The sequence below is a fragment of the Pseudomonas sp. JH-2 genome, assembly GCF_036231725.1.
Classification (GTDB): Bacteria; Pseudomonadota; Gammaproteobacteria; order Pseudomonadales; family Pseudomonadaceae; genus Pseudomonas; species Pseudomonas delhiensis.
The window spans coordinates 1-55,528 of the sequence record NZ_JAZAQP010000004.1 but is presented as its reverse complement, the minus strand read 5'-3'; the positions used below and the strand labels follow the sequence as shown (position 1 = coordinate 55,528).

The window sequence follows — 55,528 nt, the reverse complement described above, 5'->3', positions numbered from 1 at the left end:
CAACTGGCGTTGAAGATCTTGTGGCGGCAGTGCTCGGAGTTGGCCTGGGCGAACATCATCAGCTCGACGTCGTGCGGGTTGCGGCCCAGCTCGACGAAGCTCTTCACTAGGTAGTCGATCTCGTCCTCGGCCAGGGCCAGGCCCAGCTGGACGTTGGCCTGCTCCAGCGCGGCGCGGCCACCGCCGAGGATGTCGACCACGGTCAGCGGCTTGGGCTGGGCATGGCTGAACAGGCCGGCGGCCTCTTCCAGATCCTTCAGGACAAGCTGGGTCATGCGGTCGTGCAGGCGCGCGGCGACTTGCGCGACGTCGGCCTCGGACAGCTCGCCGGCGACGTAGTAGGCGATGCCGCGCTCGATACGCTCGAGCTTCGCCAGGCCGCAGTTATGGGCGATATCGGTGGCCTTGCTCGACCACGGCGAGATGGTGCCGAAGCGCGGCACCACCAGGAACAGCCGGCCCCGGGGCTCCTGCACCGGCACGCTCGGGCCGTACTTCAGCAGCCGGCCGAGCACCTGTTCCTCATCGGCGGTCAGCACGCCACTGACCTCGGCGAAGTGCGCAAACTCGGCGTACAGCCCGGTGACAGCGGGTACCTGCCGGGTGAGCAGGTCGAGCAGTTTGCCGTGGCGGAAGGCGGAAAGGGCGGGAGCGCCGCGCAGGATCAGCATTGTCGGAACAGCCTCTGGAGACAGGGGAATTCGCAGGGCCGGGAGGGCCGGCCCGCAGAGGCCGTGCATTCTACCGTAAAGCGTGCCCCGGCGGCACCTGCAGCTCGGCCGACGGCGAGGGCTTTCTGCCATTGGGCGGGGGAGCGGCGCCATTCATCTTCGAGCGCTTTCGAGCGAGCTCGCCGCACGCCCGCTCCAGGCGCGCCCCGGGGCCCCTGACCGGCGTCTGGTACGGCGTCTGAAACGAAGCCGCTAGCAGAGATGCCCCGAGCTGTCCAGATATTGGGCTCCGCGACCTTGGCGTATACTGCGCCGATGTTTGCCCTGAACCCGTCACGCGTGCGCTCCGCCGTATGGATCCTGGCGACCTGTATCTTTCTGCTGATCTCCGGCTGTAGCGAGGCGAAAGCCCCGACAGCCCTGGAGCGGGTGCAGAAGGACGGAGTGCTGCGGGTGATAACCCGCAACAGCCCGGCCACCTACTTCCAGGATCGCAACGGCGAGACCGGCTTCGAATACGAACTGGCCAAGCGCTTCGCCGATCACCTGGGGGTGAAGCTGCAGATGGAGACCGCCGACAACCTCGACGACCTCTACAGCAAGCTCGGCCAATCCGGCGGCCCCGACCTGGCCGCCGCCGGCCTCACCCCCGGCGGCGAGCGGGAGACCTCGGTGCGCTTCTCGCACTCCTACCTGGACGTCACCCCCCAGGTGGTCTACCGCAACGGCGACCCGCGCCCCACCCGTCCGGACGACCTGATCGGCAAGCGCATCGTGGTGCTCAAGGGCAGCAGCCACGCCATGCAGTTGGCTGAGCTGAAGAAGCGCTACCCGAAGCTGGAGTACAAGGAATCCGACGCCGACGAGATGGTCGACCTGCTGCGCATGGTGGACGTCGGCGACATCGACCTGACACTGATCGACTCCAACGAGCTGGCGATGAACCAGGTCTACTTCCCCAACGTGCGCGTCGCCTTCGACCTCGGCGACGCCCGCGGCCTGGCCTGGGCCCTGCCCGGCGGGACGGACGACAGCCTGTACGCCGAGGTCAACAAGTTCCTCGACAAGGTCAAGCAGGACGGCACCCTGCAGCACCTGAAGGACCGCTACTACGGCCATGTCGACGTGCTCGGCTACGTCGGCGCCTACACCTTCGCCCAGCACCTGCAGCAGCGCCTGCCGCGCTACGAGCCGCACTTCAAGCAGATCGCCCAGACGCTGAAGATGGACTGGCGCCTGCTCGCCGCCATCGGCTACCAGGAATCCATGTGGCAGCCCGACGCCACCTCCAAGACCGGGGTGCGCGGCCTGATGATGCTGACCAACCGCACCGCTCAGGCCATGGGCGTGTCCAACCGACTGGACGCCAAGCAGAGCATCCAGGGCGGCGGCAAGTACTTCGACCAGATCCGCGACGAGCTGCCGGACAGCATCAAGGAGCCGGACCGCAGCTGGTTCGCCCTGGCCTCCTACAACATCGGCAGCGCCCACCTGGACGACGCCCGCAAGCTGGCCCAGCAGGAAGGCCTGAACCCGGACAAGTGGCTGGACGTGAAGAAGATGCTGCCGCGCCTGTCGCAGAAGCAGTGGTTCCGCAAGACCCGCTACGGCTACGCACGCGGCGGCGAGACCGTGCACTTCGTGCAGAACGTGCGGCGCTACTACGACATCCTCACCTGGGTGACCCAGCCGCAGCTCGAAGGCGGCCAACTGGCCGAAAGCGGCCTGCACCTGCCCGGGGTGAACAAGACCCGACCCAGCGAAGAGCCTGACGAGAAGCTCTGAGACGAACGCAGCGCAAGGCATCGCGACCGGGGTCCCACGACTCCAGGGAAGCACGGCCGTAGGAGCGGACTCTGTCCGCGATCGTCCGTCGTTGAAAACGGCGGATAACGTTTCCCGGTGACGTGGGCGGTGGGCTCAAGAGCGCCCTCTCCCCAACCCTCTCCCGCAAGCGGGAGAGGGGGCTGTCCTCTGCAGGAGGAAAGGCCGGCGTCATCCTCACACCTTCGCCAATAGACAGTGCGTAGGGCGCATAACCGTTCGCGGTTATCCGCCGTTGGCCGTGCCACCGGGGCGCCCGGCGTGGCCTGCGAATCCGATCGCGGACAGAGTCCGCTCCTACGACCGTGCTTCCTGGGACCGTAGGACTCCGTCCGCGATCAGCCCACCGACCGCACCGACCTCTCCGGCGGCAATCCTCTCGCAGGACGCCGCGCCCTACCCCTTGCGCCTTGCCTTGAAGAAGGCCGAGAGCATCGCACCGCACTCCTCCGCCAGCACCCCGCCTTCCACCAGCACCTTGTGGTTGAGGAAGTCCTGGGCGAAGAACTCGCCGCGGCTGACCACCACCCCCGACTTGGGCTCGGTGGCGGCGTAGACCAGGCGCTGGATGCGCGCGTGCACCAGCAGGCCGGCGCACATGCTGCAGGGTTCCAGGGTGACGTAGAGGGTGCTGCCGGGCAGGCGGTAGTTGCCAGCCGCCGCCGCGGCCTCGCGAATGGCGACCATCTCGGCGTGGGCGCTGGGATCATGGGCGGTGATCGGCTGGTTGAAGCCGCGCCCAATAATTTGCCCTTCCAGCACCAGCACCGCGCCCACCGGCACCTCGCCCAGGGCCGCGCCCTGCTCGGCCAGGGCCATGGCCTCGCGCATGAATTCGCGGTCGCGGCTACGGTCGACCACCGGGGCCAGCCCCTTCACCGTCGGGTGGCCCTTGCTGTTGGTCAGCCGCACCAGGCGTCACCCACGGCGATGGTGCCCATCAGGCCGGTCTCCATATGGTCGATGACGTGGCAGTGGAACATCCACAGGCCGGGGTTGTCCGCCACCAGCGCCACCTTCGCGCTCTCGTTCTTGCCCAGCAGGTAGGTATCACTGTAGTACGGGATGATCTTCCGGCGGTTGGACGCCAGCACCTTGAAAGCCATGCCGTGCAGGTGGATGGGGTGCTGGTACTGCGTCAGGTTGCGCAGGGTGAAGATGTAGCTCTTGCCCAGCTCCAGCTTGGCCAGCGGCGGCGCGTTGTGCTTGTGCTCCTCGCCGCCCTGCCAGGCCACGCCGTTGATCTGCCACAGCGAGGGGGTGTCCTGGCCCTTGGAGTAGTCGGTCATGGCGCCCACCCACTCGAACTTGAAGTCGATGGTCTCGGCCTTGTCCAGGTCCGGCTCGCTCACCGGGTTGTGCGGCAGCGCCGGCGGCCACTCGGCGGAACCGCCCTGCACCGGCGCCACGCCGCGCACCGTGCCCAGGCGCACCACGCCGTCGCGCAGGGACAGCTCCTGGCCCTCGGCCGGGCCGCGGATCGCCAGCTCCAGGCGCATGCCCGGGCCGATCCAGTATTGCTCGTCGAGGTCCCGCGGCTCCACCGGGTGGCCGTCGATGGCGTAGATCTTCGCCTCGCTGCCCGGCAGGTTGAGGCGGTAGGTCACGGTGTTGTCGATGTTGAGGATGCGCACGCGGGTCACCTGGCCGGCGGGCAGCTCGATCACCGGCACGTGCTCGCCGTTGATGGTCGACAGGCTGCCGCGGGTGCCCTCGCGGGCGGCCTCGCGCGGCACGCTGAAGGCGGTGAAGGCGCCCTGCTCGTCCACGTGCCAGGTCTTCAGGCAGAGGATCTTCTCCCGGGTGAAGCCGGTGGGCTCGCGCTCGTCGATGATCAGCGGGCCGACCAGGCCGCGGCCCAGCTGCTCGCTGCTCATCAGGTGCGGGTGGTACCAGTAGCTGCCGGCGTCGGGGGTCTTGAACAGATAGACGAAGCTCTGCCCCGGTTGCACCGGCGGCTGCGAGATGTAGGGCACGCCGTCCATCTCGATCGGCAGGCGGATACCGTGCCAGTGGATGGTGGTCGGCTCGTCCAGCTTGTTGGTGAAGCGCACGCGCAGCCAGTCGCCCTGGCGGGCACGGATCTCGAAGCCGGGGAAGCGGTTGCCATAGAGCAGCGCCGGCGTCTTGTGCCCGGGCACCAGCTCCAGGTCCATGGGCGCGGCGATCAGTTCATAGTCGTGCTCCGCGGTCACCTGCGGGCGCGCCAGCCAGAGGCGCGCGCCGCCGGCGCCGAGGCCGACCACGGCGAGGCCGGCGATGCCGCCCAGTACCTGTCTGCGGGTAAAGCTCATGTCTCCCCCAACCCCTGCGGGTATCTCGCAAATGCAAGATTTTCTCATTTTCCCGGTGGCAAGGCGAGCGCGAAGACGGCGCGCGATGTCGCATCCCGGGCAGCCTCAGCAAATGCCTGACAGACATGGACAGCGGCGCCGCGGAAGGCTATCTGGATAACTTCGCTTCCACGGCGGCACACCGCCATTGACGACGAGAGAGACGAGGCATGAGCCAGAAACTGAAGGTGGAACGCAAGGGCCATGTGCTCTGCATCGGGCTGAACCGCCCGGAGAAGTACAACGCCATGGACGTGGAGCTGTACCTGGCGCTGGCCGAGGCCTACGGCGAGCTGCAGCGCAACGACGAACTGCGCTGCGGCCTGCTCTATGGCGAGGGCCAGCACTTCTGCGCCGGCCTGGAGCTGGACAAGTGGGGCCCGCAGTTCGCCAGCGGCCGCTTCCCCGACCTTCCCCCTGGCGCTTGCGACCCCTTCGGCCTGGACCCGGCGCGGCGGGTGGCCAAGCCGATCGTGGTCGCCGCCCGCGGCGTCTGCTTCACCGCCGCCCTGGAACTGATGCTGGCCGCCGACGTGCGCGTAGCCGCGGAAGATGCCCGCTTCGGCCAGATCGAGGTCAAGCGCGGCATCTATGCCGTGGGCGGGGCGACCATCCGCTTCGTGCAGAACATCGGCTGGGGCAACAGCATGCGCTACCTGCTCACCGGCGACGAATTCAGCGCCCGGGAAGCCCACCGCATGGGCCTGGTCCAGGAAGTCACGGCCCCCGGCGAGGAATTCGCCGCGGCCCTGGCCATCGCCGAACGCATCGCCCGCCAAGCGCCCCTGGGCGTACGCGCCACCCTGGCCAGCGCCCGCCTGGCCCTGGCCGAAGGCGAAGCGGAAGCCGCCCGCCGCCTGCTGCCGGACCTGCAGCCGCTGATGGGCAGCGAGGACGTCAAGGAAGGCGTGGCCTCCTTCCTCGAACGCCGCGAGGCGAACTTCGTCGGCCGCTGAAACGACGACGGGGCGGCGTGGATGACCACGACCGCCCCGTCTTCCGGCTGCCGGCGCCGCGTTCAGCGGCGCCGGATCGCGGGGATCACTCCCACTCGATGGTCGCCGGCGGCTTGCTCGACACGTCGTAGGTGACGCGGGAGATGCCTTCGATCTCGTTGATGATGCGGTTGCTGACCTTCTCCAGCAGCTCGTAGGGCAGGTGCGCCCAGCGGGCGGTCATGAAGTCGATGGTCTCCACCGCGCGCAGGGCCACGACCCAGGCGTAGCGGCGGCCGTCGCCGACCACGCCGACGGATTTCACCGGCTGGAACACCACGAAGGCCTGACTGGTCTTGTGGTACCAGTCGAAGTTGCGCAGCTCCTCGATGAAGATGTGGTCGGCGCGGCGCAGCAGGTCGGCGTATTCCTTCTTCACTTCGCCGAGGATGCGCACGCCCAGGCCCGGGCCGGGGAACGGGTGGCGGTAGACCATGTCGTAGGGCAGGCCCAGCTCCAGGCCGATCTTGCGCACTTCGTCCTTGAACAGCTCGCGCAGCGGCTCGACCAGTTCGAACTGCATGTCTTCGGGCAGGCCGCCGACGTTGTGGTGCGACTTGATCACGTGGGCCTTGCCGGTCTTGGCGCCGGCCGACTCGATCACGTCGGGGTAGATGGTGCCCTGGGCGAGGAACTTCACATCCTGCAGCCTGGTGGCTTCCTCATCGAAGACTTCGATGAAGGTGCGGCCGATGATCTTGCGCTTCTCTTCCGGGTCGGCGACGCCGGCCAGGCGGCCGAGGAACTTGTCTTCGGCGTTGGCGCGGATCACCTTGACGCCCATGTTCTCGGCGAACATGGCCATCACCTGGTCGCCCTCGTGCAGGCGCAGCAGGCCGTTGTCGACGAACACGCAGGTCAGCTGGTCGCCGATGGCCTTGTGCAGCAGGGCCGCGACCACCGAGGAGTCGACGCCGCCGGACAGGCCCAGCAGCACCTTGGCGTTGCCCACCTGGGCGCGGACGGTGGCGATGGCGTCGTTGACGATGTTCGACGGCGTCCACAGGGCCGCGCAGCCACAGATGTCCAGCACGAAGCGCGAGAGGATGCGGCCGCCCTGCTTGGTGTGGGTCACTTCCGGGTGGAACTGCACGCCGTAGTAGCCGCGGGCGTCGTCGGCCATGGCGGCGATCGGGCAGCTCGGGGTGCTGGCGAGGATGTGGAAGCCCTCGGGAATGTCGGTGACCTTGTCGCCGTGGCTCATCCACACGTCGAGGCCGAGCACGCCGTCTTCATCGACGTGGTCCTCGATGCCGTCCAGCAGGCGCGCCTTGCCGACCACGTCGACGCGGGCATAGCCGAACTCGCGCAGGTCCGAACCTTGCACCTTGCCGCCCAGCTGTTCGGCCATGGTCTGCATGCCGTAGCAGATGCCGAACAGCGGCACGTTCAGGTCGAACACCGCCTTGGGCGCGCGCGGGCTGTCCAGCTCGTGCACCGACTCCGGGCCGCCGGCCAGGATGATGCCGCGCGGAGCGAAGGCACGAACCTCATCGTCGCTCATGTCGAACGGGTGGATTTCGCAGTACACGCCGATCTCGCGCACGCGGCGGGCGATCAGCTGGGTGTACTGGGAACCGAAGTCGAGGATCAGGATCCGGTGAGCGTGAATGTCTTGGGACATGGATGCCTCTGCGAGGCAGCTGCAGGCTTCAGGCTGCAGGCTGCAGGTTGTGAAGGGGCTGCGCGGCGGCTACGGGCCCTTTGCCTGTAGCCTGCCGCCTGCAGCCTGTCGCCAGTGGGCTTCAGCCCACCCTATAGTTCGGCGCTTCCTTGGTGATCTGCACGTCGTGCACGTGGGACTCGGCCATGCCGGCGCCGGTGATCCGCACGAACTGCGGCCGGGTGCGCATGTCCTGGATGTCGGCGCTGCCGGTGTAGCCCATGGCGGCGCGCAGGCCACCCATCAGCTGGTGGACGATGGCGGTCAGCTGGCCCTTGTAGGGGACGCGGCCTTCGATGCCCTCGGGGACCAGCTTCTCGGCGCCGGCGGAGGCGTCCTGGAAGTAGCGGTCGGAGGAACCGGTGGCGCCGGCCATGGCGCCCAGGGAGCCCATGCCGCGGTAGGACTTGTAGGAGCGGCCCTGGAACAGCTCGATCTCGCCCGGGGCCTCTTCGGTGCCGGCGAACATGGAGCCCATCATCACGCAGTAGGCGCCAGCCACCATGGCCTTGGCCAGGTCGCCGGAGAAGCGGATGCCGCCGTCGGCGATCAGCGGGACGCCGGTGCCCTCGAGGGCGGCGGCGACGTTGGCGATGGCCGAGATCTGCGGTACGCCGACACCGGCGACGATGCGGGTGGTGCAGATGGAGCCCGGGCCGATGCCGACCTTGACCGCGTCGGCGCCGGCGTCAGCCAGGGCCTTGGCGGCTTCGCCGGTGGCGATGTTGCCGCCGATCACCTGGACCTGCGGGAAGGTTTCCTTCACCCAGCGCACGCGGTCGATCACACCCTTGGAGTGGCCGTGGGCGGTGTCCACCACCACCACGTCGACGCCGGCGGCGACCAGCGCGGCGACGCGCTCGCCGGTATCGGCGCCGGTGCCGACGGCGGCGCCGACGCGCAGGCGGCCCTGCTCGTCCTTGGACGCCAGCGGGTAGGTCTTGGCTTTCTCGATGTCACGGAAGGTGACCAGGCCGGTGAGGCGGAACTGCTCGTCGACCACCAGCATCTTCTCGATGCGGTTCTCGTACAGCTTGGCCTTGATCTCCTCCAGGGCGGTGCCTTCGCGGGCGGTGATCAGCTTGTCCTTGGGCGTCATGATCGCCGCCACGCTGTCGCCGACGTTCGGCTTCACGCGCAGGTCGCGGCCGGTGACGATGCCCACCAGCTCGCCCTCTTCCACCACCGGGAAGCCGGAGAAGCCGTACTCGCGGGCGATCTGCAGCAGCTCGATGATCTTGGTCGAGGGGGTCACGGTGACCGGGTCACGAACGATGGCGGTCTCGTGCTTCTTGACCTTGCGCACTTCGGCAGCCTGCTGCTCGATGCCCATGTTCTTGTGGATGATGCCGATACCGCCTTCCTGCGCCATGGCGATGGCCAGGCGGGATTCGGTCACGGTATCCATGGCGGCGGACACCAGCGGGATGTTCAGTTCGATGCCCCGGGTCAGGCGAGTCTTCAGACTCACGTCCTTGGGCAGGACCTCGGAGTAACCGGGGATGAGGAGGACGTCGTCGAACGTCAGGGCTTCTTGGCTGATGCGCAGCATGGCGAGGGCTCCCACACGGGAAAATGGAAGCGCGGCATTATACCCCAGCTTCACGCTCGGGCTCAACGCGCCCGAGCGCTGGATTCGCGGGTTTCGCGCTGGCCCTCGGCAAGGCCCCGGGCTTATCATCCAGCGCCATGTTCAATGACCCTTTCCAACGGCTGGGCCTCGACCGCGAGGTGCTGACCGTCAGCCAGCTCAACCAGCGCGCCCGCCAGCTCCTGGAGGACGTGTTCCCGCAGGTGTGGGTGGAAGGCGAGATCTCCAACCTCGCCCGCCCCGCCTCCGGGCACATCTATTTCACCCTGAAGGACGGCAACGCCCAGGTGCGCTGCGCGCTGTTCCGCCAGCACGCCCTGCGGGTGCGCCAGGCCCTGCGCGACGGCCTGGCGGTCAAGGTGCGAGGCAAGGTCTCGCTGTTCGAGGGTCGCGGCGACTACCAACTGATCGCCGACGCGGTCGAGCCGGCCGGTGACGGCGCCCTGCGCCTGGCCTTCGAAGCGCTGAAGCAGAAGCTCGCCGCCGAGGGCCTGTTCGCCGCCGAACGCAAGCGGCCGCTGCCGGCCCACCCGCAGCGCATCGGCATCGTCAGCTCGCCCACCGGCGCGGTGATCCGCGACATCATCAGCGTGTTCCGCCGCCGCGCGCCCCAGGTCCGGCTGACCCTGGTGCCCACCGCGGTGCAGGGCCGCGAGGCCACCGCGCAGATCGTCCGCGCCCTGCAGCTGGCCGACGCGCGCGGCTTCGACGCCATCATCCTGGCCCGCGGCGGCGGCTCGCTGGAAGACCTCTGGTGCTTCAACGAGGAAGCCGTGGCCCGCGCCATCGCCGCCTGCGCCACCCCGGTGGTGAGCGCCGTGGGCCACGAGACCGACGTATCCATCAGCGATTTCGTCGCCGACGTCCGCGCCCCCACGCCCTCGGCCGCCGCCGAGCTGCTGGCGCCCCACGCCGGCGACCTGCAGCAGCGCCTGGACAGCCTGCGCCGGCGGTTGATCCTGCGCATCCAGGACCGCCTGACCCGCGAGCGCCTGCGCCTGGAAGGCACCGCCCGGCGCCTGCGCCACCCCGGCGAGCGCCTGCGCCAGCAGGCCCAGCGCCTGGATGACCTGGACATGCGCCTGCGCCGCGCCTTCGAGCGCCAGCTGCAGGTGCGCCAGGAGCGTATCGGCCGCCTGCAGACGCGCCTGCAGGCGCAGCACCCGGGCCGCGCCCTGGCGCTGCTGCGGCAGAAGCTCGACAGCCTGGCCGCGCGCCTGCCCCACGCCACCCGGGCGATCCTCCGCGAGCGCCGCCAGCGCCTCGACGGCCTGGCCCAGAGCCTGCACATCGTCAGCCCGCTGGCCACCCTCGGGCGCGGCTACAGCATCCTCCTCGACGAGCGCGGCCAGGCCATCCGCCGCGCCGCCCAGGCCCAGCCCGGCCAGCGCCTGACCGCGAAACTGGGCGAAGGCCAGCTGGAGGTGCGCGTGGAAGACAACCACCAGGCCCCGGTAACCCTCTCGCTGCTGGACTGACCGCCGTGACCGACCTGCTCGCCGCCATCCCCGAAGCGCCGGAACCGGACTGGGCCGCGGCCTTCCGCATGCCCATCGTCGAATGCGGCGAGCCCCTGGAGGCCCTCGGCACCAGCCAGGGCTTCCTGGTCTGGCCGGCCTACCACCGCCTGGGCGTCCCCAACGCCCCGGCCGAATGCCACGCCCGCGCCGGGGTGTTCGAGCGCCTGCTGCGGGCGGCGCGGCTGCTGCCCGACGGCCTGCGCCTGGTGGTGCTGGACGCCTGGCGGCCGTTCGCAGTACAGCAGCATCTTTATGACACCCTCTACGAAATCCTCCGCCAGCATGAACCGGACGCTGCGCCCGAGGAGCTGACGCGGCGCACCCGCGAGTTCGTCGCCCCGCCCAGCACCCGCGCCGAAGCGCCGAGCCCGCACCTGACCGGCGGCGCCGTCGACATCACCCTGTGCGACCGCGACGGCCGCTGGCTGGACATGGGCAGCCTGTTCGACGAGGCCACCCCGCGTTCCTATACCCGCCATTACGAAGACGCGAGCGACGACCACGGCCGCGCCATCCGCGACCGCCGCCGGCTGCTGTTCAACGTGATGCGCGAGGCCGGCTTCAGCAACCTGTCCAGCGAATGGTGGCACTACGACTACGGCGACCAGCTGTGGGCCTGGCACCGCGGCGAGCAAGCGGCGCTCTACGGCCCAGCCCAGGTGCAGCCGCTGGAAGCGCTGTGGCGCCAGCAGTTGCACAGCTTCCCTGGCTCTTCGTAGGCGCGAGCCTGGCTAATCAGGGCGTAGGGCGCATAACGCCCCAGGCGTTATCCGCCGCCTGACCTCACGCCCAGGCGGCTCCACGTGCGAACCACGCACCTATCGCCATGCCCGACCGGGCGCCGGCCCTGCCGGAGGAATCGCGGACGGAGTCCGCTCCTACGTCCGTGCTCGACCGTAGGGCGAATAACCGTTCGCGGTTATCCGCCGTTGGCCGGAATGCCGGTGCCCGACGGCCGCGGCGGATAACGCCTGGGCGTTATGCGCCCTACGAACCACCATCCTCGCCATTCCCGCGAATGCGGGAACCCAATGGACATTGTTCCTACAGGCGCTGGCACACCGGATGAATCACCGCGAACGGTTATACGCCCCAGGTTCGTGCCATGTAGACTGCCGGCTTTACCGGATTTACGGAAAGCCCATGTTCCGCGTCTTCTGCCTGCTGTTCGCCGCCCTGCTCGCCCTGCCCGCCCATGCCGAGGGCTTCATCAGCCGAACCCTGAACAAGCCGGTGCCCGGCGGCGTCGCCGTGGTCCAGCTGGGCAGCGCGGGGCCGGCGCCGAGCGCCAGCTACCAGGGCAAGCCGGTGCTGGTGGTGCGCGAGGAAGGCCGCGACTGGATCGCCGTGGTCGGCATCCCGCTGAGCGTCAAGCCGGGTACGCAGCAGATCCAGGTGAAGCAGGCCGGCGCCAGCCGCAGCCTGGCCTTCCAGGTCGGCGCCAAGCACTACCGCGAACAGCGCATCACCCTGAAGAACACCCGCCAGGTCAACCCGCTGCCCGAGGACCTCAAGCGCATCAACCGCGAACTGGCCGAGCAGACCGCCGCCTACCGCAGCTTCAGCCCCGGCACGCCGAGCAACCTGGTGCTGGACAAGCCGGTGAACGGCCCGCTGTCCAGCCCCTTCGGCCTGCGCCGCTTCTTCAACGGCGAGGAGCGCAACCCGCATTCCGGGCTGGACTTCGCGGTGCCCGCCGGCACGCCGATCAAGGCCCCGGCGGCGGGCAAGGTGATCCTGATCGGCAACTACTTCTTCAACGGCAACACCGTGTTCGTCGACCATGGCCAGGGCTTCATCAGCATGTTCTGCCACATGTCGAAGATCGACGTGAAGCTCGGCGACCAGGTGCCGCGCGGCGGCGTGGTCGGCCGCGTGGGCGCCACCGGCCGGGCCACCGGGCCGCACATGCACTGGAACGTCAGCCTCAACGACGCCCGCGTCGACCCGGCGATATTCATCGGCGCCTTCAAGCCCTGAGGCTCATTCCGCGCGGGTGGAAACACGCTCCAGGCGGTAGAGCTCGCCGATCAGGCAAGGCTCGGGGATGCCGGTCGAGTCGTACGAGAGAATGCGGTCGAGCTTGGTCACCGCCCCCACCGTGCTGCTGATGTTCAGGCGGTTGCTGAACGACAGGTTGTCGCAGGGCGAGGAGAAGGCCACCAGGTAGCGCCGGCCGGGCGCCTGGCCGAGGACGATGTGGCCCTTGTCGAGGTATTCCCAGCCCTGGGTTTCCCACACCGGGATCGACTTCACCGCCTCGCCCTGCCGGTAGCCGAGACGTTCCAGGTGCTGGTCGAGGGGCAACTGGTCGTTGCGCAGCCCGGACTGGCTGCAGGCGGCCAGCAGAACGGCAGCCGCCACCATGGCGGCGCTGCGGACAGTGCCCATGCTCACCTCCCGGCCACACGGATGGCCGCTGCTCGGGCCGGAATCGGTCCCGTTCCATTTTCCCACCCTGGGGAAAGGCCGGCACACGGCCGGCCGGACGGTCAGTTCATCTTCATCCCGGGCATGTCATGGCCCGACATATCGTGGCCGGACATGCCGTGGTCACCGCCCTCGGGTGCCTGCTTCTGCACCTCGACCTCCACCTTGAGGTCGCCGGCCTGCTGGAAGTGCAGGGTCAGCGGGAAGCGCTCGCCGTCGGCCAGCGGCTTCTTCAGGCCAAGCAGCATCAGGTGGTAGTGGCCGGGGGCGAAGGTGACGGTGCCGCCGGCGGGAATGTCCACGCCCTCGACCTTCTGCATCTTCATCATGCCGTCCTTCATCTGGTGCTCGTGGACCTCGGCGCTGGCCGCACGCTCGGTGTCGGCGCCGAGCAGGCGGTCGGCCGCCTTGCCGTGGTTGTGCACGACGAAATAGGCCGCGCCGTTCTCCGAGTTGGCCGGCAGCAGCAGCGACCAGGGGTGCTCGACGTCGAGGTCGCCGGCCTTGTATTCGTGGGCCAGCAGCGGGGTGGAGAAGGACAGCATGGCCGCCAGGGCCAGGAGGGTCTTGCGCATGTTGGAACTCCTAACGATCTCATGGGCCTCCCGGCACAACGCCGGGCGGCAACGTCGAGGGCACGGGCAGCATAGCCGCTTCGCGCCCCCACTCAAGCCGGCGGTGCTCAGAAGCTGAAGTCCACCTTGGTCCAGAACGTACGGCCCGGCTCGCGGATCGCCTGGGGATCGTCCGCCGGGTAGCCGAAGCCGGCGTTGCCGGCGAGGTTGAGGTGCTCGGCGTAGTCCTTGTCGAACAGGTTGTCGACGCCGGTGCTGACCTTGAAGTGCTTGTTCACGCGGTACGCGGCGTTGAGCGAGAAGACGCCGAAGCCGGCGCTCTCGTCGAAGTCCTGGCCGACCACGTTGCCCTGCCCCTCGGCCACCCGCCCCTGCTTCGCCACCAGGCGCCACAGCGCCCCGGCGCTCCAGTCGCCCTGCTCGTAGGTCAGGCCCAGGCGGCTTTCCAGCGGCGGCATCTGCGGCAACGCGCGGTCGTCCGTGGTGTTCTTGCCCCAGGCGTAGGCCAGGGTCGCGTCGGTCTTCCAGTTCGGCGTCAGCTGGTAGGCCGCGCCCACTTCACCGCCCATGATGCGTGCGTCCACGTTGGTCGCCTGGGACGTTGAACCCATCATGCCGCCGCTGCGGTAGGTGAAGAGGATGTAGTCGCGGATCTCGCCGACGTAGCCCGAAGCCCAGGCCTTGAGCTTCTCGCCCTCGTACTGGGCGCCGAAGTCGAGCTGGGTGGTCTTCTCCGGCTTGATGGCGTCGAAGGCGTTGGCCGAGCCGGCCGGCCCCATGTTCGGGGAAAACAGCTCCCAATAGTCGGGGAAGCGCTGCGCGTGGCCGAGGCCGGCATAGAGGGTGGTGGGCGAACCCGCCAGGTCGTGCTCGTAGCGCAGGAAGCCGCTGGGCAGGGTATCGGCGCGGGTGTCGTCGGCGGTCGGGTTGGGCCGCGTCATCATCCCCGAGCCGAGGGTCTGCCGGTAGTCCTTGGCCGAGGCGCGGTCCAGGCGCGCGCCGCCGATCACCCGGTCGCGCTCGGCGGCGTACCAGGTCAGCTCACCGAAGGCGCCGTAGTTGTGGAAGGCCGCATCCTTGTTCCACGGCACCTCGTCGTAGGCGCCGATGCCCATGGCGCTGCGCTGGCGGTGCTCGCTGCTCTGGGCGTCGACGCCGGAGATCAGCTTGAAGTCGTCCCAGCGCCAGGTCGCCGCCAGGCGCCCGCCGAGGGTGCGGCGGTCGACGTTGGAAGCCATGGGCCCGGCCATCATGCCGGTGCCCGAGGGGGTGCGCAGGCTGTAGTTGTCCATCACGTGGTCGGCGTAGTTGTAGTAGACCTGCGCCTCCAGCTTGTCGAGCACCCCGCCGAGGTTGGACTTCTCGAAGCGCAGGCCGAGGCTCTCGCGCTTGAACTGCGAGCCATCCATGCCGCGCCCGGCGTAGCGCGCCTCGCCGTCGCCCTTGCCGGCGGTCAGCTCGACCAGGGTGTCGGCGTCCGGCGTCCAGCCCAGGGCGACGTCGCCGTTCCACTTGTTCCAGCGCGAGGGCACGGTGTTGCCGCCACCGTCCTCGTAGTCGTCGGACTGCGAGCGGTTGCCGGTGAAGCGCAGGTAGCCTTCGGGGCCGCCGGCGGCGGCGTCCAGCACGCGGTCGAAGCGGCCGTTGGAGCCGGCCACCAGGCTGCCGTTTATCCGCGTGCCCAGCTCGCCGAAGCGCTCCGGATCACGGTCGAAGCGGATGGTCCCGGCCGAGGCGCCGGGGCCCCAGATCACGGTTTCCGGGCCCTTGACCACGGTGAGCCGGTCGTAGGTCTCCGGGGAGATATAGGAGGTGGGGGCGTCCATCCGTGCCGGGCAGGCGCCGAGCATGACGCCGCCGTTGGTGAGGATGTTCAGCCGCGAGCCGAACATGCCGCGCAATACCGGGTCGCCATTGGTGCCGCCGTTGCGGATGGCGGAGAAGCCGGGGATGGTCTTCAGGTAGTCGGCGCCGTCGCTGGCCGGGATCGGCTGGCGCGCCTGCTTCGGGTCGGTGACCACGGTCAGCGGCGAGCTCTGCGCCACCGCGGTGATGACGCTGGGCTGCAGTTCGATGGCTTGATGGCCGGCGTGCGGGTCGTCGGCCTCATCGGCGCGTACGGACGGGGTCAGGCCGACGATGCCGCCGAGGGCGGTCAGTGCGCAAAGGGTGCGCAGGCGTGCCGGGCGAACGCGCCCGCGCAGGAAGGTTCTGGACATGCGGTTTTCCATGATCGATGACGATGTTCTTCTGGCCAGGCACGGCGGACGCGCGCGGAGGAAGGTTCCCCTGCGCGATGGCGCTTGCGCTGGCTACGGCGAAAGAAAGGTCAGGCGGTCATGGACGGCGGCGCGCGCGAACGGGCGCCGGGGAAGATCGGCGAAGGCGGGATGGCTTGTTCGATGACGACCTGGGGCGCCGGGGCGGCCCCGGGCAGGTCGGCGGAGAGCGCCAGGCGCGGGGTTTCCAGCGCCGGGCTGTGGAGCAGCAGGCCGCAGTAGCCGCACTTCTCCATGAAGTGGTCGGCGGAGAAGCCCTGCTGCGCGGCATCGGCCCCGTGGTGGCCGCCGCGCATCTGTTCGGAGCAGGCCATGTCTTCCATGCCGGCCATGGCCGGCATGGGGTGGTCCATGGGCATGGACTGCGACAGCAGCGGGCCGAGGTGGATCATCAGCATGGCGAACAGCGCCAGCCAGATGCCCGTGCCTTGTCCTGTGCCTCGCCGTCTGCGACCTGTCACTGGAAGTCCCCGAATCGATTGGCGGCGTTTTACCCTGCCGGGCCGGCGGGCGCAATTCGCCGATGGCTCAATGCTGTGCGGCATGGAGACGCATCGGAGAGTAAAGCAGAAAAACCGCCTCGCAATTCCTTGCGCAATAAAGCTCACATACGAGCATAAAATCTCGTTTAGTTTTATTGATCGACGATTTCTACCAATTTTCTCACAATGCTTGCCATCAACCCCCAAAGCGCACTAGGGTGGGCGCTATGAAAACCGCACACACCCTCATCCTGCTTCGCCAACACGCCTGCCTGCGCCTGGTCAGCCCGCGACTGCGTGGCTGAATCCGTTTCCCGGCTTCACCTCTTCATCTTTCTACCGCGCAGGGCCGCCGCTGGCCCGGAAGAACAAGGATTCCGCCCATGACCATGCTCAAAGACCCGTCGAAGAAATACCGCCCCTTCACCCCGATCACCCTGCCCGACCGCACCTGGCCGGACAAGATCATCGACCAGGCGCCGATCTGGCTGAGCACTGACCTGCGCGACGGCAACCAGTCGCTGATCGAGCCGATGGACGCCGAGAAGAAGATGCGCTTCTTCAAGTGCCTGGTGCAGGTGGGCCTGAAGGAAATCGAAGTGGGCTTCCCGTCCGCCTCGCAGACCGACTTCGACTTCGTCCGCGAGCTGATCGAGGGTGGCCACATTCCCGATGACGTCACCATCCAGGTGCTGACCCAGGCCCGCGACGACCTCATCGAGCGCACCTTCGAGTCGCTGAAGGGCGCCAAGCGCGCCATCGTGCACTACTACAACGCCTGCGCGCCGAGCTTCCGCAAGATCGTCTTCAACCAGGACAAGGAAGGCGTCAAGCAGATCGCCATCGCCGCCGGCAAGACCATCAAGCGCCTGGCCGCCGCCGCACCCGAGACCCAGTGGGGCTTCGAGTACTCGCCGGAAGTCTTCAGCTCCACCGAGACCGACTTCGCCGTCGAGGTGTGCAACGCGGTGATCGACGTGTTCCAGCCGACCCCGGCCAACCGCCTGATCCTCAACCTGCCGGCCACCATCGAGTGCGCCACGCCGAACAACTACGCCGACCAGATCGAGTGGTTCGGCCGCCACATCGACAAGCGCGACAGCGTGATCATCAGCCTGCACACCCACAACGACCGCGGCACCGGCGTGGCCGCCTCGGAACTGGCGCTGATGGCCGGCGCCGACCGTGTCGAAGGCTGCCTGTTCGGCAACGGCGAGCGCACCGGCAACCTCTGCCTGGTGACCATGGCGCTGAACATGTACACCCAGGGCGTCAACCCGGGGTTGGACTTCTCCGACATCGACGCCGTGCGCAAGGTGGTGGAAGAGTGCAACCAGATCCCGGTGCACCCGCGCCACCCATACGTCGGCGACCTGGTCCACACCGCCTTCTCCGGCTCCCACCAGGACGCCATCCGCAAGGGCTTCGCCCAGCAGAAGGACGACGCCGTGTGGGAAGTGCCCTACCTGCCGATCGACCCGGCCGACATCGGCCGCAGCTACGAGGCGGTCATCCGCGTCAACAGCCAGTCGGGCAAGGGCGGCATCACCTTCCTGCTCGAGCAGGAATACGGCATCAGCCTGCCGCGCCGCATGCAGATCGAGTTCAGCCAGGTGGTGCAGAACGAGACCGACCGTCTCGGCCTGGAAATGACCGCCGAGCAGATCTACGGCCTGCTGCAGAGCGAGTACCTGCAAGCGGTGTCGCCGTTCGCCCTGAAGAACTACCGTCTGCAGGAAGAGAACGGCATCTGCGCCATCGACATCGACGTGGTGCACAAGGGCGAGCAGCACCGCTGGCACGGCAAGGGCAAGGGCACCCTGGAAGCCCTGGTCGCCGCGCTTCCGGTGGAGGTCGAGATCATGGATTACAACGAGCACGCCATCGGCGCCGGCACCAACGCCCGCGCGGCGGCCTACATCGAGCTGCGCGTGGAAGGCGGCCGCTCGCTGCACGGCATCGGCATCGACGAGAACATCACCACCGCCAGCTTCCGCGCCCTGTTCAGCGCGCTGAACCGCGCCGTGACCCTGGGCCAGGCGAAAGCCGCCTGAGTGCCGGTGATGTGAAAAAGGGGCCTTTGGGCCCCTTTTTCGTGCCGAAGGCTACCAGCGCTCGGGAGGCAGGCGCCGGGTGTGGAAGATGCGCAGGATTTGCAATCGTCCGCCGCGAACGCGATAGGGGATCAGGTAGGGGTGGCCGGGCATAGGCCATTCGCGGGTACCGGGCACCCGGCCCTCGCGCCCTATCGCAGGATGGAGAGCCAGTTGTTCGATGTCGTCGAACACCGCAGCGACGAAGTCACGTGCGGCGGCCGGATTGTGCTGAGCGAGATGGGCGGCTTCGTCGTCGAGGTTCTGCAGCGCTTTGCGCAGCCACTCAACCTGCATTGCGCGTCCACTTGTTCAGAACCGCTTCGACTTCTGCCTCACTGGCGAAGTCGCCGGCATCGGCTTCTACGATGGCCTGCTGGATTTCGCCGATCTGCCAGGCCTCCCGGGCAAGGTATTCGTCCAGTGCCTGGGCGGCAAGGAAGTTCTTGCTGCGGCCGGTCGCCTGGGCAAGCCTGGCGAGGGTATCGGACTGATCATCCGACAGGCGCAGGGACATTACGGGCATGGAACACCTCGGCTGTAGTGTGTATCACTGCAACATACTACAGCACACTACAGGTCATGCGCGGTACCGATCGCCCGGAAGCGCCCAACGGGCCAGCCAGGGAAATGCTATTCGTCGTCGCCGCTGGCGCTCAGCGCGCCCAGGCAGCGCAGGCGGTGCTCGCTGCCCTCGGACTGCAGCGTCCAGCTATCGTCGCTGGCCTCGTACTGCGCTTCCATCACCTCGTTGTAGGTGAACTGCCAGCGCCGCTTGTCGCGGCCGTCGACCGCTTCCACGCGCAGCACCACGTCTTCGCTGGCGAAGGCCTGGCCGGCTTCGGCGGCGATCTCGGCGCGGTCCAGCAGGTCCTCGTCGAGGCTGAATTCCCAGGCGTGCAGGCCGTCCAGTTCGAGCATGTCGGTCAGCTCGAGCTGGTCCAGCAGGTAGAGGGTTTCGTCGGACATCTTCGTATTCCCGGTGAGACAGGCCGCCATCATAGAGCAAAGCGCCACCGGCGGCCCTCCCCCGCCTAGTCGGCCAATGCCGCCAGCACGCCGCGCAGGCGTTCCACCGTGGCCGCCGAGCAAGGCTGCATGGGCTCGCGCAGTTCGTCGGCGATCAGCCCCTGCAAGGCCAGGGCGGCCTTCACGGGCGCCGGGTTGGGCTCGGCGAAGGCGGCCTGCATCCACGGCAGCAGGCGCTGGAAGGTCGCCCGCGCCCCGGCCAGGTCGCCCGCCTCCGCCTGGCGCTGCATCCGCACGTAGAGGTCGGCGCGCACGTGGGCGGACGCGGAGATGGCCCCGGCACCGCCCAGGCACAGGTTGGCGAAGATCTGCAGGTCCTCGCCGGCCAGCACTTCGACGTTGCCGTCGGCGATCAGCGCCAGGGTGGTCTCGAGGTCGCCGCCACAATCCTTGACCGCCGCGATGCGGGGATGGCGGACGATGCGCCGCAGGGTCTCGCGCTCGATGCGCACGCCGGTGCGGTAGGGAATGTCGTAGAGCACCAGCGGCACGGTGGCAGCGTCGGCGACCGCCTGGAAGAACGCTTCCAGGCCCTGCTGCGAGGGGCGGATGTAATAAGGCGCCGGCACCAGCAGGCCGGCCACGGGGCGACGCTGGACGTCCTGCTGGAAGGCCAGCAGCTCGCGTTGGTTGTTGCCGGCCAGGCCCATGATCACCTGCTGCGGCGGCACCCACTGGAGCACGGCGTCGAGCACCGCCAGCTGCTCCTCATGGCTGAGCGCGGCGGCCTCGCCGGTGGTGCCGCAGACCACGAAGCCGGCGACGCCGTCCTCCAGCAGCCGGCCCACCAGGCCTTGCAGGGCGGCGAAATCGATTTCCCCGGCACGGAAGGGCGTGGCCAGGGCCACCCAGATCCCACGAAACGTAGACATGCGAAAAACTCCTTGTGGCTGACCGTCTGGTCGCCGTCAGGGAGGGTGCGGGATGCAAGCGGGGGAGAGATCGACCTGGCGCCTGGTTGTCCTGTCAGCCCATCTGACGGGACAGCGCGCCCCGGTCAAATGAGCGACTGTTTCTTGGATTTCTTGGCAACGGCGACGCACGCGCAGGCCGGGGCGAAGGAGCCCGGGAGCGGCAGCGAGTGGTCGAAGTTGGCGAACATGGGAAGTCCGTTGCGCGAATCAGGCACCGAATATGCTCAACGTCAGACTTGGCTGTCAACAGTCTCCTAGGGTCTATGCTGGTTCAACCACACCGCAGTATGGAGAAGTGACAGGTGAACTCTCGCGAACTGGGCCACTCCGGGCTGGCCATTGCGCCGCTGGTGTTCGGCGGCAACGTCTTCGGCTGGAGCGCCGACGAGGCGACTTCCTTCCGTCTGCTCGATGCCCTGCTGGACGCCGGGCTGAACTGCATCGACACCGCCGACGTGTACTCGCGCTGGGTGCCCGGGCACAAGGGCGGCGAATCCGAGGCCATCATCGGCAAGTGGATGAAGCAGCGCGGCAACCGCGGCAGGATGATCATCGCCACCAAGGTCGGCATGGACATGGGCAATGGCCACAAGGGCCTTTCCGCGGCCTATATCGAACAGGCCGTGGAGCGCTCGCTGCAGCGCCTGCAGACCGACTACATCGACCTCTACCAGTCCCACTGCGACGACACCCACACCTCCCTGGAGGAAACCCTGGGCGCCTACGCCGAACTGGTGGCGAAGGGCAAGGTGCGCGTCATAGGCGCCTCCAACTACGACGGCCGGCGCCTGCGCGAGGCCCGCGAGGTGGCCGAACGCCTGCACCTGCCCAGCTACCAGAGCCTGCAGCCGAACTACAACCTCTACGACCGCGCCGACTACGAAACGCGCCTGGAACCGACGGTGCGCGAGCTGGGCATCGGCGTCATCCCCTACTACGGCCTGGCCGGCGGCTTCCTCAGCGGCAAGTACCGCAGCGAGGCCGACCTGGACAAGAGCCCGGCGCGGGCGGACAAGGTCAAGGGCTACCTGAACGAACGCGGCGTGACCATCCTCGTGGCCCTGGACGAGGTGGCCGAGGAATACGACGCCACCCCGGCCCAGGTGGCCCTGGCCTGGCTGATCGCCCGCCCCGGCATCACCGCGCCCATCGCCAGCGCCTCCAGCCTCGAACAGCTGCCGGACCTGGTCGCGGCGACGCGGCTGCAGCTGAGCCAGGAGGACATCCACCGGCTGGATGCGGCGAGCGCCTACTGAGGGCGCCCGCCGGGATGGCCGCGGAGGCTTGCCGCGGCCGCCCATGGGCCCTTACTCTCTGCTGCGCGGGTCCCCGACAAGAAGAAAAACGGAGCAGAGAATGCTGTCCACGCCGCAACGCCTCTGGCAGGTGCTCAAGCCCAACCCACAGCGCGAGGAATCACCCACGGCAGAGGCCCCCGGCATCGCGCCGCCGGACGACTGCGGCCTGTTCGTCATCGGCGCGGCACGCAGCGGTACCACCGTATTCCAGAACGCCCTGAACAGCTCGCCGGAAATCTTCCTCCTCGGCGAACCGGCGCTGCAGGACGACCCGGGCACCCCGGACTTCGCCGCGCGCTACAACGCCATGCACAGGTCCTGGGGCAACCAGGAGAACAAGAGCAGCTTCTGCCCGCCGCTGTTCGAGCAGGACGCCCCCTGGCAGCACTACCTGGCCCGCCTCGCCCGGCACTACCGCTACGTCGGCAGCAAGATCGTGGTCAACCCCCACGAGGCCGCGCGCACCTGCCAGCAATTGTTCGAATTCCATTGCCGGCACTTCTACCGCTCGCACTACGTCTTCACCTTCCGCAACCCCATCGACGTGCTCATGTCGACCCGCGGCCTGGCCGAGCTGAACGGCGACGAGGCGGCCGGCCACGACACGGTGCTCAAGAGCTTCCTGCAGGTGATGGCGCTGTACATCCGCTTCCTGCGTAACCTGCCCTCGGTCAGGGCGGTGTTCCACGAGGACCTCGGCGAGGCGGTGCTGCGCGATACCGGCGCCTGGCTGGGCGTCGACCTGGGCGAGGCCGCCGGCTACTACGACAACGCCCGCGTCCGGCGCTACAGCCTGGACCAGGTGCCGGAGCACGCCCGGGCCCTGGCGGAGGAAGTCATCGCCGCCTACGAGGAATTGCGCGGGCAGGTCTCCGGCGGCATGCGCCTGGTGCAGTTGGAGCAGAACTCCAACCATATCGACCCGGCGCACTTCACCCCGCTGGGCAACCTGCACCGGCGTATCGTGGGGTTGCTGGTGGCGTCCTGACAGTCCATCGCGGCCGGAGGTTAAGGCGCGATTCGCGGATAAGATCCGCTCCTACGCCATGCCATCCCCTGGCGTTATCCGCCATTGGCCCCGGCATCGGTGTTCCGGCCGGCGGCGGATAACCGCGAACGGTTATTCGCCCTACGCCTGCACCATTCCACCCGTAGGGCGCATAACGCCTACGGCGTTATCCGCCGTTGTCCTCGGGCACTGGCGTTCCGGCCGGCGGCGGATCACCGCGAACGGTTATTCGCCCTACGCCTGCGCCATTCCACCCGTAGGGCGCATAACGCCTACGGCGTTATCCGCCGTTATCCTCGGGCACTGGCGTTCCGGCCGGCGGCGGATAACCGCGAACGGTTATTCGCCCTGCGCTGCCCGCGCCTACAGGCGTCCCATCCAGGGCTCGATGACGAAGCGGTCGGCGTCGAGGTAGGCCGGGAAGCGTTCGCGGTAGGCGGCCAGCGCCTGGGCCGAGAGGCTGGCGTGGAACACGCCGTCGCCGTTGGCCGCTTCCAGCAGCGGTTCGCCCTGGAAGTCCAGCACCTGGCTGTCGCCGGCATAGGCGTGGCCCTTGCCGTCCTCGCCGACGCGGTTCACCGCCGCCACGTAGCACAGGTTCTCGATGGCCCGGGCCGGCAGCAGGCGGTTCCAGTGCAGGCGCCGGGCGGCCGGCCAGTTGGCGGTGTAGAGCAGCAGGTCGGTGTCCTGGGCATCGCGGCTCCAGGCCGGGAAGCGCAGGTCGTAGCAGACCAGCGGGCGCACCCGCCAGCCCTTCCATTCCAGCAGCACCTGGCGCTCGCCCGGGGTGTAGTGCTTGTGCTCGCCGGCCATGCGGAACAGGTGGCGCTTGTCGTAGTGGAGGATTTCGCCGTCCGGGCGGGCCCAGAGCAGGCGGTTGCGGTGGCTGCCGTCGGCGGTGCGGATGATGACGCTGCCGGTCACCACCGCGTCCAGCCGCGCGGCCTGGTGGCGCAGCCAGGCGTAGGTCTCGCCCTCCTCCGCCTCGGCCAGGGCCTCGGAGTCCATGGAGAAGCCGGTGGTGAACATCTCCGGGAGGATGACGATGTCGGCGCCGCGGGCCTGTTCCAGCAGCGCGTCGAAGTGCGCGCGGTTGGCCGGCGCGTCGTGCCAGGCCAGGGTGGTCTGCACCAGGGCCAGCTTGAGGTCGGGTAGTTGGCTCAGATCGCGCATAGCTTGTCCGCCGCCTGGCGCAGCGTCTCCTCTTTCTTGGCGAAGCAGAAGCGCACCAGGCGCATGTCCGCCGGGGCCTGCTGGTAGAACACCGACACCGGGATGGCCGCCACGCCATGCTCGCGGGTCAGCCACTCGGCCATGGCGACGTCGTCGAGGTCCGGGCGGATCGCCGAGTAGTCGACCACCTGGAAGTAGGTACCGGCGGCGCGCTGGAAGCTGAAGCGCGAGCGCCCCAGCAGGTCGCAGAACAGGTCGCGCTTGCCCTGGTAGAAGCCCGGCAGCTCGCGCAGGTGCTCCGGGTGCGCGGCCATGAAGTCGGCCAGCGCCCACTGCAGCGGGGTGACGCCGCAGAAGTTCACGTACTGGTGGATCTTGCGCATTTCCGCCGACAGCGCCGGCGGCGCCACCACGTAGCCGGTCTTCCAGCCGGTGACGTGGTAGGTCTTGCCGAAGGAGCTGACCACGAAGGCGCGGGCGTAGAGTTCGTCGTGGGCCAGCACGCTGGCGTGCTGCACGCCGTCGTAGATCAGGTGCTCGTAGACCTCGTCGCTGATGACGTAGATCTCGCGCTCGCGGATCAGCGCCGCCAGGCGGTCCAGGTCGGCGCGGTCGATCAGAGCGCCACTGGGGTTGTGTGGGCTGTTGAGGAAAATCAGGCGGGTACGCGGGGTGATGGCGTCGGCCAGGCGCTGCCAGTCGATGCGGAAGTCCGGCAGGCTCAGGGCGACGTGGACGCAGCGGCCGCCGGCCAGCTCCACCGAGGGTTCGTAGCTGTCGTAGCAGGGGTCGAGGACGATGGCCTCGTCGCCCGGGCGGATCAGCGCCTGCACGGCGCAGAAGATCGCCTCGGTGGCGCCGGGGGTGATGGTCACCTCGGCGTCGGCGCTGGCGTTGCGCCCGTAGAAGGCCGCGACCTTGGCCGCCACCTCCTCGCGCAGCGCCGGCAGGCCGGTCATCGGGCAGTACTGGTTGTGCCCGGCCATGACGTGGCGGGCCACGGCCTCACGCAGGGCGACGGGGCCGTCGAAGTCGGGGAAGCCCTGGGACAGGTTGAGCGCGCCGCACTCGGCGGCGAGCTGCGACATGCGGGTGAAGATGGTGGTGCCGACGTTGGGCAGTTTGCTGGTGATCATGGCTACAGGCGACAAGCTTCAGGCTGCGGGGAGGTGCAACCAAGCTTATAGCCTGCAGCCCGTGGCCTGAAGCCTGCCGCTAGCGTTTTTTGTCCTTCTTCTTCTTCTCGGCCTTCTTGTGGTGCGACATCAGCCGGCGCTTCTTGTTGACCTGGCGCTCGGTGAGCTGGGTCTTCTTGCCTTCGAAGGGGTTGTCGCCGCCCTTGTATTCGATGCGGATCGGCGTGCCGACCAGCTTGAGCACGCGCCTGTAGGTCTTCTCCAGGTAGCGGGTATAGGCCTTGGGCACCGCCTCGGTCTGGTTGCCGTGGACCACGATCAGCGGCGGGTTGGCGCCCCCCAGGTGGGCGTAGCGCAGCTTGATGCGGCGGCCGTTGACCATCGGCGGCTGGTGCGTCTGCACCGCGTCCTCGAGGATCTGCGTCAGCTTGCTGGTCGGCCAGCGGGTCACAGCGGAGCGGAAGGATTCCTGCACCGACTTGTACAGGTGGCCGACGCCGGTGCCGTGCAGCGCCGAGATGAAGTGGATGTCGGCGAAGTCGACGAACAGCAGGCGGCGCTCCAGCTCGGTCTTCACGTAGTCGCGCTCGGCGGACTCCATGCCGTCCCACTTGTTCAGCGCGATGACCAGCGCGCGGCCGGTCTCCAGCACGAAGCCGAGCAGGTTGAGGTCGTGCTCGACCACGCCTTCGCGGGCGTCCATCACGAAGATCACCACGTTGGCGTCCTGGATGGCCTGCAGGGTCTTCACGACCGAGAACTTCTCCACCGCCTCGAAGATCTTGCCGCGGCGGCGCACGCCGGCGGTGTCGATCAGGGTGTACTTCTCTTCGTTGCGCTCGAAGGGGATGTAGATGCTGTCGCGGGTGGTGCCGGCCTGGTCGTAGACGATCACCCGCTCCTCGCCGAGCATCCGGTTGACCAGGGTCGACTTGCCGACGTTGGGGCGGCCGATGATGGCGATCTTGATGCCGTCCTTCTCGCTCGGGCCGGGGATGCGCTTGGCTTCCTCGCCCTCGGCGACCTCTTCCAGCTCGTCCGGCAGGTCGTTGTCTTCCGGCGCCTCGGGCTCGGGCTGGAACATCTCGCCCAGGGCCGTCTGCAGCATGTGGGTAATGCCACGGCCGTGGGCGGCGGCAATGGTCAGGGCGTCGCCCAGGCCCAGCGGGCTGAACTCGGCGCGGGCGATGTCCGGGTCGACGGTGTCGATCTTGTTGGCCACCAGGTAGCAGCGCTTGTTCCGCTTGCGCAGGTGTTCGGCGATCATTTCGTCGGCAGCGGTCAGGCCCGCGCGGGCGTCGACCATGAACAGCACCGCATCGGCTTCCTCGATCGCCTGCATCGACTGCTCGGCCATCTTGGCGTCGATGCCTTCCTCGTCACCGGTGATACCGCCGGTATCGATGACGATGAATTTCTTGCCCTGCCACTTGGCCTCGCCGTACTGGCGGTCGCGGGTCAGGCCGGCGTACTCGGCGACGATGGCGTCGCGCGTCTTGGTCAGGCGGTTGAACAGGGTGGACTTGCCGACGTTGGGGCGGCCCACCAGGGCGATTACGGGAACCATGCGGCTCTCCAGGAAATTTCAGGAATTCGTAAAAAACACGCCGGCCGCTGTCGTCATCCAACAGCGGCCGGCAGGTAGAACATAGCTTAGCGAATGGTGTAGGCGACCAGCTTGCCGCTGTTGCCGTACACGTACATCCACCGGTCGACCACCAGCGGGCGCACGCGCACGCCGTCGCCGTCGACCTTCTCGCGGCCGACGAAGCGGCCGTCCACCTGGCTCAGCAGGTGAATGTAGCCTTCCAGGTCGCCCACCACCACGTTGCTGGAGAACACCGCCGGGGCCGACAGCTGGCGGCGCGCCAGGGCGTCGTTGCTCCACAGCGAGGACGAGCTGCGCCCGTCCAGGGCTTCCACGGTGCCGCTGGCATCGCTGACGTAGACGCTGCCGATGCCTTCGGCGACGCCGGCGTAGCTGGAGGCTTCGCGCTGCCAGATCACCCGGCCGCTGGCCAGGTCGAGGGCGGCGGCGCGGCCCTGGTAGCTGGCCACGTAGATCACGTTGTCGACCAGGGTCAGGCCGCCGTCGATGTCCACCACGCGGTCCAGTTCGGAACGGCCCTGGGGCACGGCGACGCGGGTTTCCCAGATCGGCAGGCCACGCTGCACGTCCACCGCCACCACCTTGCCGCTGGCAAGGCCGGCGATGGCCATGCGCCCGGCGATGATGGGCGCGCCGGTGCCGCGCAGGGTCAGCACGGGCACGGTGTTCTCGTACACCCAGCGCTGGTTGCCGGTGCTGGCGTCGAGGGCGATCAGCTTGTCGTCCTGGGTCTGCACGATCACCACGTCGCCGTCGGCGACCGGCGCCGCCAGCACTTCGCTGGGCACCCGGGTACGCCACTTCTGCTCGCCGTTGGCGGCGTTCAGGGCGATGACGTCGCCCTTCAGGGTGCCGACCAGCACCAGGCCGCCACCGACGCCGACACCGCCGGAGACCGGCACGTCGAGGTCCTGCTTCCAGATCACGTCGCCGTTCTCGCGCTGCATGGCCATGACGCGGCCTTCGGCGGAAGCGGCATAGATGCTGGAGCCGTCCACGGCCGGCTGCAGCAGTTCGTAGAGGTCGCCCTGGCCGTCACCGACCGAGCGGCTCCACTGCTTGTCCAGGCGCACCTCTTCCTTGAAGTCGGTGAGTTCCGCCGGCGGCAGTTCCTTCTTGCTGTTGCTGCTGCAACCGACCGCGAGCAGGGTCAGCGCCAGCAGCGCCGCATGTTTCCAGCGCAGCATCTTAGGCACCTCCCTTGGCCAGGTCGTCGAGCTTCACCTGCAGGGCGCCGGCGGCGGCCTCCTCAGGCAGTGCGGCCTTGGCCTTCTCGTAGGCGCTGCGGGCGTCGTCGGTGCGCTTGAGCTGCACCAGCAGGTCGCCCTTGAGCTCCTCGCGGCTGGAGACGTAGGCCTTGTCGGCGTCGCCTTCCAGCAGCTTCAGGCCTTCCTCGGCCTTGCCCTGGGCGGCCAGGACACGGGCCAGGCGCTGGCGGGCCAGCTCGCCGAGGGTGGCGTCCACCGGCTTGTCGACCACCGCCTTCAGTTCACCGGCGGCATCGTCCAGCTTGCCGGCGTCCACCGCCACCTTGGCGACGAACAGGCGGCCGTACTGGGCGTAGTGGGTACCGCCGTATTCGCTGGTGAGCTTGTTGGCCAGCTCGGCGACGCGCGCGGTGTCCGGCTGGCCGGAGGGCGTCAGCGAGGCTTCGACCAGTTGCTGGTAGAGGATGGAGGCGTTCTGCGCCTGGTTGGCCTGGTACTTCTTCCAGGCCTGCCAGCCGAACACCACCACCAGCGCCAGCGCGGCACCGGTGAGCAGGGGCATGCCGTTGCGCTGCCACCAGTCCTTGAGATCCGCCAGTTGTTCTTCTTCGGTACGCGTGGTCACCCCAATACTCCTAATCCGCTCGATTCTCAGGCCCGCTGGATGCAGGCTGCCAGGTGCTCGGGCAGAGCCTCCCAGGCTATGTTCTGTTGCTCACCCTCGCCACGCAGGGGCTTGAAACCTACCACGCGCGCAGCCAGTTCGTCGTCACCCAGGATCAGCGCGAACTGGGCGCCGCTCTTGTCGGCCTTCTTGAACTGGCTCTTGAAGCTGCCGGCGCCGGCGTTGAGCAGCAGGCGGATGCCGGGGACGGCACTGCGCAGCTTCTCCGCCAGGGCCAGGGCGGCCAGCTCGGCCGGCTCGCCGAAGGCGCAGACGTAGACGTCGGCCGGGCGCTTCAGCTCGGCAGGCACCACGCCCAGTGTCTCCAGCAGCAATACCAGGCGCTCCACGCCCATGGCGAAGCCCACGCCCGGCGTCGGCTTGCCGCCGAACTGGCTGACCAGGCCGTCGTAGCGGCCCCCGCCGCAGACGGTGCCCTGGGCGCCGAGCCTGTCGGTGACCCATTCGAAGGCGGTGCGACAGTAGTAGTCCAGGCCGCGCACCAGCTTCTGGTTGATCTCGTAGCGCAGGCCGACCGCGTCCAGGCGGGCCTTCAGGCCCTCGAAGTGGGCGATCGACTCTTCGTCCAGGTAGTCGTGCAGGGTCGGCGCGCCGACCAGCAGCGCCTGGGTGCTTTCCACCTTGCTGTCGAGGATGCGCAGCGGGTTGGTGGTCATGCGCCGCTGGCTGTCCTCGTCGAGCTGCTCGAAGCGCTCCTGCAGGTAGGCCACCAGCGCCTCGCGGTAACGCGCGCGGGCCTCGCTGGAGCCCAGGGTGTTGAGCTGCAGGGTCACGGCGTCGGCCATGCCCAGCTTCTGCCACAGGCGCCAGGTGAGGATGATCAGCTCGGCGTCGATGTCCGGCCCCGGCAGGTTGAAGACTTCCACGCCGATCTGGTGGAACTGGCGGTAGCGGCCCTTCTGCGGCTTCTCGTAGCGGAACATGGGCCCGGCGTACCAGAGCTTCTGCACCTGGCCGCCGCCGGTCAGGCCATGTTCGAGCATGGCCCGCACGGTGCCCGCGGTACCTTCGGGGCGCAGCGTCAGCGACTCCTCGTTGCGGTCGAGGAAGGTGTACATCTCCTTGTCGACCACGTCGGTGCCTTCGCCGATGCCGCGGGCGAAGAGTTCGGTGAACTCCATGATCGGCAGGCGGATCTCGCTGTAGCCGTATTCTTCCAGCAGGCCGGCGAAGGTGTTTTCCAGGTAGCGCCATACCGGGGTCTGTTCCGGCAGGATGTCGTTCATGCCACGAATGGCTTGCAGGGACTTGCTCACATGTTGTCCTTGTTGCGGTCAGCCGCGCACGATCAGGGCGGCGTCGGCTTCGGCCTTGGCGGCCGCTTTTTCGCGGATCAGCCGTTCCAGCTCATCCACCAGGTTTTCGTTCTGCAGCTTCTGCGCCGGCTTGCCGTCGATGTAGACGAGGTTGTTCGGCGTGCCGCCGGTGAGGCCGATGTGGGCCTCCTTGGCTTCGCCCGGGCCGTTGACCACGCAGCCGATCACGGCCACGTCCATGGGCACCAGCAGGTCTTCGAGGCGGCCTTCGAGCTCGTTCATGGTCTTGACCACGTCGAAGTTCTGCCGCGAGCAGCTCGGGCAGGCGATGAAGTTGATGCCGCGCGAACGCAGGTGCAGGGACTTGAGGATGTCGAAACCGACCTTGATCTCCTCCACCGGGTCGGCGGCCAGGGAGATGCGGATGGTGTCGCCGATGCCCTCGGCCAGCAGCATGCCCAGGCCCACCGCGGACTTCACGGTGCCCGAACGCAGGCCGCCGGCCTCGGTGATGCCCAGGTGCAGCGGCTGCTCGATTTCCTTGGCCAGCAGGCGGTAGGCCGCCACGGCCATGAACACGTCGGAGGCCTTCACGCTGACCTTGAAGTTCTGGAAATCCAGGCGCTGGAGATGCTCGACGTGGCGCATGGCCGATTCCAGCAGGGCCTCGGGGGTCGGCTCGCCGTACTTCTTCTGCAGGTCCTTCTCCAGGGAACCGGCGTTGACGCCGATGCGGATCGGGATGTTCTTGTCGCGGGCCGCGTCCACCACCGCCTTGACGCGGTCCTCGCGGCCGATGTTGCCCGGGTTGATGCGCAGGCAGTCGACACCAAGCTCCGCCACGCGCAGGGCGATCTTGTAGTCGAAGTGGATATCGGCCACCAGCGGTACGCGGACCTGCTGCTTGATCTTGCCGAAGGCCTCCGCCGCGTCCATGTCCGGCACCGAGACGCGCACGATGTCCGCGCCGGCGTCTTCCAGGCGGCGGATCTGCGCGACGGTGGCGGCCACGTCCAGCGTATCGGTGTTGGTCATGCTCTGCACGGCGATGGGCGCGTCGCCCCCCACCGGCACCGAACCGACCCAGATCTTGCGGGACTGGCGTCGCTTGATCGGAGAAGCGCAATGCATCTTTAGTTACCACCCAACTTCATGCGTGCCGTCTCGCCACGGGAATAGGGCGAAACGTCGACCGGCTGGCCGTTGTAGCTGACCTGGGCGCCGCGGGCGAAGCCCAGGCGCAGCTCCAGGGGAACCTTGGCGGCAACTTCCATGGAGTCGCCCTTGCGCTTGAGCGCGCTGACCAGGACCTTGCCGTCGGCATCGGTGACCTGGGTCCAGCAGTCGGCGATGAACTGCACCTTGACCACGCCCTGGCCGGCCGCAGCGACCACGGGCGCAGCAGCCGGAGCGGCAGGCTCGGCCGGAGCCGCCGGGGCAGCCGGCGCGGCAGGAGCAGCGGGCACGGCGGCGGCATTGGCGGCCGGTACGGCAGGAACCGCCGGCGCTGCCGGTGCGGCCACCTGGGGCGCGGGCTCGGTCGGGCTGGCCGGATTGGCCGGGGCCTCGGCGGCCTGCTCGGGCTCGGCGGCGGCGGTATCGCCGGCCGGCTCGCTCGGCGCGGCGGCCTTGTCCTCGGCGACGGCCTGGTCTTCGGGCTCGTCGAGGCTGTGAACTTCGGTGGTGCCGTCGGCGCTCTCGACCTCGACGTGCTCCAGGTTCAGGCCACTGTTCTCGGCGAGGTTGCGCCCGGCGCGCTCCTGCCACCAGAAGTAGCCGAAGCCCACCAGGATCGCCAGCAGCAGCAGGCTGAACAGGCGCAGCAGGTTGCGCGACAGGCGCATCGGCTCGGCCACCCGGCCGAGGCTCTGCACGTTGCTGCCGGTGGCGTCGGTGCCGGTGTACTGGTCGAAGGCGCTGACCATCTGCGCCTGGTCCATGCCCAGCAGCTTGGCATAGGCGCGCACGTAGCCGCGGGCGAAGGTGTGGCCCGGCAGCTTGTCGAAGTTGCCCAGCTCCAGCTGGCGCAGGGAATTCTCGGTGAGGTTCAGTTGACCGGCCACCTGCGAGGTCGACCAGCCCCGGCTCTCGCGCGCCTGGCGCAAGGCCTCACCCGGATTGGCGCGGGTTGCGCTGGCGACTTCTGGCTGCGACGTCTTCATCATTTCTCTGCCTGGTATGCCTGGTATTCGGGGGATGCGGGATACAGGCGCTTGAGCTGCAGGCCGTAGCTGGCGGCGGTGTCCTTGTCGTCAAAGACCCGCGCCAGCCGCACGCCCAGCAGCAGGCTCTTGGCGTTCTGCTGTCCCTGCTTCAGGTATTCGTTGTAGTAGTCGCGCGCTGGCACGTACTGGCGATCGTCGTAGGACAGCTGCGACATTTCCAGCAAGGCGCTGGGCTGCCGGCGGTTCAGGCGCAGGGCCTTTTCGAAGTACTGCTTGGCCTGCTCGCGCTGCTTCAGCTTGAGGCTGACCAGGCCGAGGTTCTCGAAGACCCGCGAGCGCTCCGGATAGAGGGTGTCGTCGGCGGCCTTCTGGAAGGCGTCGACGGCCTCGTCGTCGCGATTCTGCTCGTACAGGAAGCTGCCGTAGTTGTTCCAGATGCGCGCATCCGAACGCGAGGACAGCGCCTTGCGGTACTCCTGCTCGGCCAGCTTGGGCTCCATCTCCTGCTGGTAGACCAGGGCCAGCGCGGCGTGGGCATCGGCGCTCGAGGAGTCCAGCTCCAGGGCCTGGCGCAGCGGCACCTTGGCCTGCTCGGTATTGCCGTTCTGCAGGTAGCCGATGGCCAGCTGGATGTAGGCGTCGCGGGCCTCTTCACGGCCCTTGGCGGTGCGGAGGGGGTCCTGCTTCCCAGACGTCACGCAACCCGCCAGCAGGCTGGCCAGGAATACGAACAGCGCGGCGCGCAAGGTCATCGGAATCCTCCCTCGAGATCAGTTTCGATTGGCGGGCGCCTTCTCGGCGTCGGCCGACAGCTGGCGCACGGCGATGTAGCGTTCGCTGCGGCGGGTACGGTCCATCACCTGGCCGACCAGTTGGCCGCAGGCGGCGTCGATGTCGTCGCCGCGGGTGGTGCGTACGGTGACGTTGAAGCCGCCCTTGTGCAGCATGTCCTGGAAACGGCGGATCGAGTTGTTGCTCGGCCGCTCGTAGCCGGAATGGGGGAACGGATTAAACGGAATCAGGTTGATCTTGCAAGGAATTTCCTTGAGCAATGCGATCATCTGCTCAGCGTGCTCGGGCTGGTCGTTGACATCCTTGAGCAGGGTGTACTCGACGGTCAGCACGCGTTCCTTGCCCAGGCGGCCGATGTAGCGCTGGCAGGCATCCAGCAGCACCGCCAGGGGGTACTTCTTGTTGATCGGCACCAGCTGGTTGCGCAGCTCGTCGTTGGGCGCGTGCAGCGACAGCGCCAGGGACACGTCGGTGACTTCGCCGAGCTTGTCGATCATCGGCACCACGCCGGAGGTGGACAGGGTCACCTTGCGCTTGGAGATGCCGTAGCCGAAGTCCTCCATCATGATGCTCATGGCGGTGACGACGTTGTCGAAGTTCAGCAGCGGCTCGCCCATGCCCATCATCACCACGTTGGTGATGGCGCGATCGATCTTGCCGGGCACGGTGCCGAAGGATTTGTTGGCGAGCCACACCTGGCCGATGATCTCGGCGGAGGTCAGGTCGCTGTTGAAGCCCTGCTTGCCGGTGGAGCAGAAGCTGCAGTCCAGGGCGCAGCCGGCCTGGGACGACACGCACAGGGTGCCGCGGCCGTTCTGCGGGATGTACACGGTCTCGACGCAGCTGCCGGACGCCACGCGCACCACCCACTTGCGGGTGCCGTCGCTGGAGATGTCCTGGCTGACCACTTCGGGGCCGCGGATCTCGGCACAGGCCTTGAGCTTTTCGCGCAAGGCCTTGCCGACATTGGTCATGGCGTCGAAATCCTCGGCGCCAAAGTGGTGAATCCATTGCATCACCTGGCCGGCGCGGAAGCGCTTTTCACCGATGGACTCGAAGAATTCCTCGAGCTGGGGCTTGGTCATGCCCAGCAGGTTGGCCTTTGCAGCGGTATCAGTCATGGATTCACCCTCGCCCATTCGCCTGGATCAGCGAATGCGCTCGCACACCTCGGTGCTGGAGAAGAAGTAGGCAATTTCGCGGGCAGCGGAAGCTTCCGAGTCGGAACCGTGAACGGCGTTTTCGTCGATGGAAACGGCGAAATCGGCACGGATGGTGCCGGCGTCGGCTTTCTTCGGATCGGTGGCGCCCATCAGCTCACGGTTCTTGGCGATGGCGTCTTCGCCTTCCAGAACCTGCAGGACGACCGGGCCGGAGGTCATGAAGGCGACCAGGTCCTTGAAGAAGGGACGCTCTTTGTGCTCGGCGTAGAAGCCACCGGCTTCGCGCTCGGACAGTTGGACCATCTTGGAAGCGACGACGCGCAGACCGGCCTTCTCGAAGCGGGTCAGGATTTCGCCGATGACGTTCTTGGCGACGGCGTCGGGCTTGATGATGGAGAAGGTACGTTGCAGGGCCATTTGGGATAACTCCGAAAAGCAAGGTTGGTAATGCTGAGAAGCCCCTGGGCGGACCCAGGAGCTCCTGTGATTCAGGGTGTGCCGCGCGACGGCTGCAGCCACGGGGCTGGCACGCGCGGAGCCGGCACGCACGCGGCGTTCCGGCGGGCATCGGCAGGTACCGCGGGGAACCTGGCCGACCACCTAAAGATAAAACCCGCGAATTATACGCGGGTTCGGGGAAAAGCATAAGGGCGGCTGCAAGCGGCAGGCTACAGGCTGCAGGCAAGAGCGAAAGCCCTGTAGGAGCGAGCTTGCTCTTCGCCTGCCGCCTGCCGCCGCTTTCAGTCCGCCTCTTCGATCCAGGCGCCCTGGATGGCTTCCAGGACCTTCTCGCCGCCGCGCGACGGGTCGTCGGAAAACTCCGGCAGGCTGACCACCCAGTTGTGCAGGTCGACGAAGTTGACGTAGCGCGGGTCCACGTCGGGGTGGCTATCGGCCAGCTGGATGGCGATTTCCAGCACATCGGTCCATTTCAGGCTCATGCGCGCACTCCCCTCAATGGCCTTCGGAAACCTGGTTGATGGTGTATTTCGGAATTTCCACCACCAGGTCCTCGTCCGCCACCACCGCCTGGCAGGACAGGCGCGAATCCGGCTCCAGGCCCCAGGCCTTGTCCAGCATGTCGTCTTCCAGCTCGTCGGACGGCTCCATGGAGCCGAAGCCCTCGCGCACGATCACGTGGCAGGTGGTGCAGGCGCAGGACATCTCGCAGGCGTGCTCGATATCGATGCCGTTACGCAGCGCAGCCTTGAGGATGGTCTCGCCGGGCTGGGCTTCGACCACCGCGCCCTCCGGGCAATGCTCGGGGTGGGGCAGAAATACGATCTGCGGCATCTTCGCTTATTCCTCGATTTCGTTGAGCCGGCGACCGGCCAGGGCGGCCTTGACGGAAGCGTCCATCCGTCGCGCGGCGAAGGCGTCGGTCACCTGGGACAGACGCTTGATCTGTTGCTCGATGGCGGCGGTATCGGTACCGGCGGCCAGTTCGCGCAGGGTATCCATGCCGGCCTCGATGGCCAGCCGCTCGTCGGCGTCCAGCAGGCGTTCGCCGTCGGCATCCAGCGCCGAGCGCACGGCTTCGAGCAGGCGCTCGGCCTCGACCTGCTGCTCGCGCAGGGCGCGGGCGTTCATGTCGTCGCCGGCGTACTGGAAGGAGTCCTGCAGCATGCGGGCGATCTCGCCGTCGGTCAGGCCGTAGGACGGCTTGACCTGGATGCTGGCCTCGACGCCGGAGCTCATCTCGCGGGCGGACACCGCCAGCAGGCCGTCGGCGTCCACCTGGAAGCTGACGCGGATCTTCGCCGCGCCGGCCACCATCGGCGGGATGCCGCGCAGCTCGAAGCGCGCCAGGGAGCGGCAGTCCTTGACCAGTTCGCGCTCACCCTGCAGCACGTGGATCATCATGGCCGTCTGGCCATCCTTGTAGGTGGTGAATTCCTGGGCGCGGGCCACCGGGATGGTGGTGTTGCGCGGGATCACCTTCTCCATCAGCCCGCCCATGGTCTCGAGGCCCAGGGACAGCGGGATGACGTCCAGCAACAGCAACTCTTCGCCGCGCTTGTTGCCGGCCAGGGCGTCGGCCTGGATGGCGGCGCCGATGGCCACCACCTGGTCGGGGTCGATGTCCACCAGCGGTTCGCGGCCGAACAGCTCGCCCACCGCCTGGCGCACGCGCGGCACGCGGGTGGAGCCGCCGACCATGACCACGGCGCCGATGTCTTCCAGCTCGATGCCGGAATCGCGCACGGCGCGGCGGCAGGCCTTGAGGCTGCGGGCGACGAAGGGTTCGATCAGGGCGTCCAACTGGCCGCGGTCCAGCTTGCCGCGCCAGTCGCCATAGGCGACCTCGACGCTTTCATTGAGGGTCAGGGCTTCCTTCGCCGCGCAGGCGGCCTGCAGCAACTGGCGCTGGCTGCCCGGGTCAAGGTCGTCGGAGGCGCCGGCCTGCTGGATGATCCAGCCGGCGATGGCATGGTCGAAGTCGTCGCCGCCCAGGGCGCTGTCGCCGCCGGTGGCCAGGACCTCGAAGACGCCACGGGTCAGGCGCAGGATGGAAATGTCGAAGGTACCGCCACCCAGGTCATAGATGGCCACCACGCCTTCGGCATTCTTGTCCAGGCCGTAGGCGACCGCCGCGGCAGTGGGCTCGTTGAGCAGGCGCAGCACGTGCAGGCCGGCCAGGCGCGCGGCGTCCTTGGTGGCCTGGCGCTGGGCATCGTCGAAATACGCCGGCACCGTGATCACCGCGCCGACCAGCTCGCCGCCCAGGGTGGCTTCGGCGCGCTGGCGCAGGCTGCGGAGGATTTCCGCCGAGACCTCGACCGGGCTCTTCGGGCCCTGCACGGTCTCGATGAAGGGCATGTGCGATTCACCCTGGGTGAAGCGGTAGGGCAACTGGCCACCGAGCTGCTTCACGTCTTCCAGGCCGCGGCCCATCAGGCGCTTGACCGAGATGATGGAGTTCAGCGGATCGGCGGAGGCGCCCCGCTTGACCGACTCGCCGACCTCGACGCGGTCGGCCAGGTAACGCACCGCCGACGGCAGGATCAGGCGCCCCTCGGCATCGGCCAGGGGTGCGGCGACGCCGCTGCGCACGGCGGCGACCAGGGAATTGGTGGTGCCCAGGTCGATGCCCACGGCCAGCCGGCGCTGGTGCGGCTGAGGGGTTTGTCCGGGCTCGGCGATCTGCAATAGGACCATGCGGCTTCTAATCAGGCGTAACGGGCGCGGCGCGGGCCGCGCGGATTAATCGTCGAGTCGCTCTTCGAGCTGGCGCACTTCCTGCGCCAGCTTGTCGAGAAACTGCATGCGGCGCACCAGGCGCTCGGCTTGCTCGCGGCGCACGGCGTCGTCCCAGCAATCGGCGAAGCTGTCCTCCAGCTGCTGCTGGGCGGCCTTCAGGCGGCGCTTGAAGACGGCTACGCCATCCAGGTCGGCGCTGTCCTGCAGGTCTTCCAGCTCCTCGCGCAGCTGCATCTGCTGCAGGAGGAACTCCGGGTCCTGCACCGTGGCTTCCAACGGCAGCGCCTGGCCCCGCAGGGACAACAGGTACAGCGCCCGGCGCGGCGCGCTCTTCAGCGTCTGGTAGGCGTCGTTCAGCTCGGCGGCGCGCTCCAGCGCCACGCGCTGCTCGCGCTCGGAAGCATCGGCGAAGCGATCCGGGTGGACGCTACGGACCAGCTCACGGTAACGCTGGCCGAGGGCATCCAGGTCGAGGCGGAAGGCCGGCTGCAGGTCGAAGAGCGCGAAGTGACAAGGACTACCCACGCCGGCCTCAGACGTTGAAGCTTTCGCCGCAGCCGCACTCGCCACGAACGTTCGGGTTGTTGAACTTGAAGCCCTCGTTGAGGCCTTCCTTGGTGAAGTCCAACTCGGTGCCGTCGAGGTAGACCAGGCTCTTCGGGTCGATGATGACCTTCACGCCGTGGCTCTCGTAGACCAGGTCCTCGGGCGCCAGCTCATCGACGAACTCGAGCACGTAGGCCAGGCCGGAACACCCGGTGGTGCGCACGCCAAGACGAATGCCCTCGCCCTTGCCGCGCCCCTCGAGGGAGCGCTGGACATGCCTGGCGGCGGCTTCGGTCATGCTGATGGCCATGGGAACTCCTTACTCAACTGAGCAGCGGTTAGAGCAGACCCTTCTTCTGCTTGTAGTCGCGCACGGCCGCCTTGATGGCGTCCTCGGCGAGCACCGAGCAGTGGATCTTCACCGGCGGCAGGGCCAGCTCTTCGGCGATGGTGGTGTTCTTGATGGACTCGGCCTCGTCCAGGGTCTTGCCCTTCATCCACTCGGTGGCGAGGGAGCTGGAGGCGATGGCCGAACCGCAGCCGTAGGTCTTGAACTTGGCGTCTTCGATCACGCCCTGCTCGTTGACCTTGATCTGCAGGCGCATCACGTCGCCGCAGGCCGGCGCGCCGACCATGCCGGTGCCGACATCGGGATCCTCGGCGTCGAGCTTGCCGACGTTACGGGGGTTTTCGTAGTGGTCGATGACCTTGTCACTGTATGCCATGGCTAATCCTCACTCTATGGGGCGGGTCAGTGGGCCTGCCATTCGACCTTGGACAGGTCGACACCCTCTTTGAACATGTCCCACAGCGGCGAGAGCTCGCGCAGCTTGGAAACGGCTTGCCCCACGATACCGGCGGCGTAATCGACCTCTTCCTCGGTGGTGAAGCGGCCGAAGGTGAAACGGATGGAACTGTGCGCCAGCTCGTCGTTGCGGCCCAGGGCGCGCAGCACGTAGGACGGTTCCAGGGAGGCGGAGGTGCAGGCCGAACCGGAAGAGACCGCGAGGTCCTTCAGGGCCATGATCAGCGACTCGCCTTCGACGTAGTTGAAGCTCAGGTTCAGGTTGTGCGGCACGCGCTGGGTCAGGCTGCCGTTGACGTAGAGCTCTTCCAGGCCTTCGAGCTTGGCGAAGAAGCGGTCGCGCAGGGCGCGGATGCGCTCGTTCTCGGCGTGCATCTCTTCCTTGGCGATGCGGAAGGCCTCGCCCATGCCGACGATCTGGTGGGTGGCCAGGGTGCCCGAGCGCATGCCGCGCTCGTGGCCGCCGCCGTGCATCTGGGCTTCCAGGCGCACGCGCGGCTTGCGGCGCACGTACAGGGCGCCGATGCCCTTGGGACCGTAGGTCTTGTGGGCGGAGAAGGACATCAGGTCGACCTTGAGCTTGTCCAGGTCGATGTCGACCTTGCCGGTGGACTGCGCGGCGTCGACATGGAACAGGATGCCGCGGGAGCGGGTCAGCTCGCCGATGGCGGCGATGTCGTTGATGGTGCCGATCTCGTTGTTCACGTGCATGATCGAGACCAGGATGGTGTCGTCACGCAGCGCCGCCTCGACCATGGCCGGGGTGATCAGGCCTTCCTCGGTGGGGTCGAGGTAGGTCACTTCGAAGCCTTCGCGCTCCAGCTGGCGGGTGGTGTCCAGCACCGCCTTGTGCTCGATCTTCGAGGTGACGATGTGCTTGCCCTTGCTGCCGTAGAAGTGCGCCACGCCCTTGATGGCGAGGTTGTCGGACTCGGTGGCGCCGGAGGTCCAGACGATCTCGCGGGGGTCGGCATTGACCAGTTCGGCGACCTGGCGGCGGGCATTCTCCACCGCTTCCTCGGCCTTCCAGCCGAACACGTGGGAGCGCGAGGCGGGGTTGCCGAAGTTGCCGTCCACCAGCAGGCAGTCAGCCATCTTCTGAGCGACGCGCGGGTCCACCGGGGTGGTGGCGGAGTAGTCGAGGTAGATCGGCAATTTCATCAGGTAACTCCTACAGGCTGGCGCGCGCTCAATCGATGGCGGACGCTTCAATCTTATCGAGGCTCGGCCGTTTGCCGGTGCCTCCGCAACGACGCTCATCCTGCCGCTGCGCGACTTCCTGGACTTCGCGGCGCTCGACCAGGTCGGCGAGGCTGATGCCGCTGAGGAATTCGTGGATCTGCTGGCTGAGGTCGCACCAAAGGTGGTGGGTCAGGCAGGTGTCGCCAGAGTGGCAATCCCCCTGCCCCTGGCAGCGCGTGGCGTCGACCGATTCGTTGACCGCATCGATCACCTGGGCGACGTGGATACCGGCCATGTCGCGGGACAGCTGGTAGCCGCCGCCGGGACCGCGCACGCTGGTCACCAGGTTGCCACGGCGCAACTTGGCGAACAGCTGTTCAAGGTAGGACAGGGATATGCCCTGGCGCTCGGAAATGTCCGCCAGGGAAACCGGACCACGCTGGGCATGCAACGCCAGGTCGAGCATGGCGGTTACGGCATAGCGGCCTTTGGTGGTCAAGCGCATGGAACATTCCCGAATGAATCACTGGACTGGCGAAAGGATGCCATTTCCGAGTATTTGAGTCAACTATAAGACCTATCAAATTACTCGGGTTTAGCCAGCGAAGGGCGGCATAATGTAGCAGAAAATCGTTAGCGGCGCATCAATGCGCCGCCTTGCCCTCTTCGTCCTTGACGCCGGCGAAGTCCTCTTCACGCAGCTCGGGCAGCTTTTTCGCACAATAGTCGCTACCCAGGGCCGTCAGCGCCTGGCACATGCCCTCCAGCCGGCCGTCGACCGCCTGCAGGTGGTCGAGCAACTGGCCGATGGCGCGCGCCACCGGGTCGGGCATGTCCTGGCTGACGCCGTAGGCGTCGAAGCCGAGCTTCTCGGCCATGGCCTGGCGCTTGGCCAACTGCTCGGCGTCGTCCTTCATGATGATGCGCCCCGGGATGCCGACCACGGTGGCGCCCGGCGGCACTTCCTTGGTGACCACGGCGTTGGAGCCCACTTTCGCCCCGGCGCCGACGGTGAACGGACCAAGCACCTTGGCGCCGGCACCGACCACCACGCCATCGGCCAGGGTCGGGTGGCGCTTGCCCTTGTTCCAGCTGGTGCCGCCGAGGGTCACGCCCTGGTAGAGGGTCACGTCGTCACCGATCTCGGCGGTCTCGCCGATCACGATGCCCATGCCGTGGTCGATGAAGAAGCGCCGGCCGATCCTGGCGCCCGGGTGGATCTCGATGCCGGTCATCCAGCGGCCGAAGTTGGACACCAGGCGCGCCAGCCACTTCCAGCCGGAGGTCCACAGCAGGTGCGCCAGGCGGTGCAGCCACACGGCGTGCAGGCCCGGGTAGCAGGTGAGTACCTCGAAGGCATTGCGCGCTGCCGGGTCGCGATGGAATACGCTCTGGATATCTTCGCGCACACGCTCAAACATCATCGTCACTCCGCTTGCAGGCCGCGCCCTGCGCGGCCTTCTGTGTTTCAGTGAGGATACCCCGGAGGATATTCATCTCCAGCTTGCTGACCCCGGCGCGACCGTACAGGCGGCGCAGGCGCGACATCAGGTGCCGCGGCTTCTGCGGGTCGAGGAAGCCGATATCCACGAGGGTCGATTCCAGGTGCGAATAGAAACGCTCCAGCTCGTCGGCGGTGACCGGCAGGCTGTTGAGCATGGCCGTGGTCTCCAGCTTCTCCTGCTTGGTCGGCTGCCCTTCGGCGGCCAGCCAGGCCATGCGCACCTCGTAGGCGAGCACCTGGACCGCCGTCGCCAGGTTCAGCGAGCTGAACTCGGGGTTGGCGGGAATGTGCACGTGGAACTGACATCGCTGCAATTCTTCGTTGGTCAGACCCGCGTACTCGCGGCCGAACACCAGGGCCACCTCGCCGCCCTGCTGGGCGTGCTGCAGGCTGGTGGTGGCGCACTCGCGGGGGTCGAGCAACGGCCAGGGGATGCGCCGGTCACGGGCGCTGGTGCCGAGCACCAGGCTGCAGCCCACCAGGGCGTCCTCCAGGGTCGGCACCACCTGGGCGGCGTCGAGGATGTCGGTCGCCCCGGAGGCGCGGGCCACCGCCTCGCCGCTGGGGAAGTCCATGGGGTCGACCAGCACCAGGCGCGACAGGCCCATGTTCTTCATGGCCCGGGCGGTACCGCCGATATTGCCGGGATGACTGGTGTTGACCAGCACCACGCGAATTCTGTCGAGCAACCGGAGCTCTCCACACAAGCAGATACGAAAAGGAACGGAATCCTACCGCAGCGCTCGGTCTTGCGCCACGCAAGCGACAGGCCGCCCTATGAGCGCCACGGTTTTCTGGTACAATGTTCGGCTTTCTTTAACATCATCCAGGTGACCTCTCCATGCAGCCCATGCTGAACATCGCCCTGCGCGCGGCCCGCAGCGCCGGTGAACTGATCTTCCGCTCCATCGAACGCCTGGACACCCTCTCGGTCAACGAAAAAGACGCCAAGGACTACGTCACCGAAGTCGATCGCGCCGCCGAGCTCAGCATCGTCACCGCCCTGCGCAAGGCCTACCCGAACCACGGCATCATGGGCGAGGAAGGCGGCTACCTCGAGGGCAGCGGCGAAGGCGCCGACTACCTGTGGATCATCGACCCGCTGGATGGCACCACCAACTTCATCCACGGCGTCCCGCACTTCGCCGTCAGCATCGCCTGCAAGTACAAGGGCCGCCTGGAGCACGCCGTGGTCCTCGACCCGGTGCGCCAGGAAGAATTCACCGCCAGCCGCGGCCGCGGCGCCGCGCTGAACGGCCGCCGCCTGCGGGTGAGCAACCGCAAGAGCCTGGAAGGCGCCCTGCTGGGCACCGGCTTCCCGTTCCGCGACAGCCAGCTGGACAACCTCGACGCCTACCTGGGCATGTTCCGCAGCCTGGTCGGCCAGACCGCCGGCATCCGCCGCGCCGGCGCCGCCAGCCTGGACCTGGCCTACGTCGCGGCCGGCCGCTTCGACGCCTTCTGGGAGTTCGGCCTGTCCGAGTGGGACATGGCCGCGGGCGCCCTGCTGGTGCAGGAAGCCGGCGGCCTGGTGAGCGATTTCACCGGCAGCCACGAGTTCCTCGAGAAAGGCCACATCGTCGCCGGCAACACCAAGTGCTTCAAGGCGCTGCTGACCAGCATCCAGCCGCACCTGCCGCCGTCGCTCAAGCGCTGAGCGCGGATGGAATGAAAAAGCCCGGCCTTGTGTCGGGCTTTTTGTTGGGTGATGGGGACGTCGGAGCCGCTGGCGAGCCCGATCGCGGACGGAGTCCGCTCCTACGCCATTCCCATGCTGGACGCGCCCTGCGCGCGAATCGCGGGCAGGGCCCGCTCCTACAGTTCGCCGTGAGGCACGGTATCCCCCTGTAGGAGCGGACTTTGTCCGCGATAGCCGGCGGTTCCGGCGCGTTTCGCGGATAAGATCCTACGCCACCCCACCGCACCATTCCCCTGTAGGAGCGCGCCCTGCGTGCGAAATCGCGGGCAGGGCCCGCTCCTACAACCCATCGGGAAGCACGGTGTTCCACTGTAGGAGCGGACCTTGTCCGCGATAGCCGGAGGTGTCGGCGCGATTCGCGGATGAGATCCGCCCCTACGCTGCGGGTGAGCACGGCTCGCTCCTACCTGCCGGAAACGAAGAAGGCGCCCCGCGGGGCGCCTTCTCATGCTTCGATGCTTACTGCTGGCTGAGGATCAGCCGACCGCTCTTGTCCACCGGGATCTGGCTGCCCGGATCACGATCCATGCGCACCTGGCCGGCCTTGCCGTCGAGCATGTACTTGACGTCGTAGCCCACCACTTTCTCGCTGGTGTCGTTCACGGTGCTGCAGCGGGTTTCGGTGGTGGTGTAGGTGTCACGCTCCTGCATGCCTTCCTGCACCTTGTTGCCGGCGTAGCCGCCGCCGACCGCACCGGCCACGGTGGCGATCTTCTTGCCATTGCCGCCGCCAATCTGGTTGCCCAGCAGGCCGCCGGCGATGGCGCCGATGGCGGTGCCGACGATCTGGTGCTGGTCCTTGACCGGGCGCTGGTGGGTGACCGCCACGTCCTTGCACACCTGGCGCGGGGTCTTGATGGTTTCCTTGACCGGCTGGACGGCGACGACCTCGGCATATTCCGGGCCGCGGTCCACCAGGCTGTACGTGGCCACCGCTCCACCTGCCGTAACGCCGACTGCGCCCAATACGGTACCGATGAGCAACGACTTGTTCACATAGACCTCCTGGCTTTCCTTTCATACGGGCACTTGCCCTTGTCCTTGCCTTGGAGCAGGGAATCCTTAAGAAAGTTCCGACATTCCTTGGCGATGCGCCACCCGATACCGACGCACGGCCACATCGCGCACAAAGAAAAACTCCCGCCGGGGCGGGAGTTTCGAGGGAGCGCGGGACAGCCTCAGGGGCGGTCGTCGACTTCCTTGGCCTGCGGCGGGATCAGGTCCTCGGCCGACAGCTTCAGCCAGATCAGCACCACGTCGGCGATGTAGATCGACGAGTAGGTACCGGCCAGCACGCCGACGAACAGGGCGATGGAGAAGCCGAACAGGTTGTCGCCGGCGAAGAACAGCAGCGCGGCGATGGCCAGCAGGGTGGAGATCGAGGTCGCCATGGTCCGCAGCAGGGTCTGGCTGGTCGAGATGTTGATGTTCTCGATCAGGCTGGCCTTGCGCAGCACGCGGAAGTTCTCGCGCACCCGGTCGAAGATCACGATGGTGTCGTTCAGCGAGTAGCCCACCACCGCCAGCACCGCGGCGAGCACGGTGAGGTCGAAGGTGATCTGGAAGAACGACAGCACGCCCATCACGATGATGGCGTCGTGGATCAGCGAGAGGATGGCGCCCAGGGCGAACTTCCACTGGAAGCGGAAGCCGACGTAGATGAGGATGCCGCCCAGGGCCAGGAGCATGCCCAGGCCGCCCTGGTCGCGCAGCTCCTCGCCGACCTGCGGGCCGACGTATTCCACGCGCTTGAGGCTGGCCGGGTTGCTGGTGTCGGCCGCCTGCAGCGCCGCGGCGACCTTCTTGCCCAGCTCCGGGTCCTCGCTGGGCATGCGCACCAGCACGTCCTTGGTGTCGCCGAAGCTCTGCACCACGGCCTCGGCGTAGCCGGCCTTGACCAGCTCGTCGCGGACCTTGCCCAGGTCCGCCGGCTGCTGGTAGTTCAGCTCGATGAGCGTACCGCCGGTGAAGTCCAGGCCGAAGTTGATGCCCTTGGTGATCCAGCTGCCGAGGGCGATCAGGGTGAGGACCAGGGTAGCGGCGAACGCAATGTTGCGCACGCCCATGAAGTTGATGGTACCGATCTTGATATTCATCTCATGATCCCCCTTAGATCCACAGCTTCTTGAAGTCACGCCCGCCGAAGATCAGGTTGACCATTGCGCGGGTGACCATGATGGCCGTGAACATCGAGGTGAGAATACCGAGCGACATGGTCACGGCGAAGCCCTTCACCGGGCCGGTGCCCATGGCGTAGAGGATGCCGCCGACCAGCAGCGAGGTCAGGTTGGCGTCGACGATGGCGGTGAAGGCGCGGTTGAAGCCTTCGTGGATGGCGCGCTGCACCGACATGCCGCCGGCCAGTTCCTCGCGTATCCGCGAGAAGATCAGCACGTTGGCGTCCACCGCCATGCCCATGGTCAGCACGATACCGGCGATGCCCGGCAGCGTCAGGGTCGCGCCGAGGATCGACATCAGCGCCACCAGCAGGACCATGTTGAAGCCCAGGGCGACGGTGGCGATCAAGCCGAAGAAGCGGTAGATGACGATGATGAACAGCGACACGAACACCATGCCCCACAGGGAAGCGTCGATGCCCTTGGCGATGTTGTCGGCGCCCAGGCTCGGGCCGATGGTGCGCTCCTCGGCGAAGTACATCGGCGCAGCCAGGCCGCCGGCGCGCAGCAGCAGGGCCAGTTCCGAGGATTCGCCCGGGCCGTCGAGGCCGGTGATGCGGAACTGGTTGCCCAGGGCCGACTGGATGGTCGCCAGGCTGATGATCTTCTTCTCTTCCTTGAAGGCCGGGACGGCGACTTCCTGCTCGACGCCGTCGACCACCTGCTTGGCGTAGCGGGTGATCGGCTTCTGCTCGATGAACACCACCGCCATGCTGCGGCCGACGTTGTTGCGGGTGGCGCGGTTCATCAGCTCGCCGCCGTGGCCGTCGAGGCGGATGTTCACCTGCGGGCGACCGTTCTCGTCGAAGCTGGCGCTGGCGTCGGTGACCTGATCACCGGTGATGATCACGCTGCGCTCCAGGGCCGCCGGCGGGCGGCGCGGCTCGCGGAACTCGAAGGTCTCGGTGGCCGACTTGATGGCGTCGGGCTCGGCGGCCAGGCGGAACTCCAGGTTGGCGGTCTTGCCGAGGATGCGCTTGGCTTCGGCGGTGTCCTGCACGCCCGGCAGCTCGACCACGATGCGGTTGGCGCCCTGGCGCTGCACCAGCGGCTCGGACACGCCCAGCTCGTTGACGCGGTTGCGCACGGTGGTGAGGTTCTGCTTGATCGAGTATTCGCGGATCTCGGCGAGCTTGGCCGCGGTCATGGCCAGGCGCAGCACCTGCATGTCGTTGCGCTGGTCCTGGGTCACCTCGAAGTCGCGGTAGTCCTTGGCGATCAGTGCCTTGGCCTTGTCCAGCGACTCCTCGTCGGTGAAGCCCAGCTGGATGGCGCGGTCCTGCACCGGCAGGCTGCGGTAGCGCAGGCGCTCCTTGCGCAGGGCGCTCTTGATCTCGCTCTCGTAGACGTTCAGGCGGGCGTCCACGGCCTTGTCCATGTCCACTTCGAGGAGGAAATGCACACCACCGGACAGGTCCAGGCCCAGCTTCATCGGATGGGCGGCGATGTTGCGCAGCCAGTTCGGGGTGGTCTGCGCCAGGTTCAGCGCGACCACGTAGTCGTCACCCAGGGCGCGACGCACGATGTCCTTGGCGGGAAGCTGGTCTTCCTGCTTGGCCAGGCGGATCAGGCCGCTGTTCTTGCCGAGGCTGCCCGCCTTGACGGCGATGCCCGCGTCGGTCAGCGCCTTGCTGGCCTTGTCGATGTCGGCCTGGGTGATCTGCAGCGCGCTGCTGGCGCCGCTGACCTGCACGGCCGGATCGTCCGGGTAGAGGTTGGGTGCGGAATAGATGAAGCCGACGGCAAGCACCGCCAGGATCAGCAGGTATTTCCACAGGGGATATTTGTTGAGCATTGATACCGCCCGTTATGACGCGGGGCGCTTCATGCGCCCCGTCTATTGGTTTTCTGTTGCCTGGACTCAGATGGCCTTGAGCGTGCCTTTGGGCAGGGTCGCGGCGATGGCGCCCTTCTGGAACTTCAGCTCGACGTTGTCGGCGACCTCGACGACCACGAAGTCGTCGGCGACTTTCAGCACCTTGCCGGCGATACCCGCGGAAGTGACGACTTCGTCACCTTTCTGCAGGTTGGACAGGAGATTCTTGTGCTCCTTGGTGCGCTTGGCCTGCGGACGCCAGATCATCAGGTAGAAGATGACCAGGAAGCCGACCAGGAAGACCCACTCAAAACCAGTGCCCATCGGGCCTGCGGCGGCCGCGGGAGCAGCGGCGTCGGCGTAGGCGGCGGGAATCAGAAAGCTCATCGGATACTCCTGTCTCTATATTCTTTTGGAAAATCGGGATCAATCGCCCAACGGCGGCGTCGGAAGGCCGCGTTTGGCATAGAAGGCGTCGACAAAGGCGGCCAATGTACCCTGTTGGATTGCCTCGCGCAAACCAGCCATAAGCCGCTGATAATGCCGCAAGTTATGGATGGTATTGAGCATGCTGCCGAGCATTTCCCCACACTTGTCCAGGTGGTAGAGGTAGGCGCGGGAGAAGTGCTTGCAGGTGTAGCAGTCGCAGGTCGGGTCCAGCGGCGATTCGTCGTGCTTGTGCACGGCGTTGCGGATCTTGATCACCCCGGTGTCGACGAACAGATGGCCGTTGCGCGCGTTGCGCGTGGGCATCACGCAGTCGAACATGTCGACGCCGCGGCGCACACCTTCCACGAGGTCCTCGGGTTTGCCCACCCCCATCAGGTAACGGGGTTTGTCGGCCGGCATGCGTGGCGGCAGGAAGTCCAGCACGCGAATCATCTCTTCCTTCGGCTCGCCCACCGACAGGCCGCCGATGGCCAGGCCGTCGAAGCCGATTTCCTGCAGGCCTTCCAGCGAGCGCATGCGCAGCTCTTCGTGCATGCCGCCCTGGACGATGCCGAACAGCGCCGAGGGGCTGTCGCCATGGGCGACCTTCGAGCGCTTCGCCCAGCGCAGCGACAGCTCCATGGAGCGCTTGGCCACGTCGAACTCGGCCGGGTACGGGGTGCACTCGTCGAAGATCATCACGATGTCCGAACCCAGCGCGCGCTGCACCGCCATGGACTCCTCGGGGCCCATGAAGACCTTGGCGCCGTCCACCGGCGAGGCGAAGTACACGCCCTCTTCCTTGATCTTGCGCAGGGCGCCCAGGCTGAACACCTGGAAGCCGCCGGAATCGGTGAGGATCGGCCCCTGCCACTGCATGAAGTCGTGCAGGTCGCCGTGCTTGCGGATCACCTCGGTGCCCGGGCGCAGCCACAGGTGGAAGGTGTTGCCGAGGATGATCTGCGCGCCAATGCCCTCGATGTCCCGCGGCAGCATGCCCTTGACCGTGCCGTAGGTGCCCACCGGCATGAACGCCGGGGTCTCGACCACCCCACGGGGGAAGCTCAGGCGGCCGCGCCGGGCCTTGCCGTCGGTGGCCAGCAGTTCGAACTTCATGAAACTCATGGGATCAGTCCTCGGGCCCGCGCGGCGCGGGGTTGCGGGTGATGAACATGGCATCGCCGTAGCTGAAGAAGCGGTACTCGTGCGCCACCGCCGCGGCATAGGCGGCCATGGTCTGCGGGTAGCCGGCGAAGGCCGAGACCAGCATCAGCAGGGTCGACTCGGGCAGGTGGAAGTTGGTCACCAGGGCATCGACCACATGGAAGGGCCGGCCCGGGTAGAGGAAGATGTCGGTGTCGCCGCTGAAGGGCTTGAGCTGGCCGTCGCGGGCCGCGCTCTCCAGGGAACGCACGCTGGTGGTGCCGACGGCGATCACCCGGCCGCCACGGGCACGGCAGGCGGCCACGGCATCGACCACGTCCTGGCCGACCTCCAGCCACTCGCTGTGCATGTGGTGGTCTTCGATTTTCTCCACGCGCACCGGCTGGAAGGTGCCGGCGCCCACGTGCAGGGTGACGAAGGCCGTATCCACGCCCTTCTCGCGGATAGCCGCCAGCAGCCCTTCATCGAAGTGCAGCCCGGCGGTGGGCGCGGCCACGGCGCCGGCGCGCTCGGCGTAGACGGTCTGGTAGCGCTCGCGGTCGGCGTCCTCGTCGGGGCGGTCGATATAGGGCGGCAGCGGCATGTGCCCCACCCGCTCCAGCAACGGCAGCACGTCCTCGGCGAAGCCCAGCTCGAACAGCGCGTCGTGCCGCTGCAGCATCTGCGCCTCGGCGCCACCGTCGATGAGGATCTTCGAACCCGGCTTGGGCGACTTGCTCGAGCGCACGTGGGCCAGCACGCGGCGGCTGTCCAGCACGCGCTCGACGAGGACCTCCAGCTTGCCGCCAGACGCCTTCTGGCCGAACAGCCGCGCCGGGATCACCCGGGTGTTGTTGAACACCATCAGGTCGCCCGGCCGCAGGTATTCCAGCAGGTCGGTGAAATGACGGTGACTGAGCGCGCCCGTCGGTCCGTCCAGCACCAGCAGGCGGCTGGCGCGACGTTCGGCGAGCGGATGGCGGGCGATCAGGGCCTCGGGCAGATCGAAATGGAAGTCGGCGACGCGCATGGGGGTATATCTCGAAGGGCCGGCTATATTACTGGAATTGCACTGGCATCGCCACGCAAGTGGATTGACCGGTACCGAGGGCCTCCCTATACTGCCGCGCCATTGCCTCGGTGGCGGAATGGTAGACGCGGCGGATTCAAAATCCGTTTCTGGCGACAGAGTGAGAGTTCGAGTCTCTCCCGGGGCACCACTAAGAGCCTGCGAAATCTTGATTTTGCAGGCTTTTGCGTTTCTGGCGGCGTGAAACACGGCGACCAGTAGCGCCGCGCCTTCCCCCTCCTTCCGCAGGAAGCTGATCGCCCAGATCGGCCTCTTCACGTACCGACATCCGAGCCCCGCTCGAAAGCCTGCGCCGCCCACCGCCTCCCCATACAACAGAATCGTTTTATCACCACAAAAATGTGGTAATTTGACTTCGTCCAATCAACAGAGACGAGGTGATGAAGTTCAGTGAATTCAGGCGTTGGTTGAAAGCCCAGGGCGTGACTTTCGAAGCCGGCAAGGGCAGCCACTTCAAGATCACGGCACCCAACGGGAGGACGACGACCTTTGCGGACCACGGCGCCAGGGAAATGCCGGAGCCGACCCGCAAGGCGATCATCAAGCAACTGGGGCTCTAAGGGCGCCACCTGAACTGGACATCGTCACCCATTGAGAGGGGACAGCCATGTACGACTATCCAATCCGTTTCGAGCAGGACGACAGCGCCCCGGGCATCGCCGTGTTCTGCCGTGACCTGCCGGAGCTGAACAGCTTCGGCGACGACCGGGACCACGCGATCCGCGAGGCCCTGGATGCAATCGAAACCACGCTGTCGCTGTACGTGGACGAGCGCCGTGCCATTCCGGCCGCCTCCGCGCCGGAGGCCGGCGAGCACGTGGTGCACTTGCCCGCGGTTACCGTGGCGAAGATCGCGCTGTGGAACGAGATGATGCAGCGCGGCATGCGCAAGGCCGACCTGTGCCGGCTGCTGGGCGTGGCCCAGACCCAGGGCGACCGCCTCGTGGACTTCCTGCACACCTCGAAGATGGATCAGCTGGAGCTCGCCCTGGGCGCGCTCGGCAAGCGTCTCAGCATCACCGTGGAAGCGGCGTGAACAGCTACTTGCGGAGCCATTTGGCGCCGGAGTGCTCGGGCCCCCAGTAGTACTTGCCGTCCTTGTGCATCAACCAGTCGTTGCAGAACTCGCGGAAGTGATGGGGCTCGGAGAAGGGGTCGCTGGCCAGGCGTTGCCGCTCGGCCTTGCGGAAGGAGCGGTGCCAGGTCTGTTTATCGAAACGTTCGCTGGCCGCGGTGGTGATGCCGCAGATGGGCGTCTTGCGTCGGCTTCTGCTCATGGCGGATGTCCTGCAGGTGGAGCCCATCAGCCGATGGCTCGCCCTGCGGAGCAGAGCCGCACAGGTTAATGCTGGAGGCCAGAAACGAAAAGCCTCGGCGCTACGGGCTTGTATCAGGCTGCTTCGGGTAGCTTGCCGCGCAAGCTGGCGATGAATTCCGAAAGCCATGAATAGCTGGTTTCCGGTTACCGGCAGAGCGCGCCGGCATCCTTTCCGACTGGCTCCCGCATCCGTGATTCCGTACCATTCGCCTCCTTTTTCCGCCTTGCCCCGCGACCGCCCACACCGGTCCAACTTCAGGAACGCCATGAAACCCGCCCGTCTGCGTGCCGACATCCTGGCCGGCCTCACCACGTCCTTCGCCCTGGTGCCCGAGTGCATCGCCTTCGCCCTGGTGGCGCACCTCAACCCGCTGATGGGCCTGTACGGCGCTTTCTTCATCTGCACCCTCACCGCGCTGTTCGGCGGCCGGCCGGGCATGGTGTCCGGTGCGGCCGGCTCCATGGCGGTGGTGATAGTGGCGCTGGTGGTGCAGCACGGCGTGCAGTACCTGCTGGCCACGGTGCTGCTCGGCGGGCTGGTGATGATCGCCTTCGGCCTGCTGCGCCTGGGCAAGCTGGTGCGCATGGTGCCGCACCCGGTGATGCTGGGCTTCGTCAACGGCCTGGCGATCATCATCGCCCTGGCCCAGCTGGAGCACTTCAAGAGTGGCGGGGCCTGGCTCGGCGGGGCGCCGCTGTACCTGATGCTGGGCCTGGTGGCGCTGACCATGGCCATCGTCTACCTACTGCCGAAGCTGACCCGCGCGGTGCCGCCGGCGCTGGTGGCGATCCTCGGCGTCGGCCTGCTGGTGTACCTGCTCGGGCTGCCCACGCGCACCCTCGGCGACATGGCGCACATCGCCGGGGGCCTGCCCGCCTTCGCCCTGCCGCAGGTGCCGTGGAACCTGGAGACGCTGCGGATCATCGCGCCCTACGCCATCCTCATGGCGCTGGTCGGCCTGCTGGAAACCCTGCTGACGCTCAACCTCACCGACGAGATCACCCAGAGCCGCGGCTACCCGGACCGCGAGTGCGTGGCCCTGGGCGCGGCCAACATGGTCTCCGGGGCGTTCGGCGGCATGGGCGGCTGCGCCATGATCGGCCAGACCGTGATCAACCTGGGCTCCGGCGGCCGCGGCCGGCTGTCCGGGGTGGTCGCCGGGGTGATGATCCTGCTCTTCGTGCTGTTCCTCTCCCCGCTGATCGAGCGCATCCCGCTGGCGGCGCTGGTGGGGGTGATGTTCGTGGTCGCCCAGCAGACCTTCGCCTGGGCCTCGTTGCGGGTGCTGGGCAAGGTGCCGGCGAGCGACGTGCTGGTGATCGCCGTGGTGACCGTCATCACCGTCTTCACCGACCTGGCCACCGCCGTACTCTGCGGCATAGTCGTGGCCGCCCTGGACTTCGCCTGGAAGCACGCCCGCGAGCTGTACGCCGACAGCCACCTGGAAGCCGACGGCAGCAAGCTCTACCGCATCCACGGCACGCTGTTCTTCGCCTCCACCACGCCCTTCCTGGAGCAGTTCGACACGGCCGGCGACCCGCCGCAGGTCACCCTGGACTGCCGCCACCTGAGCTTCGTCGACTACTCGGCCATCGCTGCGCTGAAGACCCTGCGCGAACGCTACGCCAGGGCCGGCAAGCACCTGCGCGTGGTGCACCTGTCCGAGCGCTGCAGGCAGTTGTTCAAGCGTGCCGGGGTGCAGCACGGCTGATTCGGACGTTCTTCCGAAAACGACCGGCCGCGCTGGTACGCCGGGAACCCTGTGGAATAATGCCGCCCCTTTTCTGACTAGGAGGTCCACATGGTCACTCACTTCCTGATTGGCACCAGCCAGGCCGCTTGCGGGCGCAGCGACCCGAACGTGGCGGGCTCGCAGGTCGTCGCGCAGGTCAGTTGCAAGGCCTGCCGCCGCACCAACGCCTTCACCCAGGCGCAGGACACCGCGGGTGCCGCCCCGGCCGTCGCGAAGCCCGCACCGGCTGCGGCGCCGAAGAGCCGGCAGCCCGCCCGCGCAGCGGCACAGCCCGCCAGCGGCGCCGCCTGGCAAGCCTGGCAGGCCCGCCTGAGCGCCCTCTCCGGCAAGGCCCGCCTACCCCGCGGCAAGCGCCGCGCCCAGGCCTACGTCTGATCGCCCATGTGCTGGCGACGGCGCCCCCTGCGGGCGCCGTCGTTCGACGGAAGCCAGCCGGCGTCCGCTAGGCGCCCGGGCGGGCACGGCGCGCCAGCTCGGCGACGAACTCCGCCAGCGGCATCGGCCGGCCGAACAGGTAGCCCTGCAGGCAGGGCACGCCGCGGGCCGCCAGGTAGTCGCGCTGCGCCGGCGTCTCGATGCCTTCGGCGATGACCTGCAGGTCCAGGCGGCCACAGAGGTCGAGAATGCTGTCGAGGATATGCCGGGAACGGCTGTCGTCGTCGACGGTGGCGACGAAGCTCTTGTCGATCTTCAGCGCGTCCACGTGGAAGCGGCGCAGGTAGGCGAGGCTGGAATGGCCAGTGCCGAAGTCGTCTATCGCCAGGTTCACCCCCAGCTCGCGCAGGTGCCCGAGCAGTTCGTCGGTGTGCGCATCGCTGCCGATCAGTTCACGCTCGGTCAGCTCCAGCATCAGTGTCACCGAGCCCACCGGAAAGGCGCCGAGGAAATCCAGGCAATCGCCGAACAGGCTGCCGCTGCGCAGGTTTACGGCGCTGACGTTGACGCCGAGGTGGAAGCCCTCGCCCAGCAGCTGCGAATGCTTCGGCAGCACGGCCGCCAGCTGCTGCAGCAGGGAACGGGTCATGGGCACGATCAGGCCGCTCTGCTCCGCCAGGGGGATGAAGATGTCCGGGCTGACCAGCCCCGCGCGCGGGTGGCGCCAGCGCATCAGCACCTCGGCGCCGATCCAGCGGCCGCCGGTGGCCTCCACCAGCGGCTGGAGGAAGGGCACGAACTCGCCGGCATACATCGCCCGCTCGATCTCGCGGGTGGGCGTCGCCGCGCGCCCCAGCAACCAGTAGCAGCCAATGCCGAACAGCCCGCCGAGCACCGCCAGCATGGCGAACAGCGGCCAGTAGTCGATCCCCATGGTCCGCCACTGGGCGCCGGCCGGAAAGCCGCCGACCACCCGGTAGGGAAAGCGCGTCGAGGCCTGCCGCGTCTCGGCCAGGGGGAAGGCGTCGGGCGTGCCCTCGTGCACCTCGCCCGCCTCGTCCATCCAGCGCGGGCCGACCTGGATCACCAGGTCGCTGCGCTGGTCCACCAGTTGCAGCACGTTGCTCAGGTAGCGCCCGTCCACTGCCGCCAGCACGCCATCGCGGCCCTCGGCCAGGCGGTACACGATCAGCGCGAAGTCCGGCGTCACCGCATTGCCGGGCAGCAGGTTGAGGCGCCCGTCGACGAAAGCGGCGACGTCCACCGGCTCGTCGAAAGCGCCGAACAGCGAGGTGCAGAACACCCTGTCGTCCCGCACCAGGTTGACCGAGCGCACGAAGGGTACGGTGGCGACCTGTTCGCGCAGTACCAGCTCGGCCGCGGAGCAGGGCCCTGCGGCGTAAGCGAGTGTGGCCCGCGCCGAGCCGGCGGCATTGGCGAGCATCACGTCGATCAGGTGCAGCGCCTCGCTGGCGGCGTGCCCCGCCTCGCGCCGGAGGCCGACCTGGGTCTGCCAATAGATGATCACGCCGCCCAGCAGCAGCGGCAGCAGGGCGACCAGCAGGGAAATGCACAGGCGCCAGAGCAGGCGCCGGACTTTGCTCGATCCAGGCATCCGTGTCATCCCCGGCGCCGCCGCTGTCATCGGGCTCGGCGAGCAGCCTGAGCGGGCACCTGAAACCAGCGTAGATCATTCCGCCTGCGGCACCCTGGCCTCGGTGGCGATCCGCCAAAGGTCGTATAATCCCCGCCTCGTCCCTGCCCCGAGCGCCGAACGACGCCATGCCCAAAGCCCGACTCCAGCCGGAGGGGAATTTCCCCCCCGCGCCCCTGCTGCGCCGCTTCGCGGCCATGTTCTACGACTTCCTGCTGTGCGTTGCCCTGCTGATGGTGGTCACCCTGCTCTACCAGCAGGTGCTGCTGCGCCTGCTGCTGGGCGGCGAGAAGCTCCGGCAGCTCGCCGACCAGGGCGGGCTGGTCGGCGACCCGCTGCTGTCCAGCCTGCTGTTCGTCAGCCTGTTCGCCTTCTTCGCCAAGTTCTGGACGCACAAGGGCCAGACCCTCGGCATGCAGGTCTGGGGCGTGCGCGTGCAGAACGCCGACGGCACCCCGATCAGCCTGATGCAGGCGCTGCTGCGCTTCATGATCGCCATCGGCTCCTGGGCCTGCGGCGGGCTGGGCTTCCTGTGGATGCTCTGGGACAAGGACAGGCGCACCTGGCACGACCGCTACTCGGAGAGCGTGGTGATCCAGATTCCCAAGGCGGTGCGCAAGGCGGCGCAAGGGCGGGGCTGAAGGCCGTAGGGCGCATAACGCCTACGGCGTTATCCGCCGTTTCCGGCGGATCGCGGACGGAGTCCGCTCCTACGCTGGCCGAGCCATGCCATTCCCCTGTAGGAGCGCGCCCAGCGCGCGATTCGCGGGCAGGGCCCGCTCCTACATCCGTGCTTCCCTTGAACCTTAGGAGCGACTGTCTTGCAGGCCATACCGAGATGCTTTCGTAGGATGGGTTGAGCCTGTGTTCTGCCGGGACACATAGGTAACGCTTGTCGGGACACATGGGTAACGGTTTTCCCATGGTCATTCCGGCTGCCTG

Annotated in this window: 56 protein-coding genes and 1 tRNA gene (1 of these 57 cut by a window edge); 15 read left to right on the top strand and 42 right to left on the bottom strand. The window is 67.5% G+C overall.

What is annotated here, in order from left to right:
- Positions 1–671, bottom strand: the 5' portion of a protein-coding gene (gene purL, locus VV867_RS04170; protein ID WP_275628858.1) for a phosphoribosylformylglycinamidine synthase. 3,226 nt of this gene lie to the left of the window's left edge; only the first 671 of its 3,897 coding nucleotides appear in the window; the start codon lies at positions 669–671; the stop codon falls past the left edge of the window.
- Positions 672–986: 315 nt separating this feature from the next.
- On the opposite strand from purL, the gene mltF reads away from it, so the two are divergent.
- Entirely contained in the window at positions 987–2,456 is a 1,470-nt protein-coding gene (gene mltF / locus VV867_RS04165) for a membrane-bound lytic murein transglycosylase MltF (RefSeq protein ID WP_275628857.1), read from the top strand.
- A gap of 435 nt (positions 2,457–2,891) precedes the next feature.
- On the opposite strand, the gene tadA is transcribed toward mltF, so the two are convergent.
- Positions 2,892–3,410 (bottom strand): tRNA adenosine(34) deaminase TadA, encoded by a 519-nt coding sequence (tadA, locus tag VV867_RS04160; protein ID WP_328565752.1) that lies wholly within the window; start codon positions 3,408–3,410, stop codon positions 2,892–2,894.
- Entirely contained in the window at positions 3,398–4,789 is a 1,392-nt protein-coding gene (locus VV867_RS04155) for a multicopper oxidase family protein (protein ID WP_275628856.1), read from the bottom strand. Before VV867_RS04155 ends, tadA begins: the two co-directional genes overlap by 13 nt.
- Before the next feature lie 209 nt (positions 4,790–4,998).
- On the opposite strand from VV867_RS04155, the gene VV867_RS04150 reads away from it, so the two are divergent.
- Positions 4,999–5,784 carry a crotonase/enoyl-CoA hydratase family protein gene (locus VV867_RS04150; RefSeq protein WP_328565692.1) on the top strand — a complete coding sequence of 262 codons (786 nt, stop codon included), beginning with the start codon at positions 4,999–5,001 and terminating at the stop codon, positions 5,782–5,784.
- An 85-nt stretch (positions 5,785–5,869) separates the two neighbouring features.
- Here VV867_RS04150 and guaA read toward each other — a convergent pair whose 3' ends face one another.
- Together guaA and guaB are read right to left on the bottom strand one after the other, a co-directional pair.
- Entirely contained in the window at positions 5,870–7,447 is a 1,578-nt protein-coding gene (gene guaA, locus VV867_RS04145) for a glutamine-hydrolyzing GMP synthase (protein WP_109934200.1), read from the bottom strand.
- Between the two features lie 121 nt (positions 7,448–7,568).
- Positions 7,569–9,038, bottom strand: a complete 1,470-nt coding sequence (gene guaB / locus VV867_RS04140; RefSeq protein ID WP_109934199.1) for an IMP dehydrogenase — start codon at positions 9,036–9,038, stop codon at positions 7,569–7,571.
- Between the two features lie 137 nt (positions 9,039–9,175).
- Between guaB and xseA the strand changes: the two genes are divergently transcribed.
- The 3 genes from xseA to VV867_RS04125 all read left to right on the top strand — a co-directional run bounded on the left by xseA (position 9,176) and on the right by VV867_RS04125 (position 12,577).
- Positions 9,176–10,555: an exodeoxyribonuclease VII large subunit gene (xseA, locus tag VV867_RS04135; RefSeq protein ID WP_328565691.1), complete on the top strand. Its 1,380-nt coding sequence runs from the start codon at positions 9,176–9,178 to the stop codon at positions 10,553–10,555.
- A 5-nt stretch (positions 10,556–10,560) separates the two neighbouring features.
- Positions 10,561–11,316 carry a M15 family metallopeptidase gene (locus VV867_RS04130; RefSeq protein WP_328565690.1) on the top strand — a complete coding sequence of 252 codons (756 nt, stop codon included), beginning with the start codon at positions 10,561–10,563 and terminating at the stop codon, positions 11,314–11,316.
- Positions 11,317–11,740: 424 nt separating this feature from the next.
- Complete coding sequence (locus tag VV867_RS04125; protein ID WP_328565689.1) at positions 11,741–12,577, top strand: peptidoglycan DD-metalloendopeptidase family protein; 837 nt, start codon at positions 11,741–11,743, stop codon at positions 12,575–12,577.
- A gap of 3 nt (positions 12,578–12,580) precedes the next feature.
- Here VV867_RS04125 and VV867_RS04120 read toward each other — a convergent pair whose 3' ends face one another.
- The 4 genes from VV867_RS04120 to VV867_RS04105 all read right to left on the bottom strand — a co-directional run bounded on the left by VV867_RS04120 (position 12,581) and on the right by VV867_RS04105 (position 16,342).
- Positions 12,581–12,988, bottom strand: coding sequence for a DUF6491 family protein (locus tag VV867_RS04120; RefSeq protein WP_109933706.1), 408 nt, complete (start codon positions 12,986–12,988; stop codon positions 12,581–12,583).
- A gap of 101 nt (positions 12,989–13,089) precedes the next feature.
- A complete protein-coding gene (locus VV867_RS04115; RefSeq protein WP_109933705.1) occupies positions 13,090–13,602 on the bottom strand; it encodes a copper chaperone PCu(A)C in 513 nt (170 codons plus the stop codon).
- A gap of 107 nt (positions 13,603–13,709) precedes the next feature.
- On the bottom strand, positions 13,710–15,833 hold the full coding sequence (locus VV867_RS04110) for a TonB-dependent copper receptor (RefSeq protein WP_442965000.1): 2,124 nt from the start codon (positions 15,831–15,833) through the stop codon (positions 13,710–13,712).
- A gap of 98 nt (positions 15,834–15,931) precedes the next feature.
- Positions 15,932–16,342, bottom strand: coding sequence for a DUF2946 domain-containing protein (locus VV867_RS04105; RefSeq protein WP_256595841.1), 411 nt, complete (start codon positions 16,340–16,342; stop codon positions 15,932–15,934).
- Between the two features lie 404 nt (positions 16,343–16,746).
- Here VV867_RS04105 and leuA point away from each other — a divergent pair, with 404 nt between their 5' ends.
- Complete coding sequence (gene leuA, locus VV867_RS04100; protein WP_109933703.1) at positions 16,747–18,417, top strand: 2-isopropylmalate synthase; 1,671 nt, start codon at positions 16,747–16,749, stop codon at positions 18,415–18,417.
- A 51-nt stretch (positions 18,418–18,468) separates the two neighbouring features.
- Here leuA and VV867_RS04095 read toward each other — a convergent pair whose 3' ends face one another.
- The 4 genes from VV867_RS04095 to dapA all read right to left on the bottom strand — a co-directional run bounded on the left by VV867_RS04095 (position 18,469) and on the right by dapA (position 20,357).
- Positions 18,469–18,753: a type II toxin-antitoxin system RelE/ParE family toxin gene (locus VV867_RS04095; RefSeq protein ID WP_089389490.1), complete on the bottom strand. Its 285-nt coding sequence runs from the start codon at positions 18,751–18,753 to the stop codon at positions 18,469–18,471.
- The gene (locus VV867_RS04090) at positions 18,743–18,982 is read right to left on the bottom strand and encodes a CopG family ribbon-helix-helix protein (RefSeq protein ID WP_089389491.1); all 240 of its coding nucleotides are present in this window, start codon (positions 18,980–18,982) and stop codon (positions 18,743–18,745) included. Before VV867_RS04090 ends, VV867_RS04095 begins: the two co-directional genes overlap by 11 nt.
- Before the next feature lie 107 nt (positions 18,983–19,089).
- Positions 19,090–19,425 carry a DUF5629 family protein gene (locus VV867_RS04085; RefSeq protein ID WP_089389492.1) on the bottom strand — a complete coding sequence of 112 codons (336 nt, stop codon included), beginning with the start codon at positions 19,423–19,425 and terminating at the stop codon, positions 19,090–19,092.
- A 65-nt stretch (positions 19,426–19,490) separates the two neighbouring features.
- Complete coding sequence (gene dapA, locus VV867_RS04080) at positions 19,491–20,357, bottom strand: 4-hydroxy-tetrahydrodipicolinate synthase (protein WP_328565687.1); 867 nt, start codon at positions 20,355–20,357, stop codon at positions 19,491–19,493.
- A gap of 344 nt (positions 20,358–20,701) precedes the next feature.
- On the opposite strand from dapA, the gene VV867_RS04075 reads away from it, so the two are divergent.
- Both VV867_RS04075 and VV867_RS04070 read left to right on the top strand, forming a co-directional pair.
- Positions 20,702–21,655, top strand: coding sequence for an aldo/keto reductase (locus VV867_RS04075; protein WP_109933700.1), 954 nt, complete (start codon positions 20,702–20,704; stop codon positions 21,653–21,655).
- A gap of 100 nt (positions 21,656–21,755) precedes the next feature.
- The gene (locus tag VV867_RS04070) at positions 21,756–22,685 is read left to right on the top strand and encodes a sulfotransferase (RefSeq protein ID WP_328565686.1); all 930 of its coding nucleotides are present in this window, start codon (positions 21,756–21,758) and stop codon (positions 22,683–22,685) included.
- Positions 22,686–23,069: 384 nt separating this feature from the next.
- Here VV867_RS04070 and VV867_RS04065 read toward each other — a convergent pair whose 3' ends face one another.
- From VV867_RS04065 to trmJ, 21 genes are all read right to left on the bottom strand, one after another.
- On the bottom strand, positions 23,070–23,879 hold the full coding sequence (locus VV867_RS04065) for an amidohydrolase (RefSeq protein ID WP_328565685.1): 810 nt from the start codon (positions 23,877–23,879) through the stop codon (positions 23,070–23,072).
- Positions 23,867–25,015, bottom strand: a complete 1,149-nt coding sequence (locus VV867_RS04060; RefSeq protein ID WP_328565684.1) for a pyridoxal phosphate-dependent aminotransferase — start codon at positions 25,013–25,015, stop codon at positions 23,867–23,869. Before VV867_RS04060 ends, VV867_RS04065 begins: the two co-directional genes overlap by 13 nt.
- Before the next feature lie 79 nt (positions 25,016–25,094).
- On the bottom strand, positions 25,095–26,582 hold the full coding sequence (der, locus tag VV867_RS04055) for a ribosome biogenesis GTPase Der (RefSeq protein WP_089389499.1): 1,488 nt from the start codon (positions 26,580–26,582) through the stop codon (positions 25,095–25,097).
- An 86-nt stretch (positions 26,583–26,668) separates the two neighbouring features.
- A complete protein-coding gene (gene bamB, locus VV867_RS04050) occupies positions 26,669–27,811 on the bottom strand; it encodes an outer membrane protein assembly factor BamB (protein ID WP_328565683.1) in 1,143 nt (380 codons plus the stop codon).
- Between the two features lies 1 nt (position 27,812).
- Positions 27,813–28,457, bottom strand: a complete 645-nt coding sequence (locus VV867_RS04045; protein WP_089389501.1) for a YfgM family protein — start codon at positions 28,455–28,457, stop codon at positions 27,813–27,815.
- Positions 28,458–28,483: 26 nt separating this feature from the next.
- Positions 28,484–29,773 carry a histidine--tRNA ligase gene (gene hisS / locus VV867_RS04040; protein WP_089389502.1) on the bottom strand — a complete coding sequence of 430 codons (1,290 nt, stop codon included), beginning with the start codon at positions 29,771–29,773 and terminating at the stop codon, positions 28,484–28,486.
- Between the two features lie 18 nt (positions 29,774–29,791).
- Complete coding sequence (gene ispG / locus VV867_RS04035; protein WP_009616174.1) at positions 29,792–30,904, bottom strand: flavodoxin-dependent (E)-4-hydroxy-3-methylbut-2-enyl-diphosphate synthase; 1,113 nt, start codon at positions 30,902–30,904, stop codon at positions 29,792–29,794.
- A gap of 2 nt (positions 30,905–30,906) precedes the next feature.
- Complete coding sequence (locus VV867_RS04030) at positions 30,907–31,938, bottom strand: helix-turn-helix domain-containing protein (RefSeq protein ID WP_275628839.1); 1,032 nt, start codon at positions 31,936–31,938, stop codon at positions 30,907–30,909.
- Positions 31,935–32,690 carry a type IV pilus biogenesis/stability protein PilW gene (gene pilW / locus VV867_RS04025; RefSeq protein ID WP_109933692.1) on the bottom strand — a complete coding sequence of 252 codons (756 nt, stop codon included), beginning with the start codon at positions 32,688–32,690 and terminating at the stop codon, positions 31,935–31,937. Before pilW ends, VV867_RS04030 begins: the two co-directional genes overlap by 4 nt.
- Positions 32,691–32,708: 18 nt before the next feature.
- Positions 32,709–33,851: a 23S rRNA (adenine(2503)-C(2))-methyltransferase RlmN gene (gene rlmN / locus VV867_RS04020; protein ID WP_089389833.1), complete on the bottom strand. Its 1,143-nt coding sequence runs from the start codon at positions 33,849–33,851 to the stop codon at positions 32,709–32,711.
- Between the two features lie 27 nt (positions 33,852–33,878).
- A complete protein-coding gene (gene ndk, locus VV867_RS04015) occupies positions 33,879–34,310 on the bottom strand; it encodes a nucleoside-diphosphate kinase (RefSeq protein WP_009616170.1) in 432 nt (143 codons plus the stop codon).
- 323 nt (positions 34,311–34,633) lie between these two features.
- Positions 34,634–34,834: a Fe-S cluster assembly protein IscX gene (gene iscX, locus VV867_RS04010; RefSeq protein WP_089389506.1), complete on the bottom strand. Its 201-nt coding sequence runs from the start codon at positions 34,832–34,834 to the stop codon at positions 34,634–34,636.
- A 13-nt stretch (positions 34,835–34,847) separates the two neighbouring features.
- A complete protein-coding gene (gene fdx, locus VV867_RS04005; RefSeq protein ID WP_089389507.1) occupies positions 34,848–35,186 on the bottom strand; it encodes an ISC system 2Fe-2S type ferredoxin in 339 nt (112 codons plus the stop codon).
- Between the two features lie 6 nt (positions 35,187–35,192).
- The gene (hscA, locus tag VV867_RS04000; protein WP_328565682.1) at positions 35,193–37,052 is read right to left on the bottom strand and encodes a Fe-S protein assembly chaperone HscA; all 1,860 of its coding nucleotides are present in this window, start codon (positions 37,050–37,052) and stop codon (positions 35,193–35,195) included.
- A 45-nt stretch (positions 37,053–37,097) separates the two neighbouring features.
- Complete coding sequence (gene hscB / locus VV867_RS03995; protein WP_328565681.1) at positions 37,098–37,619, bottom strand: co-chaperone HscB; 522 nt, start codon at positions 37,617–37,619, stop codon at positions 37,098–37,100.
- Between the two features lie 7 nt (positions 37,620–37,626).
- The gene (gene iscA, locus VV867_RS03990) at positions 37,627–37,950 is read right to left on the bottom strand and encodes an iron-sulfur cluster assembly protein IscA (protein ID WP_328565680.1); all 324 of its coding nucleotides are present in this window, start codon (positions 37,948–37,950) and stop codon (positions 37,627–37,629) included.
- A 28-nt stretch (positions 37,951–37,978) separates the two neighbouring features.
- Positions 37,979–38,365: a Fe-S cluster assembly scaffold IscU gene (gene iscU / locus VV867_RS03985; protein WP_009616164.1), complete on the bottom strand. Its 387-nt coding sequence runs from the start codon at positions 38,363–38,365 to the stop codon at positions 37,979–37,981.
- 26 nt (positions 38,366–38,391) lie between these two features.
- Entirely contained in the window at positions 38,392–39,606 is a 1,215-nt protein-coding gene (locus tag VV867_RS03980; protein WP_009616163.1) for an IscS subfamily cysteine desulfurase, read from the bottom strand.
- A gap of 28 nt (positions 39,607–39,634) precedes the next feature.
- Positions 39,635–40,132 carry a Fe-S cluster assembly transcriptional regulator IscR gene (iscR, locus tag VV867_RS03975; protein WP_009616162.1) on the bottom strand — a complete coding sequence of 166 codons (498 nt, stop codon included), beginning with the start codon at positions 40,130–40,132 and terminating at the stop codon, positions 39,635–39,637.
- A gap of 139 nt (positions 40,133–40,271) precedes the next feature.
- Complete coding sequence (gene cysE, locus VV867_RS03970) at positions 40,272–41,048, bottom strand: serine O-acetyltransferase (protein WP_109933688.1); 777 nt, start codon at positions 41,046–41,048, stop codon at positions 40,272–40,274.
- On the bottom strand, positions 41,041–41,820 hold the full coding sequence (gene trmJ, locus VV867_RS03965) for a tRNA (cytosine(32)/uridine(32)-2'-O)-methyltransferase TrmJ (RefSeq protein WP_109933687.1): 780 nt from the start codon (positions 41,818–41,820) through the stop codon (positions 41,041–41,043). Before trmJ ends, cysE begins: the two co-directional genes overlap by 8 nt.
- A 152-nt stretch (positions 41,821–41,972) precedes the next feature.
- Between trmJ and suhB the strand changes: the two genes are divergently transcribed.
- Positions 41,973–42,788: a type III secretion system regulator SuhB gene (suhB, locus tag VV867_RS03960; protein WP_089389513.1), complete on the top strand. Its 816-nt coding sequence runs from the start codon at positions 41,973–41,975 to the stop codon at positions 42,786–42,788.
- A 501-nt stretch (positions 42,789–43,289) separates the two neighbouring features.
- Here the strand turns inward: suhB and VV867_RS03955 are convergent.
- From VV867_RS03955 to queA, 6 genes are all read right to left on the bottom strand, one after another.
- A complete protein-coding gene (locus tag VV867_RS03955; RefSeq protein ID WP_009616158.1) occupies positions 43,290–43,826 on the bottom strand; it encodes a glycine zipper 2TM domain-containing protein in 537 nt (178 codons plus the stop codon).
- 182 nt (positions 43,827–44,008) lie between these two features.
- The gene (gene secF / locus VV867_RS03950) at positions 44,009–44,926 is read right to left on the bottom strand and encodes a protein translocase subunit SecF (protein ID WP_089389514.1); all 918 of its coding nucleotides are present in this window, start codon (positions 44,924–44,926) and stop codon (positions 44,009–44,011) included.
- A 13-nt stretch (positions 44,927–44,939) separates the two neighbouring features.
- Entirely contained in the window at positions 44,940–46,802 is a 1,863-nt protein-coding gene (secD, locus tag VV867_RS03945; RefSeq protein WP_109933686.1) for a protein translocase subunit SecD, read from the bottom strand.
- A gap of 66 nt (positions 46,803–46,868) precedes the next feature.
- Positions 46,869–47,210: a preprotein translocase subunit YajC gene (gene yajC / locus VV867_RS03940; RefSeq protein ID WP_109933685.1), complete on the bottom strand. Its 342-nt coding sequence runs from the start codon at positions 47,208–47,210 to the stop codon at positions 46,869–46,871.
- A gap of 39 nt (positions 47,211–47,249) precedes the next feature.
- Entirely contained in the window at positions 47,250–48,368 is a 1,119-nt protein-coding gene (gene tgt, locus VV867_RS03935; RefSeq protein WP_275630421.1) for a tRNA guanosine(34) transglycosylase Tgt, read from the bottom strand.
- A gap of 13 nt (positions 48,369–48,381) precedes the next feature.
- On the bottom strand, positions 48,382–49,425 hold the full coding sequence (gene queA, locus VV867_RS03930) for a tRNA preQ1(34) S-adenosylmethionine ribosyltransferase-isomerase QueA (RefSeq protein WP_328565679.1): 1,044 nt from the start codon (positions 49,423–49,425) through the stop codon (positions 48,382–48,384).
- A 104-nt stretch (positions 49,426–49,529) separates the two neighbouring features.
- Here queA and VV867_RS03925 point away from each other — a divergent pair.
- The 3 genes from VV867_RS03925 (at position 49,530) to VV867_RS03915 (ending at position 50,521) form a co-directional block, all read left to right on the top strand.
- Positions 49,530–49,615, top strand: a tRNA-Leu gene (locus tag VV867_RS03925).
- Between the two features lie 250 nt (positions 49,616–49,865).
- Positions 49,866–50,045: a type II toxin-antitoxin system HicA family toxin gene (locus VV867_RS03920; RefSeq protein ID WP_109933683.1), complete on the top strand. Its 180-nt coding sequence runs from the start codon at positions 49,866–49,868 to the stop codon at positions 50,043–50,045.
- 47 nt (positions 50,046–50,092) lie between these two features.
- The gene (locus tag VV867_RS03915; RefSeq protein WP_109933682.1) at positions 50,093–50,521 is read left to right on the top strand and encodes a type II toxin-antitoxin system HicB family antitoxin; all 429 of its coding nucleotides are present in this window, start codon (positions 50,093–50,095) and stop codon (positions 50,519–50,521) included.
- Positions 50,522–50,525: 4 nt separating this feature from the next.
- Here VV867_RS03915 and VV867_RS03910 read toward each other — a convergent pair whose 3' ends face one another.
- A complete protein-coding gene (locus VV867_RS03910) occupies positions 50,526–50,762 on the bottom strand; it encodes a hypothetical protein (protein WP_109933681.1) in 237 nt (78 codons plus the stop codon).
- A gap of 307 nt (positions 50,763–51,069) precedes the next feature.
- On the opposite strand from VV867_RS03910, the gene VV867_RS03905 reads away from it, so the two are divergent.
- A complete protein-coding gene (locus VV867_RS03905) occupies positions 51,070–52,515 on the top strand; it encodes a SulP family inorganic anion transporter (protein WP_328565678.1) in 1,446 nt (481 codons plus the stop codon).
- Between the two features lie 90 nt (positions 52,516–52,605).
- Positions 52,606–52,932 carry a hypothetical protein gene (locus VV867_RS03900; protein WP_328565677.1) on the top strand — a complete coding sequence of 109 codons (327 nt, stop codon included), beginning with the start codon at positions 52,606–52,608 and terminating at the stop codon, positions 52,930–52,932.
- A 67-nt stretch (positions 52,933–52,999) separates the two neighbouring features.
- Here the strand turns inward: VV867_RS03900 and VV867_RS03895 are convergent, their stop codons facing one another.
- Positions 53,000–54,547, bottom strand: a complete 1,548-nt coding sequence (locus VV867_RS03895; RefSeq protein ID WP_328565676.1) for a cyclic diguanylate phosphodiesterase — start codon at positions 54,545–54,547, stop codon at positions 53,000–53,002.
- A gap of 167 nt (positions 54,548–54,714) precedes the next feature.
- Between VV867_RS03895 and VV867_RS03890 the strand changes: the two genes are divergently transcribed.
- A complete protein-coding gene (locus VV867_RS03890) occupies positions 54,715–55,227 on the top strand; it encodes an RDD family protein (protein ID WP_089389521.1) in 513 nt (170 codons plus the stop codon).
- Positions 55,228–55,528 lie beyond the last annotated feature (301 nt).

Bases quoted from the DNA above. Each gene is read 5' to 3' on its own strand.
- mltF (WP_275628857.1), top strand. From the start codon at position 987: ATGTTTGCCCTGAACCCGTCACGCGTGCGCTCCGCCGTATGGATCCTG.
- VV867_RS04155 (WP_275628856.1), bottom strand. From the start codon at position 4,789: ATGAGCTTTACCCGCAGACAGGTACTGGGCGGCATCGCCGGCCTCGCC.
- VV867_RS04150 (WP_328565692.1), top strand. From the start codon at position 4,999: ATGAGCCAGAAACTGAAGGTGGAACGCAAGGGCCATGTGCTCTGCATC.
- guaA (WP_109934200.1), bottom strand. From the start codon at position 7,447: ATGTCCCAAGACATTCACGCTCACCGGATCCTGATCCTCGACTTCGGT.
- guaB (WP_109934199.1), bottom strand. From the start codon at position 9,038: ATGCTGCGCATCAGCCAAGAAGCCCTGACGTTCGACGACGTCCTCCTC.
- xseA (WP_328565691.1), top strand. From the start codon at position 9,176: ATGTTCAATGACCCTTTCCAACGGCTGGGCCTCGACCGCGAGGTGCTG.
- VV867_RS04125 (WP_328565689.1), top strand. From the start codon at position 11,741: ATGTTCCGCGTCTTCTGCCTGCTGTTCGCCGCCCTGCTCGCCCTGCCC.
- VV867_RS04120 (WP_109933706.1), bottom strand. From the start codon at position 12,988: ATGGGCACTGTCCGCAGCGCCGCCATGGTGGCGGCTGCCGTTCTGCTG.
- VV867_RS04115 (WP_109933705.1), bottom strand. From the start codon at position 13,602: ATGCGCAAGACCCTCCTGGCCCTGGCGGCCATGCTGTCCTTCTCCACC.
- VV867_RS04110 (WP_442965000.1), bottom strand. From the start codon at position 15,833: ATGGAAAACCGCATGTCCAGAACCTTCCTGCGCGGGCGCGTTCGCCCG.
- leuA (WP_109933703.1), top strand. From the start codon at position 16,747: ATGACCATGCTCAAAGACCCGTCGAAGAAATACCGCCCCTTCACCCCG.
- VV867_RS04095 (WP_089389490.1), bottom strand. From the start codon at position 18,753: ATGCAGGTTGAGTGGCTGCGCAAAGCGCTGCAGAACCTCGACGACGAA.
- VV867_RS04090 (WP_089389491.1), bottom strand. From the start codon at position 18,982: ATGCCCGTAATGTCCCTGCGCCTGTCGGATGATCAGTCCGATACCCTC.
- VV867_RS04085 (WP_089389492.1), bottom strand. From the start codon at position 19,425: ATGTCCGACGAAACCCTCTACCTGCTGGACCAGCTCGAGCTGACCGAC.
- dapA (WP_328565687.1), bottom strand. From the start codon at position 20,357: ATGTCTACGTTTCGTGGGATCTGGGTGGCCCTGGCCACGCCCTTCCGT.
- VV867_RS04070 (WP_328565686.1), top strand. From the start codon at position 21,756: ATGCTGTCCACGCCGCAACGCCTCTGGCAGGTGCTCAAGCCCAACCCA.
- VV867_RS04065 (WP_328565685.1), bottom strand. From the start codon at position 23,879: ATGCGCGATCTGAGCCAACTACCCGACCTCAAGCTGGCCCTGGTGCAG.
- VV867_RS04060 (WP_328565684.1), bottom strand. From the start codon at position 25,015: ATGATCACCAGCAAACTGCCCAACGTCGGCACCACCATCTTCACCCGC.
- der (WP_089389499.1), bottom strand. From the start codon at position 26,582: ATGGTTCCCGTAATCGCCCTGGTGGGCCGCCCCAACGTCGGCAAGTCC.
- bamB (WP_328565683.1), bottom strand. From the start codon at position 27,811: ATGCTGCGCTGGAAACATGCGGCGCTGCTGGCGCTGACCCTGCTCGCG.
- ispG (WP_009616174.1), bottom strand. From the start codon at position 30,904: ATGCATTGCGCTTCTCCGATCAAGCGACGCCAGTCCCGCAAGATCTGG.
- VV867_RS04030 (WP_275628839.1), bottom strand. From the start codon at position 31,938: ATGATGAAGACGTCGCAGCCAGAAGTCGCCAGCGCAACCCGCGCCAAT.
- pilW (WP_109933692.1), bottom strand. From the start codon at position 32,690: ATGACCTTGCGCGCCGCGCTGTTCGTATTCCTGGCCAGCCTGCTGGCG.
- rlmN (WP_089389833.1), bottom strand. From the start codon at position 33,851: ATGACTGATACCGCTGCAAAGGCCAACCTGCTGGGCATGACCAAGCCC.
- ndk (WP_009616170.1), bottom strand. From the start codon at position 34,310: ATGGCCCTGCAACGTACCTTCTCCATCATCAAGCCCGACGCCGTCGCC.
- iscX (WP_089389506.1), bottom strand. From the start codon at position 34,834: ATGAGCCTGAAATGGACCGATGTGCTGGAAATCGCCATCCAGCTGGCC.
- fdx (WP_089389507.1), bottom strand. From the start codon at position 35,186: ATGCCGCAGATCGTATTTCTGCCCCACCCCGAGCATTGCCCGGAGGGC.
- hscA (WP_328565682.1), bottom strand. From the start codon at position 37,052: ATGGTCCTATTGCAGATCGCCGAGCCCGGACAAACCCCTCAGCCGCAC.
- iscA (WP_328565680.1), bottom strand. From the start codon at position 37,950: ATGGCCATCAGCATGACCGAAGCCGCCGCCAGGCATGTCCAGCGCTCC.
- iscU (WP_009616164.1), bottom strand. From the start codon at position 38,365: ATGGCATACAGTGACAAGGTCATCGACCACTACGAAAACCCCCGTAAC.
- VV867_RS03980 (WP_009616163.1), bottom strand. From the start codon at position 39,606: ATGAAATTGCCGATCTACCTCGACTACTCCGCCACCACCCCGGTGGAC.
- iscR (WP_009616162.1), bottom strand. From the start codon at position 40,132: ATGCGCTTGACCACCAAAGGCCGCTATGCCGTAACCGCCATGCTCGAC.
- cysE (WP_109933688.1), bottom strand. From the start codon at position 41,048: ATGTTTGAGCGTGTGCGCGAAGATATCCAGAGCGTATTCCATCGCGAC.
- suhB (WP_089389513.1), top strand. From the start codon at position 41,973: ATGCAGCCCATGCTGAACATCGCCCTGCGCGCGGCCCGCAGCGCCGGT.
- secF (WP_089389514.1), bottom strand. From the start codon at position 44,926: ATGAATATCAAGATCGGTACCATCAACTTCATGGGCGTGCGCAACATT.
- secD (WP_109933686.1), bottom strand. From the start codon at position 46,802: ATGCTCAACAAATATCCCCTGTGGAAATACCTGCTGATCCTGGCGGTG.
- yajC (WP_109933685.1), bottom strand. From the start codon at position 47,210: ATGAGCTTTCTGATTCCCGCCGCCTACGCCGACGCCGCTGCTCCCGCG.
- tgt (WP_275630421.1), bottom strand. From the start codon at position 48,368: ATGAAGTTCGAACTGCTGGCCACCGACGGCAAGGCCCGGCGCGGCCGC.
- queA (WP_328565679.1), bottom strand. From the start codon at position 49,425: ATGCGCGTCGCCGACTTCCATTTCGATCTGCCCGAGGCCCTGATCGCC.
- VV867_RS03920 (WP_109933683.1), top strand. From the start codon at position 49,866: ATGAAGTTCAGTGAATTCAGGCGTTGGTTGAAAGCCCAGGGCGTGACT.
- VV867_RS03915 (WP_109933682.1), top strand. From the start codon at position 50,093: ATGTACGACTATCCAATCCGTTTCGAGCAGGACGACAGCGCCCCGGGC.
- VV867_RS03910 (WP_109933681.1), bottom strand. From the start codon at position 50,762: ATGAGCAGAAGCCGACGCAAGACGCCCATCTGCGGCATCACCACCGCG.
- VV867_RS03905 (WP_328565678.1), top strand. From the start codon at position 51,070: ATGAAACCCGCCCGTCTGCGTGCCGACATCCTGGCCGGCCTCACCACG.
- VV867_RS03900 (WP_328565677.1), top strand. From the start codon at position 52,606: ATGGTCACTCACTTCCTGATTGGCACCAGCCAGGCCGCTTGCGGGCGC.
- VV867_RS03895 (WP_328565676.1), bottom strand. From the start codon at position 54,547: ATGCCTGGATCGAGCAAAGTCCGGCGCCTGCTCTGGCGCCTGTGCATT.
- VV867_RS03890 (WP_089389521.1), top strand. From the start codon at position 54,715: ATGCCCAAAGCCCGACTCCAGCCGGAGGGGAATTTCCCCCCCGCGCCC.